Genomic DNA, 57,671 nt, shown 5'->3' with positions numbered 1-57,671 from the left:
CAGTCGTGGCCGAGCACGAGGACGGTCGCGACCACGGCGGCGGCGAGCCCCCCGATGTACGCCGCGCGCCGCCGCCGTGCCCTCGTCGTGGCCCGGGACAGGACGCGCTCGAGCTCGGTCTCGACCTCGGGCCGGAGGTCGGGGAGCCGGGACACCAGCAGCCCGCGCAGCTCGTCGTCAGCCAGCATCGCTGCTCACCCCCCGGTCGGCCGGTCCGAGAACCTCGCTGAGGCGCGAGCGGGCCATGAACAGGTGCTGCCGGACGGTCGCCTCGGAGATCGCCATCAGGTCAGCGACCTCGTCCACCGGGCGGTCGTCGAGGTAGAAGAGCGCCACGGCAGCGCGTTGGCGCGGTGGGAGGTCGCCGACGGCCCGTAGCAGGTCCAGGTCGGGCAGGCGGTCGTCGAGGCCCTGGTCGACCAGCACCAGGGTGGGTCGCTGGCGCCGCTCGCGCTCGGCACGGCGGATCGCGTCGCGCACGACCACCTTGCGCACCCACGCGACCGGGTGGTCGTAGCGAATCGCGGCGGCCCAGCGCTCGTAGAGCCGCACGAACCCGTCTTGCGTGACCTCCTCCGCGCGGCCGCGGTCGCGCAGCACGAGGAAGGCCGTCCGGAGCACCGACGGGTACGCCGAGCGGAACACCTCCTCGAACTCACCACGGTCGGTGCGCATCCGGACTCCTCGTGCCGCTCCTACGGTCTCCCCCATCCCGAGGCCTGACCAGGCTGCGGCGTTCAGTCGGACCCAGGTGGTCCAGACCGGTTCACCCGATGTCGATGAAACGGAATTGTTCCATCGGGGGTCGTGGTTGTACGGTTCTGACGAAACGAAACCGTTTCGTTTCATCGACGTGAAGCAGGAGCACCGTGTTCCCCTATCCGTACCCCGCCGGCCCCGGCGCCGCCCTGACCGTCGAGGGCAGCCGCCCCCGGGTCGAGGGCGACCGCGAGCAGGAGATCTTCGACGCCACCCTCCAGGTGCTCGAAGAGGTGGGCTACGACCGGCTGACCATGGACGCCGTCGCCACCGCGGCCCGCGCGTCCAAGGCCACGCTGTACCGCCGCTGGAACGGCAAGGTCGCCCTCGTCATCGACGCCCTGCTGTCACAGAAGGGCCCGCACGAGGTGCCGGACACCGGCACCCTGCGCGGTGACCTGCTGGCGACGTTCTGCGGCGTCGGCGGCCTGACCGACCACAGCGCCGTGGCGACGTTCGCCAGCGTGCTGACCGCGATCAGCCGCGACGCCGAGTTCGCCGCCGCCTTCCGGGAGAAGGTCATCGCCCCCAAGGCGGCGCGGGGCCGCGAGGTCTTCGAGCGGGCCCAGGCCCGTGGCGAGCTCAAGGAGGGCGTCGACCTCGACCTGCTGGCGCCCGCGCTCGCGGGCATCTGCCTGCACCGACTCTTCCTGATGGGGCTCCCGCCCGACCAGGAGCTCATCCGCCGCGTGGTCGACCAGATCATCCTGCCCGCGGCTCTCAAGGACCCACACCAGATAGAGAACTGAGGAAACCTTTCATGTCCGACGACACCGTCGTCGGCGACGGCCTCTCCGAGGCCGCTGTCGACGCGCCAGAAAACGGCCGCGCGCGGCACCTGGGCCTCGCCCTGGTCCTGATCACCGTGGCCCAGCTGATGGTGGTGCTCGACGCCACCATCGCCAACATCGCCCTGCCGTTCATCGGCAAGGACCTCGACATCAGCGGCATCAACCTGACGTGGATCATCACCGGCTACACGCTGGTCTTCGGTGGCCTGCTGCTGCTCGGCGGCCGGCTCGCCGACCTGTACGGCCGTCGCCGCATCTTCATGATCGGCCTGGTCGTGTTCGCCGTCGCCTCCATGCTCGGTGGGCTGGCGCAGAACGAGACGCTGCTGCTCGGCGCCCGTGGCCTCCAGGGCCTCGGCGCGGCGCTGGCCTCCCCGGCGGCGCTGGCGCTGATCACCACGACGTTCCCGGCCGGCCCGGCCCGCAACCGCGCGTTCGCCGTGTACGCCGCCATGTCGGGCGCCGGCGCGGCCGTCGGCCTGATCCTCGGTGGCTGGCTGACCGGCTCGGACTTCAGCATCTTCGGCGCCGACGTCCACGGGTGGCGGATGACGTTCCTGATCAACGTCCCCATCGGCATCGTGACCGCTCTCCTGGCCCCGCGCTTCCTGCCCGAGTCCGAGACCCACCCGGGTCAGCTGGACGTGCCCGGTGCCATCACCGGGACCGGCGGCCTGCTCGCGATCGTCTTCGGCCTCACCCACGCCGGCAACCCGTCGTACGGCTGGGGCGACCCCTGGACGATCACCAGCCTGGTGGCCGGCGCCGTCCTGCTGGCCCTGTTCGTGGCCGTCGAGTCCCGGGTGGAGCACCCGCTGCTCCCGTTCCGGATCTTCGCCAACCGCACGCGGGCCGCGAGCTTCGCGGCGATGGCCCTGCTGCCGGCCGCGATGTTCTCGATGTTCTTCTTCCTGAGCCTGTTCATCCAGAACGTCATGGGCTACAGCCCGCTGAAGACCGGCGTGGCGTTCCTGCCGTTCAGCGTCGGCATCATCGTCAGCGCGACGATCGTGTCCAGCCTGGTCAACCGCATCGACGCGCGCTACATCGCCGGCACCGGCACGCTCGTCGCCGCGATCGCGCTGTTCGGGTTCTCCCGGCTGAGCGTCCCGGACAGCGAGAGCAGCGTCCTCCAGGCGGTCCTGAGCGGTCAGCACCTCGGTGCCGACGTGGGCTACTGGACGCACGTCTTCCCGTTCGTGGTGCTGATGGCGCTCGGCATGGGCGCGGTGTTCGTGCCGCTGACGCTGACCGCGGTGCACCACGTGCGGTCGGAGGACTCGGGCATCGGCTCCGGTGTGCTGAACACCATGCAGCAGGTCGGCGGCGCCCTCGGGCTCGCGATCCTGAGCACGGTGGCCAGCCACTACACGACCGCGCGCATCGAGGAGACCGCGCCGGCCATCGGCCAGGGTCTCCAGAACGCCGACCCGGGTGTCCTCCAGCAGCTGATGGACGGCTTCGGCGTCGGGTCGGTGCAGGAGCTGGTCGGCCGGGTCTCGTACCTGGGCGCCTTCACCGAGGGAGCCACGGCGGCCTTCCTGGTCGGGGTCTTCCTGATGCTCGCGGGATCCGCGGTCGTCTGGGCCTTCCTCGACGTCAAGCACGAGGAGCTGGCCACCGACGGCCCGGAGGGTGTGCACGTCGGCTGAGACCGGCGGATCCGTCACCGGGTCTCGTGACGGGCGCCAGGACGCCCTCCTCGACCAGCGGTGAGCAGCAGGGCCCTCGGGGTGGGTTTGTTCCGCCCCGGGGGCCCTGTGCCACACTCGCTGGGCTTTCCCGGGACAGGCTTCTTCGCCGTCGGCCCCTCCCGATGAAGTCCTGACCCTGACCGAGGCGGCGGTCATCAGAGAGGGAAGTTGACTGTTGTCCCGAGCAGCCAAGCTGACCATCCCGATCCTCGTGCCGATCCTCGTGCTGGTGTTCGTCGCCGGCGGGGCGTTCGCGTACCTCCAGTTCTTCCGCGGCAGCGACGCCACCATCGAGGTGAAGGTGCTTCCGGGCATCGCCCAACCGGGTGCGGACCCCGCGTCCTCCGAGGAGGCGTCCGGCGTCGTGGCGGCGACGTTCGACCCCGCTGACAAGGGCGCCGAGGCGACCCTCGAGTCGCAGGAGGGCGGGTCCTGGAAGAAGGTCGGGACCGCCGAGCAGGACGAGGCCGGTCATGTCGCCTTCGACCTCCCGGCCGGCTCCGGTGCCGGCACGACGTACCGGGTCACCGGCGGCGGCGCCACCAGCGAGACCGTCGCCGGCGACGAGTGGGGAGCCCCCACGTTCGTCGACGAGTTCGACGGCGACGAGCTCTCGGACCAGTGGCTGACCCGCGGCGAGGGCGCGTACAACCCCGAGGGCCGCCGCGCCTGCTCGATGCCCTCCAGCGACGCGGTCGACGTCTCCGACGGCGTCCTCGGCCTGAGCGTGCTGGCCGACCCCGACCGCAAGGGCGACGTGTGCAACCCGGCCGAGACCGGCGGGAAGCCGAACGGGAAGTTCTCCTACCGCCTCAACGCCCAGCTGATGACCAACAACAAGTTCTTCAAGTACGGCGTGCTGGCGGCGCGCATCAAGTTCCAGGAGAGGCAGGGACAGCACGGCTCGCTGTGGATGCTGCCCGCCATCTCCGAGAGCACCACCGACTCCGCCAAGGGCGGCTCCGAGATCGACGTCATCGAGTACTTCGGGGACGGCGTGAAGAACGGCGGCCTGGCCAGCTTCATCTACAAGCTGACCACGGACGGGGCGGAGAAGGTCGGCGGCCAGCTGCCCGACCCCGACCAGTACCTCGCCGGCAAGGACGACAGCTGGTTCGACGACTACCACGTGTTCTCGGTCGAGTGGACCCCGACGGAGTACGTCTTCCGCATCGACGGGCAGGAGACGTTCCGCACCTCCGAGGGCATCTCGCGCCAGCCGGAGTTCCCGATCCTGAGCCTGCTCAGCTCCGACTACGAGCTCGAGCACCTCGGCGGGGAGAAGAACCTCCCGCAGACGATGAGCGTCGACTGGCTGAGGTTCTGGCAGGCCTCCTGACTCAACGGTCACCGGGATCCCGGACCCCGGTGACCGGTGTGAGAGACTGCCGCATCCGGGCGTCGCCCGCACATGGCTCCAGGGTGGCTTTCGGCCGCCCGAGCCCTCGGGACCAGTGTCCCGACGCACGCGTCAACAGGTCCATCTGAACGTCCAACACCCCGAGTGAAGGAAGTCCACATGCTGTCCAACCGCAAGAAGATCGCCGCGGTGGCGTCGCTCTCCGTGGCGACCGCCGGTCTGGCCGCCGCCCTCGGCGCCACCTCCGGAGCCTCCTCCGCGGCCGACATCCCCGCGCTCCAGCGCCGGGCCGCCGTGACGATCTCGATCGTCCCGGGCGCCATCGGCCCCGGCAGCGGGACCCAGAACGCCGCGGCCGCCAAGTGGGCCGTGGTCGGCAAGTACGGCGCCGCGAAGGCCGGCAAGAAGGCCGTCCTCCAGCGCCTCTCCGGCACGACCTGGAAGACGGTCGACAAGACCGAGATCGGCAAGAACGGCGAGGTCGTCTTCGGCGTCCCCGGCACCAAGGGCGTCAGCTACCGGATCGACGGCCCCGGCGCCGCGAGCACCGCGGTCACCACCGACGCGTGGGGCACCCCGCTCGACTTCGTCGACAACTTCGCCGGCAGCCGCCTCAACAGCGCCTACTGGGAGCAGCGCGGCACGGAGTACCAGCCGGAGTCCCGGCGCACGTGCGCCAAGGGCGACCCGAAGGCCGTCAAGGTCGGCGGCGGCATCGCCAAGCTGAGCGTGATCGTCGACAAGAGCCGCAAGACGCTGTGCAAGCCGCCGAAGCCCAACAACCCGAAGAAGATCTTCGGCAAGTTCAAGTGGCGGCTGAACGCCAATATCGGCGCCAAGACCTCCATCACCTACGGCGTGACGGCCGCGCGCATCAAGTTCCAGCCGCTCCAGGGCCAGCACGCCTCGCTGTGGATGCAGCCGGCGGCCGGCGACGGCTCGCGCAACCCGGTCACCGCGGGCACCGAGATCGACATCATCGAGTGGTTCGGCAAGGACACCCCCGGTGGCGGCCTGACCAGCTTCATCTACGCGCCGAGCTACCTGGGCGACAAGTTCGCCCTCGGCGGCAACAGCGGGTTCATCAAGAACCCCGAGCAGTACCTCACCAGCGAGAAGGACGACTGGTACAAGCGCTACCACGTGTTCTCGGTCGAGTGGAACCCGCAGGGCTACATCTTCCGCATCGACGGCATGGAGACCGGCCGCATCAACAAGGGCGTCTCCGCCGTCGCGGAGTACCCGATCCTCAGCCTGCTCAGCTCCGACTACGAGCTGAAGAAGCTGGGCGACGAGAAGAACCTGCCCCAGACGATGAGCGTCGACTGGATCCACACCTGGCAGGACCCGGCGCACATCCCCACCACGCCGGTCACGCCGACGCCCGTTCCCTGATCGTCTGACAGGGGCGGTCCCACGCACCACCGCCGAGGCCCGGTCACCCGCTGTGGGTGACCGGGCCTCGGAGCGTCCGAGAGGGTGGCCACGGGTACCCCAGGTGGCCCTGGGGGACGGGTGGACTGGTCCACCGCCCAGTTGCCAGGATCCGCTCACCAGCGTGCTCGAGCCGTGCCACACTCCCGATCTGGGTAGGAGCTCTGCTCCGACGGTCGACCCAACCCCCCGCAACGACCTGGAGGACCCCCCGTGCCGGTACGACCCACGCTTCGGCGGCCCCTGAGCGCCGCTCTCGTGGCGCTGACCGCCAGCGCCGCCGTGGCCACCCTCAGCCAGAACTCCCAGGCAGCCCAGGCCCAGCAGGCCAGCATCGTCATCCTGCCCGGCATCGTGCAGCCCGGCCCCAAGACCGCGAACGCCGACAAGGCGCTGGCCGCGGTCGTCGCCACCTTCAGCCCCGCGAAGCGCGGCCGCGCCGTCGAGCTCCAGCGCCAGTCCGGCAGCAAGTGGGTCAAGGTCGCCACCGGCGTGCAGGACCGCAGCGGCAAGGTCGAGTTCGCCGCACCCGCCGGCACCGCCACCGCCCCGATCACCTACCGCGCCGTCGCCCCGAAGGGCGACGGCCTCGGCTCGGTGACCAGCCGCGCCGTGGGCACCTCCACGTGGGGTCCGGCCACCTTCACCGACCAGTTCACCGGCACGACGCTGAGCGCGAACTGGGTGCACCGCAAGCAGGAGTACGAGCCGCAGTCGATGCGCAACTGTTCGAAGGGCTCCCCCGCCGCGACCCGCGTGTCGCAGGGCACCCTCAAGCTGATGGTCATCCGCGACACCGCGCTGCCGCCCGCCTCCTGCCCGGCGTACAAGGCCGACGGGACCTTCATCGGCAACTTCGACTACCGCCTCAACGGCCACGTCTCGACGCAGGGGCACGCGTTCCTCAAGTACGGCGTCGTGGCGGCGCGCATCAAGTTCCAGGCGCGCCAGGGCCAGCACGCCTCGCTGTGGATGCAGCCCGAGGACCCGATCTACGGCGCACCCGACGCCCTCACCGGCGGCGCCGAGATCGACGTGATCGAGTACTTCGGCGACGGCGTGAAGAACGGCGGCCTCACCAGCTTCATCTACAACCCGACGCCGTCCGGCGTGCCGCAGAAGATCGGCGGTTGGATCAAGAAGCCCGAGCGCTTCCTGACCGAGAAGAAGGACGGCTGGTCCAAGCGCTACCACGTGTTCTCCGTGGAGTGGTCGCCGACGGCCTACGTCTTCCGTATCGACGGTCGCGAGACCAACCGCATCACGACCGGCATCTCCGGCGTGGCGCAGTACCCGATCCTCAGCCTGCTGAGCTCCGACTACGAGCTGAAGAAGCTGAAGGGCGAGCAGAACCTGCCGCAGGCCATGTCGGTGGACTGGGTCCGCTTCTGGCAGGCGCCGGGCGTGACGCCCTAGCAGCCGTCTCGTTCAACCCCGTGTGGGGCTCGAGGGCCCGGCCACGTGTCTGCCGACGGACGTGACCGGGCCCTCCTGGCTCCCCGCTCTGCCACCCGCCGGTCGAGGAAGGCGCGCCAGCGCCTGTCACGAGACCCGGTGACGCGACCGCCGACCTCTCGCTCGGTCTCGTGACATCGGTGGTCGAGCTCGTCGAGACCTCCTCGACAGCGGGGTCAGGAGAGGTGCTGCGCGATCTCGCGAGAGAGCGCGAGAGCGCGGCGGGCCCAGTCCGGGGTGGCGCCGGCCAGCCCGCAGGCGGGCGTCACGAGCAGCCGCCGGGACGCCACCTCGGGGTCCAGGCCGAGCATGTCGAGCCACGCGAGCACCTGGTCGGTGAGCACGCGGTCCGTGGGCGGCTGAGCCGGGCCGAGGGAGGGTACGACGCCCAGCGCGACGCCGTCGCCGGCCTCGAGCGCCTCACCGAGGACGTCGCGGTCCTCGGCCGCGAGGACGGAGAAGTCGACCGACAGGCCCCGGGCACCGGCACCGCGGAGCAGGGCCCACGGCGTCCCGGGCGCGCAGGCGTGCACCCAGGGCTCCGCTCCCGACTCGACGGCCGCCTCGAAGACCCACTCCAGGTGCTGGGACAGCTCGGGCGGGTGCACCGTCCGGTGCCGGCCGAAGCCGGACGCGGTCGGCACCTGGGCGTTCATCACCGCGGCCAGAGCGGGCTCGTCGACCTGGAGGACGACCGGACCGGCGCCGGTGACCCGGCGGCGCACGTCCGCGACGTGGGTACGGACGCCCTCGGCCAGCGCCTGCGCCAGGTCGCGACGGGCGCCGTGGTCGGCGAGCACCTTGTCGCCGCGTGGTCGCTCGACCGTGGCCGCCAGCGTCCAGGGGCCGGCCACCTGCACCTTGAGGTGGCCCTGGTAGCCGTCGAGCTGCTCCTCGAGCTGGTCGAGGTCCTGGGCGAGCAGGCTGCGGGCCCGGCGCTGGTCGACGCCGGTGCCTCCCCCGGGGCCGGTGAGCCGCCAGCCGGCCGGCTGGAGGTCGGAGGGGAGGTCGACCAGGGCCAGCGCCCGCGCGGTCATGGTCGCGGTCGCGCCGCGCTCGGGCAGCTCGGGCAGGTGCGGGAGGTCGGGCAGCTCGCCGACCACCAGACGCACCGCCTCGGCGATGTCGGTCCCGGGGAGGGAGCCGACGCCGGTCGCGAGGGTCACGCGGGGACCCGCGTGCGCGAGGTCGCCGTGATGGTGGCCGAGCCGACCACGCGGCTGCCGTCGTACACGACCGCCGCCTGGCCGGGGGCGATCCCCTGCGCGGGCTCGAGCAGGTCGACGCTCACCCGGTCGCCGCCGTGGCTGGTTGTCACGACGGCCCGGTGCTCGGCGCCGTGGGCGCGCAGCTGGACGGTGCCCTCGAGGCGGTCCGGCGCCGAGCCGCACCAGCGCCCGTGGTCGGCCTCCAGGTGGTCCACGGTCAGCGCGTCGCGAGGTCCGACGCGGACCGTGCCGCTGACCGGCTCGATGTCCAGCACGAAACGCGGCTTCCCGTCGGGTGCCGGCCGTCCGATCCGCAGGCCCTTGCGCTGCCCGATCGTGAACCCGTAGGTGCCGCCGTGGTGGCCGAGCACCTCGCCGGTCGCATCGTCGACGATCTCGCCACCGTGGTTGGGCGCCCTGTCGCCGAGCTTCTCGCGCAGCCAGCCGGCGTTGTCGCCGTCGGCGACGAAGCAGATGTCGTGGGAGTCCGGCTTGTCGGCGACGCGAAGCCCGCGGCGGTCGGCCTCGCGGCGTACCTCCGGCTTCGGGGTGTCCCCCAGCGGGAACAGCGAGTGCCGGAGCTGGTCCTGGGTGAGCACGCCGAGCACGTAGGACTGGTCCTTGCCCGCGTCCTCGGCCCGGTGCAGCTCGACGGTGCCGTCCGCGCCGCCCTGCAGCCGGGCGTAGTGTCCGGTGGCCACCGCGTCGAAGCCGAGGCCGATCGCCCGGTCCAGCACCGCGGCGAACTTGATCTTCTCGTTGCAGCGCAGGCACGGGTTGGGGGTCCGCCCGGCGGCGTACTCGTCCATGAAGTCCTCGACCACGTCCGCGTGGAACCGTTCGCTCAGGTCCCAGACGTAGAACGGGATCCCGATGACGTCGGCCGCGCGGCGCGCGTCGTGGGAGTCCTCGAGGGTGCAGCAGCCGCGGGCGCCGGAGCGGTACGACGCGGGGTTGCGCGACAGGGCCAGGTGGATGCCGGTGACGTCGTGCCCCGCCTCGTGGGCGCGGGCGGCGGCGACGGCGGAGTCGACGCCGCCGGACATGGCGGCGACGACCCTCATCGGACGACGGGGTTTCTCGACGCCCGGGCCCGGTCGACGCACGGGCCGATGGCCGCGGCGAGCGCATCGACGTCGGCGTCGGTGCTGGTGTGCCCGAGGGAGAAGCGCAGCGAGCTGAGCGCGTCCTCCTCGTCCATGCCCATCGCCATCAGCACGTGCGAGGGCTGGGCCACGCCCGCCGAGCAGGCCGACCCGGTCGAGCACTCGATGTCGCGAGCGTCCAGCAGCATCAGCAACGAGTCGCCGGCGCAGCCCGGGAACCGCAGGTGCGCGTTGCCCGGCAGCCGGTCGGTGGGGTGGCCGTTGGCGATGGCGTCCGGCACCACCCGCTGGACCTCGGCCACGACCCTGTCGCGCAGGACGGCCAGCCGCTCGGCGTGCTCGGCCTGCGTCTTCACCGCGGCCTCGACCGCTGCGGCGAACCCGGCGACCGCCGGGGCGTCGAGGGTGCCGCTGCGGATGTCGCGCTCCTGGCCGCCGCCGTGCAGCAGCGCGGTGACCTCGAGCTCGCGGCGGACGACCAGCGCCCCCACGCCGTACGGCCCGCCCACCTTGTGACCGGTGATCGTCATCAGGTCCAGGCCGCTGGCCGCGAAGTCCACCGGCACCGAACCGAGCGCCTGCACCGCGTCGCTGTGCACCGGGATGCCGTGGGGTGTCGCCAGGGCGACGACGTCGGCGATCGGCTGGAGCGTGCCCACCTCGTTGTTGGCCCACATCACCGACACCAGCGCGACGCTCTCCGGGTCGCGCTCGATGCTCTCGCGCAGCGCCTCGACGACCAGCCGGCCCTGGGCGTCGACCGGCAGCAGCTCGACCTCGGCGCCCTCCTCCTCGGCCAGCCACATCAACGGGTCCAGCACGGCGTGGTGCTCCACCGCGGTCGACAGGATCCGCACGCGCCGCGGGTCCGTGTCGCGCCGCGCCCAGTAGGTGCCCTTGAGCGCCAGGTTGTCCGCCTCGGTGCCGCCGGAGGTGAACACCACGTCGCCGGGCCGGCAGTCGAGCGCCAGCGCGATCGTCTCCCGCGCCTCCTCGACGACCCGCCGCGCCCGTCGGCCGCTGGCGTGCAGCGAGCTCGGGTTCCCGGTCTCGCCCAGGTGACGGGTCATCGCCTCGATCGCCACGGGCAGCATCGGAGTGGTCGCCGCGTGGTCGAGGTACACCGGCTCCCCGGATCCCCCGGTCCCCGGCTCACCACCCGTCACGTCGTTCATCGCACTCGCAAGCGTACGGCGCGCCGTCGGCCCGCGGTGAACCCGCGGTCCGCGGGCCGATCCCCGGCTCAGGCGCAGCGCTCCACCGAGTCGACGTACAGACCCGACCCGCTGGAGGCGAAGGTCACGGTGGCCAGGATGGTGGCACCGGAGTCGTCGACGACCCATGCCGTGATCGGGTCACCGGGACCGGCGGGGGCGACCACGACCGCGCCGGACGGGATGCCGCTGTCGGCGGCGTGGGCGACAGCCTCCTCGGGCGTCTTCCAGCCCTTGGGGGCGCGGGCGTAGTCGATGCTGGACATCACGTGCGACTCGCAGCCGGTCGCGGGCCAGGTGGGCTCGGGGGCGGCGGTGGTCGCGGCGACCGTCGGGGACGCGGTCGCCGACGTCGGGGCTCCGTTGGGGTCAGTGGCCCCGGCGTCGGCGGCGCGCGAGCCCGTGGCAGAGCCGCAGCCGGAAAGCGTGGCGAGCGCGCCCAGGAGAAGGGCGGGCACGACGGCAGGGGCCAGGGCTCGGTTCATCAGGGGTCCTCCCGGGACGACAATCAGGTTGCCGATGAGACGGAACCGGGCGAGGGACGGTTCCTCAGGACAGCTGAGCGAGCCAGGCGTGCTCGGGATACAGGCGGGCGACGCTGTCGCGCAGCCAGCTACGGGCGTCCGTCCCCAGCAAGGGCAGGCAGCGAGCGAGGTCGCGGTCGTCCTTGCGCCGGCCGTTGCCCGCCTTGTAGAGCAGCGCAATCTCGGGGTTCACGTACCGGATGCCGTCGGCGGCCACCCAGGTCACGTCGTCGAGCGGTGCCACGTGGTCGGGGATCCGCTTGTTCGTCCAGAGGCCGTCCCGGTCCGGCGTGATCGGCAGGTCGATGACCCAGGGGTCGTGGGCGCTGCGACGCACCCAGATCTGGCTGTCGGGCGTGTGCGGCTCGGGGTAGTGGTCGTCCAGGGGCCGGAGCTGGCCGCTGTAGTTGCTCCAGAGGTGCCACTCCTCCTCGTCCACGTGCGCCCGGAAGGCCGGCACGTCGCACGCGAGGATGGTGAGGTCGACGTCCTCGTGCTGCCGTGGCGCGCCCGCGCCGCGGTCGAAGGTGAAGGCCTCGATCGACCAGCCCCCGACGATCCACCACGGACGCGGGAAGCCGGCCATGAACTCCGCGACCTGCCACGGGTCGAACGGCGCCAGGTCGCCGTACTTGCGGATGAACGCCCGCTCCTCGGCCTCCTCCTCGGGAGTGAAGGAGAGAGGCTCGCGGTCCATGCCGCGATTCAATCAGAGCAGCACGAGGTCGTCGCGGTGCACGACCTCGCGTTCGTACGCCGCCCCGAGCTCGCGCTTGAGCTCGTGCGACGAGCGGCCGAGCAGCGCCGGCAGCTCGGCCGAGTCGAAGTTCACCAGGCCGCGGGCCACCGCGACGCCGTCCGGGCCGGCCAGGTCGACCGGGTCGCCGGCCGCGAAGGTGCCGTCGACACCCGTGACGCCGGCGGCGAGCAGCGAGGCACGCCGCTCCACGACCGCGCGGACCGCGCCCGCGTCGAGCACCAGGCGCCCGCGCGGGTCCGTGGCGTGCGCCAGCCAGAGCAGGCGGGTGGGCCGGCGCCGGCCGGTGGAGTGGAAGAGCGTGCCGACCGGCTCACCCGCGAGGGCAGCCGCGGCGTTGCCCGCCGAGGTCAGCACCACGGGGATGCCGGCGCCGGTCGCGATGCGGGCCGACTCGACCTTGGTCACCATGCCACCGGAACCGAGACCGGCCGAGCCGGTGGAGCCGACGCGAACGGTGTCGAGGTCCTCCGCCGACCGCACGTCACCCAGGAGGGTGGCGGGGCCGGTGGCCGGGTTGCCGTCGTACAGGCCGTCCACGTCGCTGAGCAGCACCAGCAGGTCGGCGTGCACGAGGTGGGCGACCAGCGCGGCCAGCCGGTCGTTGTCGCCGAACCGGATCTCGGTCGTGGCGACCGTGTCGTTCTCGTTGACGATGGGCAGCACGCCCAGCTCGAGCAGCTTGGCGAAGGTCTGGTGGGCGTTGCGGTAGTGGGAGCGCCGCGTGACGTCGTCCACGGTCAGCAGCACCTGGCCGGCGACCACGCCGTGGCGCGCCAGCTCCTCGGTGTAGCGGTGCACGAGCAGCCCCTGGCCCACGGATGCCGCAGCCTGCTGGGCGGGCAGGGCGCGTGGCCGGCGCTTGAGCCCCAGCGGCGCCAGGCCCGCGGCGATGGCGCCGGACGAGACGAGCACGACCTCGCGGCCCGCGCGGCGTGCAGCGGCGAGGACGTCCACCAGGGCGGCCAGCCGCGCCGGGTCGATGCCACCGGCGGCGCTGGTCAGGGAGGAGGAGCCGACCTTCACCACGACGCGACGGGCGTCGCGGACCGCGGCCCTCATCAGTCGTCCTCGTCCACCCGGTCGGGGTCGTCCTTCGACCCGATCACGTACGACATCGGGCCGGTGTGTGTCTTGCGCTTCTCGTCGAGCCGGCGCGCGACGTCGGCGCGGGCCTCGGCCTCGCCACGCTCCGGCATCGCCTCGTCGATCTCGCGGCGGCGTCGCGCGGCCGGCCGCTTCTCCTCGAAGCGCTGGTCCTCGCCGCGGCGGCCGAGGATCTCGGCGCCGGCCTCGATGCTGGGCTTGAAGTCGAAGACGACGGCGTCGTCCGGGTGGCCGATGAGGACGGTGTCGCCCTCCTGGGCCCCCGACTCGACCAGCCGCTTCTCCACCCCGAGCCGGTTGAGGCGGTCGGCGAGGAAGCCCACGGCCTCGTCGTTGGCGAAGTCGGTCTGGCGCACCCAGCGCTCGGGCTTCTCGCCGCGCACCTGCCAGCCCTGGTCGGTGGCCGTCACCGAGAAGTCGTCCGCTCCGTCGGCCGACGCCGGCCGGATCACGATCCGCTGGGCCTCGACCACCGGCCGCGCGGCCCGGGCCGCCCGCACGATCTCGGCCATGGCGAAGGTGAGCTCCCGCAGGCCGGCGCCGCTGGCGGCGGACACCTTGAAGACCTGGAGGCCGCGCTCGTGCAGGTCGTCGACGACCATGTCGGCGATGTCGGACCCGTCGGGGACGTCGACCTTGTTGAGCGCGACCAGGCGGGGGCGGTCGTCGAGGCCGCCGTACCGGGACAGCTCGTTCTCGATGACGTCGAGGTCCTCGACCGGGTTGCGGCCGGGCTCGAGGGTGGCGGTGTCGATGACGTGCACGATGGCCGCGCAGCGCTCGACGTGGCGCAGGAAGTCGTGGCCGAGGCCGCGACCCTCGCTGGCGCCCTCGATGAGACCGGGCACGTCGGCGACGGTGAACGTCGTGTCGCCGGCCGTGACCACGCCGAGGTTCGGCACCAGCGTGGTGAAGGGGTAGTCGGCGATCTTGGGGCGGGCCCGGGAGATCGCGGCGATCAGGCTGGACTTGCCGGCGCTCGGGAACCCGACCAGCCCGATGTCGGCCACCACCTTGAGCTCGAGGCGGATCTGCAGCTCGGTCCCCCGCTCGCCGAGGAGGGCGAACCCGGGCGCCTTGCGCTTGCTGCTCGCGAGGGCCGCGTTGCCGAGGCCGCCCCGACCGCCCTGGGCGACGACGAGCTCGGTGCCGGGCCCGACCATGTCGGCGAGCACCTCACCGGTGCGAGCGTCGTGGACGACCGTGCCGTCCGGGACCGGCAGCACCAGGTCCTCCCCGTGGGCGCCGTTGCGGTGGCCGCCCGCACCCTGGGCCCCGTTGTCGGCCTTGCGACGCGGGCTGTGGTGGTACTCCAGGAGCGTGGTCACGTCCGGGTCGACGCGCAGGATGACCGAGCCGCCGGGCCCGCCGTTGCCGCCGTCGGGGCCACCCAGGGGCTTGAACTTCTCGCGGTGCACCGAGGCCACGCCGTTGCCGCCGCGCCCGGCGCTGACGTGCAGCGTCACGCGGTCGACGAAGGTGGGGACTGCCATGGTCAGGTACCGCCGATCGAGCTTGTGGAGCCGGGCTTGTCGAGGATGGGAAAAGACGAAGGGCGCCCCGGAACGGGACGCCCTTCGAGAGTCAGGAGGTGACGAGCGTCGTCACTCACCCGGGACGATGTTGATCACCCGGCGACCGCGGCGGGTGCCGAACTCGACCGCACCGTCGACCAGCGCGAACAGGGTGTCGTCACCGCCACGGCCCACACCGGTGCCTGGGTGGAAGTGGGTGCCCCGCTGGCGGACGATGATCTCGCCGGCGTTGACGACCTGGCCGCCGAAGCGCTTGACGCCGAGGCGCTGGCTGTTGGAGTCGCGACCGTTCTTGGTGGAGGCCGCACCCTTCTTGTGTGCCATGAGGATCAGTCCTTGATGTGCTGGGAGCCCGGAACGGACGAACGGGGCTCAGACGGAGATGTCGGTGACCTTGACCTGGGTGTACTTCTGGCGGTGACCCTGGCGCTTCTTGTAGCCGGTCTTGTTCTTGTACTTCTGGATGATGATCTTGGGACCCTTGGTGGCGCCGAGGACCTCGACCGTCACGCCCGCCTTGTCCAGGCCGGTGGCGGTGACCTTCTCGCCGTCCACGACCATCACGACGGGCAGGGTCAGCGTGTCGCCGACAGCGGTCGTGACCTTGTCGATCTCGATGACGTCGCCGACGGCAACCTTCTGCTGCTTGGCGCCTGCGCGCACGATCGCGTACACCGCGGTCTCCTTCGTCACTTACTGATCTGTCACAACTGATCTGGGGTGGGCCGCGAGCCAGCGCGAACGGCGCGCACGCGGCGTGGGCACGCGTCAACGCACCGAGGGTCCATCGTACGGACCGGCCCGACGCCGTGCAAAACGACAACCGCCAGGTCAGCCCCGCAGGTCAGCGCTTGCGCGAGCCCCGCTTCTTGATCGGGACGTGCAGCGGGGGGGCGGCGTGCTCGTCGTGGTCCCGGGCGTCGGCGTCGTCGACGGTGGGAGCGTCGGCGACCAGGACGGCGCCGGGGGTGTCCTCGGGCTCGGCCACGGTCACGACCGGCGGGCCGGCGGGTCGGCTGGCGGCCCGGCGGCGGGTCCGGGTGACGACCTTGGGCGGCTCCGGGGCGACGGGAGGCGCGGGCGGCTGCTCGTCCTCCGGCTCGTCGTCCGGCTCGTCCTCGGGCTCCTCGGCCTCGACCTCGGGGACCTCCACGTCGGGCGCCTCGGCGGCCACGACCTCCACCTCGGTGGCCTCCACCTCGGCCTCGGCCGACTCGACGTCGGACGGCCAGGGCTGGTCGCCCTGCTCGTCGTCCTGCTCGTCGTGCTCGTCGCCGGAGTCGTCGGGGTGCTCGTGGTGCTTGGCCATCGCGGCGACGTCCCTCGGCGAGGGTGCCGACGAGCGGCCGTTCCCGTTGCCGCTGCCCTGCTGCTCACCACCGCGACCACGGCCACGACGGCCGCGGCGGGCGCCGTCGTCCTCGACGCGGCGCGGCTCGACCGGTGCGTCCTCGACGATGAGACCGCGTCCGTGGCAGTGCTCGCACTCGTGGCTGAAGGACTCCAGCAGGCCGGTGCCGATCCGCTTGCGGGTCATCTGCACCAGACCGAGCGAGGTCACCTCGGCGACCTGGTGACGCGTGCGGTCGCGACCCAGGCACTCCACCAGCCGGCGCAGCACCAGGTCGCGGTTGGACTCCAGCACCATGTCGATGAAGTCGACGACGATGATGCCGCCGATGTCGCGCAGCCGGAGCTGGCGGACGATCTCCTCGGCCGCCTCCAGGTTGTTCTTGGTGACGGTCTCCTCGAGGTTGCCCCCGGAGCCGGTGAACTTGCCGGTGTTCACGTCGACGACGGTCATCGCCTCGGTGCGGTCGATGATCAGCGAGCCACCGGAGGGCAGCCACACCTTGCGGTCCAGGCCCTTGTGGATCTGCTCGTCGAGGCGGTACGCCGCGAACACGTCGCGCCCGTCGTGCTCGTCGGGGCGGTAGCGCTCGAGCCGGTCCTCGAGGTCCGGGGCGACGTGCTGGACGTAGCCCTGCACGGTCTCCCAGGCGTCGTCGCCCTCGATGACGAGCTTGGTGAAGTCCTCGGTGAACAGGTCCCGGACCACCTTGAGGGTCAGGTCCGGCTCGCCGTACAGCAGCTGTGGGGCACTGCCCTTGGCCTTCTTCTCGATGTCCTCCCAGCGGGCCTTGAGCCGCTCCACGTCACGGGTCAGCTCGTCCTCGCTGGCGCCCTCGGCGGCGGTGCGGACGATGACGCCCGCGGTGTCGGGGACGATCTCCTTGAGCAGTGTCTTGAGGCGGTTGCGCTCGGTGTCGGGCAGCTTGCGGGAGATGCCGGAGGTGGTGCCGTCCGGCACGTACACCAGGAAGCGGCCCGCCAGGCTGACCTGGCTGGTGAGGCGGGCGCCCTTGTGGCCGATCGGGTCCTTGGTGACCTGCACCAGGATCTGCTGACCGGAGCTGAGCACCGACTCGATCTTGCGCGGCTGGCCCTCGGGGTGCCCGAGCGCGGACCAGTTGACCTCGCCGGCGTACAGCACGGCGTTGCGGCCCTTGCCGATGTCGACGAACGCCGCCTCCATGGAGGGCAGGACGTTCTGCACGCGGCCGAGGTACACGTTGCCGATCAGCGAGGTCTGCGACTCGCGGGCGACGTAGTGCTCGACGAGGACCTTGTCCTCGAGCACGCCGATCTGGGTGAGGTCCTCGCGCTGGCGGACCACCATGACCCGCTCGACCGACTCGCGGCGGGCGAGGAACTCCGCCTCGCTGACGATCGGCGCGCGGCGGCGGCCGGCCTCGCGGCCCTCACGGCGCCGCTGCTTCTTGGCCTCCAGGCGGGTGGAGCCGGAGACCGCGGTGATCTCGTCCTCGGCGCTGCGGCCGCGGCGTACGCGGGTGACGGTGTTCTGCGGGTCGTCCGGGGTGCCGTCGCCCGAGTCGTCGCCGGCACGGCGGCGGCGACGACGGCGACGCGAGGTGGTGCTGTCCCCCGCCGACTCGGCGCTCTCGTCGGATTGGTCGGCCTCGGGCTCGCCGTCGGTCTGCTCGTCGTCGCCACCCTCGGCGGAGTCGGTGGACTTGCGGCGGCGGCGGCCGCCACGGCGACGACGCCGGCGCCCCGCGGTGCCCTCGTCGCCACCGTCGTCGGCTGACTCGACTGACTCACCGGGCTCGGCTGCGGGCGCCTCCTCGGCTGGGGTCTCCTCGTCGGCGGGCGGCGCGGCGGCGGCCTTCTTGCGGCTGCGGCGCGCGGGCTTGGCCTCGGGCACCTGGAAGAGCGGGACGGCGCCGGGCGCCGACTCCTCGCCTGCCGGGGCGTCCCCGGCGGGGGCCTCGTCGACCGGGGTCGCGACGGCCTTCTTGCGCGTGCGCTTCGGCTTGGCCGGAGCCTCGTCCGCGGCGGGCTCGGCGCTGGGTTCGGCGCTGGGCTCCACGCTGGGCTCCACGGTCGCCGTGGCGGTGGCCTTCTTCGCCGCGGTCTTCTTGGCGGCGGTCTTCTTGGCCGCGGCCTTCTTCGCCGGCGCCCTCTTGGCGGCCTTCTTCGGCTTCTCGGCGGGCTCGTCGGTCGACGAGACGGCCTGAGCGGCTTCGTCGACGGTGGGGGTGTCGTCGCTGTCGAGCATGTGGTGCTCTCCTCCGCCCGGTGCGGCGCACCGCTCCGGGTCGTGTATGGCCCCACCACCCGCATCCTCAGGGCGGCGGAGCAAAGTCTGGTACGGCGGCGACACCCTCCGCGGTGTGCGTCACGGGAGTCCGGCCGTTCACCTGCCGCGGTCGCCGGGCCGTCACTCGAGGAGCGCCTGTCACCCGCTCCCCACGGCCGCGTCGCGGTCTGGCGACGAACGGTTCCCGGTGTGCCGACCCCGTCGAGCAGCGGCGGGTCCGGCGAGAACGTCGTCGGGTCGATCCGGCTGCAGGAGCCCGGGTCGGCCGCGGCCAGTATCGCACAGCCGGACCACCCTCCGGCCATTCATGGACTATCCGAGCGGGTCCCCGACCTCGCCGGTCGCCTCGTCGAGGGGTCCCTGGCGCAGCCGCGTGACCAGCGGCGGCGTGTCCGGCCGGAGGCCCGCGACCTCGCCGAGACCGGTGAGCACGTCGTCGGGACGGACGGCCGGGACGGTGTGGCGCAGCGTCAGGTCCAGCTCGGTGCCGCCCTGCTCCCGTTCCCGCGCGGTGAGCGCCACGACGGCGGCCCGACAGTCGAAGGTGCGCATCCCCTTCTTCGTCATCCGCTCCACGGGGACCGCGTCGACGGCGAGAAAGTCGGTCACCGCCGCCTGCGTGTCGGCGGGAGGCGCGTCGACGACGAGCAGCCAGCGGCTCGCGACCAACCGGTCCGCGAGCGCCCCGGGTGCCGCCTCGACGACCTCGAGCACGTCGAGCCCGTCGGGGAGGGCCTCGTCGAGGGCACGGCGTACGTCGTCGGCGTCGATGACCTGGGCCAGCGCGATCTCCAAGTACTCGGCCTCGCTCGCCGCCCCGGTCGGCGCGGCGCCGGCGTAGGAGATGCGCGGGTGGGGGTTGAAGCCCGAGGAGTACGCCATCGGGATGCGGGCCCGGAACACCGCCCGCTCGAAGGCGCGGCTGAAGTCGCGGTGGCTGGTGAACCGCAGCCGGCCGCGCTTGGCGTAGCGGATCCGCAGCCGCTGCACGGGCGGAGCCTGCTGGTGGGGGGGCGCGTCGGGCACCGCCCCACGCTACCGACGCGGGGTCCGAGCCTCGTCAGAGGCGCCCGGCGCGCTGGACGGCCCGCAGGTGCGCGGTGGTGGCCAGGGCGCCGACCCCCAGAGGCGTGAGCTGGCGCCGGTCCAGCTCGGGCCACACCCGCGACCGCAGCCTCAGGTCGCGCGCCTGGAGGGCGGCCTGCGGCGACGAGCCCAGGACGACCTGCGGGCTGCGCTTGAACATGCGGCGCAGCTCGGCCAGGATCCGGCCCACCGTCAGGTGCTGGTGCGAGGCCAGGATCTTGGTCACCACCGTCCCTGCGGGCAGGTCTTCCTCGTGCAGGCGTCGCAGCACGTCGCGCACCAGCTCGCCGCAGTCCGGTGCGTAGAGGTAGTCGCGCATCGTGTCGAGGGGGACGTAGATCGAGATCGGCGTGCGGAGCAGGTGCGCCCGGATGATCTGCGAGATCAGGCCCTGCGGCTTCTCCAGCCCCTGGCCCGGTCCGTAGAGGTTGGCGATCCGCCCGACCACGACCCGGCCACCGGTCTCCGCCGCCCAGGTGCGGGTCCGCGACTCCATCTCGACCTTCACCCAGCCGTACTCCGAGATCGGCGCGACGGGCGTGTGCTCGTCGAAGGGCGGCGCCTGGGCGCCGGCGTACAGCGCCCCGGCCGAGGAGGCGAGGAAGAACGTGCCCGGCCGCGGGCCCCGCAGTCCGTCCAGGAGGGCGTCGAGGTACTGGAGCTCCCGATCAAGGTGGTCGCGACCCGAGGCCGTGACCCCGGCCCCCGCACACCAGGCGACCTGCCAGGGCCGGTCGCCCGCGACCGCGAGGAGCTCCTGCGCCCCGCCACGGAGCTGGTCCACGGCCTGGCCGGGGTCCGACCACGCGATCGGCGCGGCCGGCGCCCACAGAGGGGAGTCGCGCTCGAGCGCCCGGGCGACGCAGCCGCCCAGCAGCCCGCCCGCCCCGACCACCCAGGAGATCATCGCCGGCTGTCGCGGAGCGGTGCGTCGTTCAGTCTGCGTCCGAGCGGCCCGCGTTCCGGGTCGGTGGCGATCAGGTACGGCGGCTTGCCCATCGCCATGCTGACGGCCACGCCGACGTACTCGGCGATCACCCCGAGGGCGAAGAGCACCATGCCGGTGCCCACGAGCACGGCGACCATCGTGGACGTCCACCCCTGGACGACCTGGTCCGTGGTCAGCCGCGTCAACGTGTAGTACGCCGCCAGCACGAAGCCGAGCACGGCGAAGACCACGCCGGTCACGCTGACCAGCCGGAGCGTGCGGGTGCCCGACGAGAGGACCAGCCGCCAGAAGTGCGACAGGAGACGCCGGAAGGAGTACCCGGAGGCCCGTCCTTCCTGGCGGAGCCGCACCGGACACCGAGCCGACCGGTCGGCGACCCACCCGATCGCGACGTCCAGGTAGACACCGGAGCCGGCGTAGGCGGCGACGCTGCGCCCGAGCTCGCCGAGGACGAGTCGATAGCTCTCGAACGACGGGACCTGGCCACTGGACAGCACCCGGACGAACAGCCACTTGGCAGCCTTCGAGGCGGCGTTGCGGACCGGGCCGTGCGGCGGCGGGTTGGTCGGCTCGGCGTACACGAGGGGGGCGTGCTCGGCCATGGCGACGTCGAGCATGCGCGGCAGGTCGGCCGGGTCGTGCTGACCGTCCTCGTCCATGGTGACGATCCAGTCGCCACCGGAGGACGCCATGCCGGCCAGCGTCGCCGCGTGCTGGCCGAAGTTGCGGCTCAGCCAGATCGGGCGCACCACGGACTGCTCCTCGGCCAGCCGGCGGATCACCTCGGCCGAGCCGTCCGGCCCGTGGTCGAAGACGAGGAGCACCTCGCTGACCTCGAACCGATGGCCGCCCGGCGTCCGGGCGTCGTGGCCCAACGCCAGCAGCTCCTGGACGAGGACCTCGAGCGTCTTCTCGCCCTGGTAGACCGGGATGACGACGGAGACCGTGTGGGTCGCCACCGGGGGTGGGTCCTCCGACGCGTGCGACACGCGGCGAGGGTACCTGAGCAGACGGACCGCTCTCGGCGACGGTCCGCACGCGGTGATGCTGCATCATGCACCGAATGAGCCCGCTCTCCAGATCTCGGCGCGTGCAGGCACAGAGTGAGGACACCGAGGCCGAACCGTCCCGTGCGCCCGCCGGATCGCGCCGACGCATCGGCCTCCCGACCCGCCCGTGGCTCCAGTTCGTGGTGGCCTTCGGACTCCTGTCACTGCTGCTCGTGGTCGTGCGCGGCAACCAGCTGTGGACCACCCAGCTGTTCAACCCCGACGAGGCCGAGCTGATGGCGGAAGGACGAGGTGCTGCCCAGGACCTCTTCCCGTACAGCGGCTACACGAGCAGCACCCACCTCTTCCTCTGGCCCTTCACGCTCGGCGTGCTCGACCGGGTCGGCGTGCCGCTGACCGTCGTCACGGCGCACGTCATCGGAGGCATCTCCTACGTGATGCTCGGCGCGACGGGGTGGTTCCTGATGATGCGCCGGATCGGCGGTCTCCGCGCCGCCTTCCTCGTGCTCCCGACCACTGCCGTGCTGCTGCTCGGCTACCAGCCCAGCACGAGCGACTACCTCTCGATGACGAGCGAGTCGCTGCCGGTCGTGATCCTCTGCGTCGCCGCCCTGGTGATGCTCGGGCCGAGCCGACCCCTCGGCCAGTGGCGCCTGGTCGCCGGCAGCCTCGTAGCCGGGCTCGCCATGTGGGGCAAGCCCCAGAGCGGGCCGGTGGCCGTGGCCCTCGTGGGCGCGTGCATCTTCGTGGCCTGCGTCGAGAGACAGCAGGCGGCGAGTGACACGTCGTCGGGCGCCGTACTCCGTTCCGTCGTGCGGTCGGCGGCGCTGGCCGTCGCGGCCTTCGCCACGCCCACGATCGTCTTCCTGCTCCTCATGCAGCTGGGCGGCACCCTGGACGACTTCGCACGCGAGCCACTCACCTACATGTGGGACTACACCGCTCACCGCGAGGCTCGTGAGGGAATCGTCGCTCCGGCGCTCCCGGAGCGGCTCCAGGGTGTCGCCGGCTTCGCGACGGCGTTCCCCTTCGCCGCGGCGTGGACGCTGGGGGGCCTGCTCGCCATGTCGGGGCTGTCCGAGGTCCGGTCGCGCCTGCTTCGTGCCCTGGCACTCGCGGCGTTCCTGCTACCCCTGGCTGCCGCGGTCACGTGCCTGCTCCCGATCTACCCGCTGTTCCCGCACTACGCCAACTTCTTGTACGCCGGCTGCCTCCTGGCCAGCTGCGTGGCCGCGAGGCTGGTCGCACCCGGCCAGACCCCGGCCCACCCGCGGTGGATCGAGGGCACGTACTTCGCCGTCGCGTCCACGATCGTGCTGATGCTCATGGTGGCCGTCGTCCCGGGCAACATCAGCGACCTGGCCGGACAGGGTCGTCGCGCCCTGACCGGGGGCGGACTGTCCTTCGCGAACGAGGTGGACCTGGACGCGACGCCGCTCGCGACGGACTGCCCGGCCGGCAGCCGGGTGCTCACCTGGGGCTGGGCGTCGGAGCTCTACCTCTCCTACGACTGGGTCCCGGCAAGCCGCTACGTGAACTCGACCTGGATGATCAACCCCACCGCGCACCAGGCGGAGTACGGCAGGATCCTGGTGCGCGAGCTGGAGGCGAACCCGCCGGACTGCATCGTCGAGGCGCTGGGGCCGGCGTTCTTCTCCGCGATCGATCCGGCCAACACCCTGGCCAACGTGGTCCCGGGCGCCTCGTCCCTGCTGGACTCCTGCTACACGCCGTCCGCGGCCCAGACGTTCGACGGCCGGGCGGTCACGCTCTACCTGCGCACGTCCGAGTGCTCCGGTCGTCGCGCGTAGCGGCGAGGCGTCGCACTGCCCTCCGGCGGGAGCGGGAGGGCGTCGTGGCACGTCGGCGATTGGGGTCGACGAGACGGATCTGACCTAGACTCCCAGCGCATCTGTCCAGCGTGCCGACCTGCCTCAGGACGAGCGCACATGTGAGCGAAGAGGACCACGCGTGCCTGTTTCACCCGACTTCACCTACGACGTCGTAGTGGTCGGTGGCTGCGGCCACGTGGGCCTGCCGCTGGCCGTCGCCTTCGCCTCCCGCGGGCTCAAGGTCGCCATCCACGACATCGACGCCCGCGCGGTCGAGCTCGTCAGCTCGGGCCGCCTGCCGTTCCGCGAGGACGGCGCCGAAGAGGTGCTCGCCAAGGCGATCGCCGACGACAAGCTGTACGTCACCACGGACGCGAACGTCCTCTCCGAGGCCGAGGCCGTGGTCGTCGTCATCGGCACGCCGGTCGACGAGCACCTCAACCCCGACCCGCGCGCGGTCAAGCGCGCGCTGCTCAGCAGCATGTCGCACTTCCGCGACGGCCAGCTGCTCGTGCTGCGCAGCACCGTGTACCCCGGTGTCACCCGCGGCGTGGAGCACATGTTCGAGGAGTCCGGCGTCAACGTCGACGTGGCCTTCTGCCCCGAGCGCATCGCCGAGGGCAAGGCCATGGAGGAGCTCTTCTCGCTTCCCCAGATCGTGTCCGGGCGCACGACCCGGGCCCGCGACCGCGCGGCGTCGCTGTTCAAGAACCTCACCGACTCGACGGTGGAGCTCGAGCCCGAGGAGGCCGAGCTCGCCAAGCTGTTCACGAACACCTGGCGCTACATCAAGTTCGCCGCGGCCAACCAGTTCTACATCATGGCCAACGACCACGGCCTGGACTTCGACAAGATCCGCAAGGCGCTGGCCTACGACTACCCGCGCGCTGCGGACATGCCCGGCGCAGGGCTCGCCGCGGGGCCGTGCCTCTTCAAGGACACCATGCAGCTGGCCGCGTTCACCGACAACTCGTTCCAGCTGGGCCACGCCGCGATGCTGGTCAACGAGGGCCTCCCGCTCTACATCGTGTCCCAGCTCGAGCGCACCCACGACCTGAGCACCAAGACCGTCGGCATCCTCGGCATGGCGTTCAAGGGGGAGAGCGACGACATCCGCTCGTCGCTGTCCTACAAGCTCAAGCGGATCCTGGAGTTCCGGGCCGGCGACGTGCTGTGCACCGACCCGTACGTCACGGTGGACCCGACGCTGAAGCCCCTCGAGACCGTCCTGGAGCAGAGCGACATCCTCATCCTGGCCGCGCCCCACCGGGCCTACCGCGACCTGGTGACCGACAAGCCGGTCGCCGACGTGTGGAACTTCCTCGGACGGGGCAGCACGCTGTGACCCTCGCCGTCTCCGTCGTCATCCCGGCGTACAACGAGGGCGACGCGATCATCCCGGTGCTGGACCGGATGTTCGACGCGGTCGAGCTCGAGTGCGAGGTCCTCGTCGTCGTCGACTTCGAGGAGGACTCCACCGTCCCGGTGCTCCAGGCGTACGCCGAGAAGGAGCCGCGGCTCACCACCCTGGTCAACACCTACGGCCGCGGGCCGGCGTACGCCATCCGCTACGGCATCGACCACGCCCGTCACTCGGCCGTCGTGGTGACGATGGCCGACGGCAGCGACGACCCGCGCCAGATCGACGACCTCGCGCGGCTCATCGACCGCGGTGTCGTCGTCGCCGCGGCGTCCCGCTACTCCCCCGGCGGCCAGCAGGTCGGCGGACCGATGGTCAAGGGGATGCTGTCGCGCACCGCGGGACTGTCACTGAGCCGGCTGGGACGCGTCGGGACGCACGACGCCACCAACAGCTTCAAGGCGTACTCGACCGACTTCATCCGCGAGGTCGGCATCGACAGCCAGACCGGCTTCGAGATCGGGCTCGAGCTCACCGCCAAGGCGCGGCGGCTGCGTCGGCCGGTGGCCGAGATCTCCACGATCTGGCTGGACCGGACGGACGGGGACTCCAACTTCGAGCTGAAGGCGTGGATCCCCAAGTACCTGCGCTGGTACCGCTTCGCGTTCGGGCCGCGCCTCTCCGTCGAGGAGCTGAAGCGCCAGAGCGCCGCGATCGCCGCACGCAACTCCACCTCCAAGTAGACGAACGGAACACGCAGATCACATGACTGAGACAACCCCAGGGACAAGCACCGGGACGACCGCGAGCAAGGGCAAGGTCCTCGTCTCCGGCTCCGCCGGCTTCATCGGCGGGTACGTCGTCGAGGAGCTGCTGGGCCGTGGCTACTCCGTGGTCGGCATCGACAACTACTCGAAGTACGGGCCGGTCGAGAAGTCCTACGACAACCACCCGGACTACTACTTCGTCGAGGACGACGTCCGCAACGTCGACGTGATGAAGAAGCTGTTGTCGGACTGCGACCACCTGATCGCCGGCGCCGCACTCATCGGCGGCATCTCCTACTTCCACGCCTACGCCTACGACCTGCTGGCCACCAACGAGCGGATCATGGCCTCGCAGTGCGACGCCGCCATCGAGGCGCACCAGCACGGCAAGCTGAAGAAGGTCACCTACCTCTCCAGCTCGATGGTGTTCGAGTCCACCGAGCACTGGCCGTCGAAGGAGGGCGACGAGCGGAAGATCCCGCCGCCGCTCTCGTCGTACGGCTTCCAGAAGCTGGCCGTCGAGTACTTCGCCAAGGCCGCGTGGGAACAGTACGAGCTGCCGTACACGATCGTGCGCCCGTTCAACTGCGTCGGCATCGGCGAGGGACGCGCGCTCGGCGACGTCGAGATCGACTCGGGCAACGTCAAGCTGGCCATGAGCCACGTGGTGCCCGACCTGGTGCAGAAGATCGTCAAGGGGCAGGACCCGCTCCACATCCTCGGCGAGGGCAACCAGATCCGGCACTACACCTACGGTGGCGACCTCGCGCGCGGCATCGTCGAGTGCATGGAGCAGGACGCCGCGTTCAACAACGACTTCAACATCTCCACCCCGGAGTCGACGTCGGTGCGCGAGCTCGCGGAGGTGATCTGGCGCAAGATCAAGGGCCCGGACGTGCCGCTGCGGATCGTCAGCGACCCGGCCTACGAGTACGACGTGCAGAAGCGCGTGCCGGACGTCACCAAGGCGCGCGAGGTGCTCGGCTTCGAGTGCACCACGACCCTCGACGACATGCTCGACGAGGTCATCCCGTGGGTCACGCAGGCCGTGGCCGACGGGAAGCTCTGACCGGTCGATGACGACGCACCCGCTGCGGCAGCAGCTCGTGCGACGTCGCGGCGCCGTGCTCCTGCTCGTCCTGTACCTGGCGTGCTCGGCGGTCGGGGTCGGCCTGGTGATGCACCACTACCCGTACCCGTCACCCATCGACGAGGTCGTCCACTTCGACTACATCCACGACTTCCCGCACGTGCCGGTCAACGGCGAGACGATCTCGCCCGAGGGGCTCGACGAGTGGGCCTGCCGCACGATGGGGCCGGAGTACCCGCTGAGGGTGCCCGACTGCGGCGGCCCCTACGTCGCGAAGAAGTTCCCCGGAGACGGCTTCTCGACCGCGGGCAGCACGCCGCCGCTCTACTACGGCGTCACCGCCGTGATCGCGCGACCGGTCGTGAAGGTGACGCCCTGGTCGCTGTGGGACGTGTCCCGCGCGATCGGAGCCCTGTGGCTGACCGCGCTGATGGTGGTGATCCACCTGCTGGCCCGCCGGCTCGGCGTCCCGACCGCGACGGCCGCGGCCGCGGCCGTGTTCACGGGGCTCTCACCGACGGTCGTGGCCTCGGCCGGGACCATGGGCCCAGACACCGCGACCGCCGTCACCAGCGGGCTGGCCATGATCGCCGCCCTCACGTACGACGGGTCGCGACGGCGGCTGCTGCTCCTGCTCGGCGCCGTGGCCCTCGCCGCGGTCACCAAGTTCACCGCGTTCGCCGCCGTGGGCGCGGTGATCGTCTACCTGGTCGTGCGCCCGCTGCTCGCCCGCGACCCCGAACAGCGCCGGCTCCGGCCTGGCCTGCTCGCGGCGGCCGGCTGCCTGGCGGTGTTCGGCGTGATCTCGTTCGTCTGGGGCCTGCGCTTCCAGAGGTCGGGGCTGGTCGACCCCGACACCATCCCGATCAACGTCCTGCTGCACGCGGACAAGGTCGACTGGGGCGCCATCTGGGAGCAGATGCTCTACACCTTCTTCAGCCCCGGCACGGGCAACTGGCAGCCCGGCTTCCTGGCCGACGGCACCAACTCGTTCGTGGTGACCGTGACGTCCGGGGTCTTCGCCGCCGGCGTCCTGGTGGCCGCACTGGCCCTGCGCAACCGCCCCCGCGTGAGCGCCCTCGGCCTGGGCCTGCTGGTCATGGTGCTCGTCAGCCCGTTCCTGCTGGTCGCGCTCAACTTCTACGCCAACCACCTCTACTTCCAGCTGTCTCCGCGCTACGGCTACGCCCTGCTGCCCGGGATCGCCGCCGTGACGGCCTGGGCCTTCCGGGCCCCCGCGCACGGCCGCGCACTCCTCCTCCTGGCCGCCCTGTCGATCGTCAACCTCCTCACGTGAGCCCGGTTGTTCAACCAACCGGGGCGGGTCACCGCAGCGGGTGGTGGCTCTTCCACCACCCTCCCGTGACCGGACCGCGAGCGGCGGAGCGAGGAGGTCCCGCCGCCGTGGTGGGTCTGGCGGCTCGTCGTGAGGGACGAGCGACGAGTGGGTAGGCGGCGGGATCTCCTCGTGCAGCCGCCGGCGACCATGGTCCCAAGCCCGCCGCAGGCGACCCCGACGATGCCGGGGCGGAGGCCTCGCAGTTGTTAGCATGCGCCCCATGCCACCGACCCCGCCTGCGCGGGTGCTGGTCATCGTCCCCGCGTGGAACGAGCAGGACTCGGTCGTCGCCACGATCAACGAGATCCGGACCACCAACCCCTCGATCGACGTGCTCGTCATCGACGACGGCTCGCTCGACGCCACCGCGCAGCGCGCGGCCGCCGCGGGCGCCCTGGTCTGCCGGCTGCCCTTCAACCTCGGTGTCGGTGGCGCGATGCGCGCCGGCTTCCGCTACGCCCAGCGCCACGACTACGACGTCGCCGTGCAGGTGGACGCCGACGGCCAGCACGACCCCAGCTACCTGCCCACACTCGTCGCCGCACTGGACGACGCCGACGTCGTGATCGGCTCCCGGTTCGCCGGGCCGGACGCGACGTACACCGTGCGCGGCCCGCGCCGCTGGGCGATGGTGCTGCTGGGCCGGGTGCTCAGCCGCCTGGCGCACACGACCGTCAACGACGCCACGTCCGGCTTCCGGGCGGCCGACCGGCGGGCCATCGGCGTCTTCGCGGCGCACTACCCCGCGGAGTACCTCGGCGACACCGTCGAGTCCCTCGTCATCGCGCTGCGCACCGGCTGCACCATCCGCCAGGTGCCCGTGCAGATGCGGCCGCGGACCGCCGGCACGGCCAGCGCCTCACCCGTCCGCGCCGCGATCTACCTGTTCCGCGCCGTCGTGGCGCTGACCCTCGCCCTGGTACGCCGCTGGCCGACGCAGGTGGCTGCGAACGAACCGGTCGGGCAGGCCGTGGACACCACGGTGACGCTGCCTGCGGGCCAATCGGTCGGGAGGCCGTGATGGGCGCCAACCTTCTCGGCCTCGCCATGGCGGTGGCCATCCTGGTCACGCTCTTCGAGATGCTGCGCCGGCACCGGCTGCGCGAGAAGTACGCCCTCATCTGGTTCCTGATCGCGCTGGCCGCCGTCGTGGTCGCGGTGTTCCCGGGCCTGCTCGGCTGGGCCACCGACCTGCTCGGCCTGAGCCTCCCCTCGAACCTCCTCTTCTTCGTCGCCTCCGTCGTCCTGCTCCTGCTCACGCTCCAGCACAGCTACGAGCTCGGCCGTCTCGAGGAGCGCACCCGGACCCTGGCCGAAGAAGTCGGCCTGCTGCGCCTGGAGATCCAGCGCGCCACCGGCGAGGACGACACCGAGGTGCAGCAGGCACGATGAGCCCCACCCCATGACGGGGCCGCGGGTCACGGCGGTCGTCCTCGCCTACGGCGCCGAACCGGTCCTCGGCGAGTGCGTCCACGCCCTCCTCGACTCGGCCGGTGCGGACGTCGACGTGGTGCTCGTCGACAACGGCTGCACCACCGACGCGGTCGAGCGGCTGCGCGACGTCACCGGCGTCACCGTGGTCACGCCGGGCACCAACACCGGGTTCGCCGGCGGCTGCAACCTCGGCGCCCGCCACGCCGAGTCGCCCGTGCTCGCGTTCGTGAACGGCGACGCCGTCGTCCGGCCCGGGGCCCTGCGCGCCCTGGCCGACGCGCTCGAGGACGAGACGGTCGGCCTGGCGAGCGGCTCGCTGCGCCTCTACGACGAGCCGGACGTGATGAACTCCGCCGGCAACCCGGTCCACTTCACGGGGCTCAGCTGGGCCGGCGGGCTGGGCGAGCCGGCCGCCGACCACGCGACGCCGCAGGACGTGGCGTCCGCGACCGGCGCCGCGACCGCCGTGCGCGCCGACCGGTTCGCCGAGCTCGGTGGCTTCTGCGAGCCGATGTTCGCCTACTGCGAGGACGCCGAGCTGTCGCTGCGCACCTGGCAGCACGGCTGGCGGGTGCGTTACGTGCCCGACGCCGTGGTGCTGCACCGCTACGAGTTCTCCCGCAACCCCCTCAAGAGCTACCTGCTGGAGCGCAACCGGCTCTTCCTGGTCGCGACGCTGTACGAGCGCCGTACCCTCCTCGTGCTGCTCCCGGTGCTGGTCGCGCTGGACGCCGCCGTCGCCCTCGTGGCACTGCGGCAGGGGTGGTTCCGCGAGAAGGCGCGCGGCTGGTGGTGGCTGCTCCAGCATCGTGGTGAGGTCGCCGGGCGGCGACGGCTGGTGCAGGAGTCCCGTCGCGTGCCCGACCGGGAGGTGCTGCGGCTGCTCACCGGCGACTTCGCACCGGGAGAGTCGACCGGACTGGCCGCGCCGGCCCCGCTCCGCGTCGCGTCGCGGGGCTACTGGGCCGTCGCGCGCCGCGTGCTGCGCGTGAGCGTCACCCGTCCCTGACCAGCTCGTAGACGTACCGCGGCTGCCCGTTCCAGGTGAGCGTGTCGATCTCCCGGACGCACCTGCTGTGCATGACGTAGGGCGTCAGCACGTGGGTGACGCCGAGGGAGGTCTCCGCCAGCCGGCACGGCAGGATCGCGATCGAGATGAGGGCCGGACCGGGCGCGCTGATGACGGCCAGGGCGTCCTCCGGCGAGCCCTCGGGCAGCGTGAACGCCATCAGCACGTAGCTGACGCCACGGTTCCACGCCTCCTCGTAGGTGTGGTCGGGGTCGAGCTGCTCCCAGCGGGACACCACCGGACCCGTCCGTTGGTACCCGGTGACGGTCGGGACGCCGTTCGCCGCGAGGAGCGCGGTGTCCTCCGGCACGACGGCGACCCAGCGGCTCCCGTCGGCTTCCGCCGCGACGGCGTAGGCGTGCATCTTGTGGGCTGCCTCCGAGCCGCGCAGGTCGCCGAGCCCGAACACCACGGGGTTCGCGTTGTAACCGGCCACCACCAGCAGGGCGGTCGTGGCGGCCACCGGCCAGGCCCGTCGCGGCCAGCGGGTCAGGCACCAGACCAGGGCGGCCACGGCGGCCACGCTGACCCACACCTGCACGAGACCCAAGCTCGGGAGGGTGCGCTGGAGGTCGCTGACGCCGTACGCCGTCACGGCGAAGCAGAGCACGGCGGCGTAGCCGGCCTGTCGTGCGGTGCCGGCCTCCAGGCGCGACAGCACGAGGCAGAGCATGAGCGCGGCGGGGTAGCCGGCCGTCTGGGCCGCCCGGATCGACTGGAGGGCGTTCAGGAGCGGCACGTGCTCGCCGACGACCCCCCAGGACACGGCCGCCCACGAGGTGATGACCACCGTCAGGACGGCCAGGCTCGTGACGGCCGCCCACTGCGGACGCGTCGCCGCACGGCGGGCCGCCGACCACACGACGGCAGCCCACACGCCGCAGACCAGGAAGGCCGAGGAGATCTCGCTCTGGTTGTTCAGCACCGGGAAGGGGTCGTCCTCGAGGTCGCCGAGCCCGGGCGCCCCGAAGAGCAGGAAGGGTGGCTGCGGCTGCCCGGTCACCCGGCGCAGGCCGGGGTAGACGGTGGTGAGCTCGGCGTGCAACGCCGCCCAGTTCTCCCAGAGCACCCCCGCGAAGACGGCCACCGCGATCACCGCGCCGACGCCGATCGTCGTCAGGGAGACCCGCCGGTCGGCCCGCTCGCGGACCAGGTACCAGCCGGATGCGAGCACCAGCGGGACGCCGATGGTCAGGGACCACGGGACGTAGAAGCTGGCCAGCCTCGCCAGGCACAGTCCCCCGATCCCCGCGAGCAGCACGCCCACGAGGTGGCGACGGGCCGCGAGCTGGTCCCGGGCGAGGAACAGCAGGTAGCAGCCGGCGGCGGCGAAGCCCAGGATGCGGATCGGGGTGAAGGACCACCACAGGGTGGCCGGCGCCAGGAAGCAGAGTGCGACGCCGAGCCAGGACATCGGCCGCGTCGCCCCCAGGCGACGCAGCAGACGCGGCAGGGTGAGGAACAGCAGCAGCCACGGGAACGCCGAGTACGCCGCGAAGAGCATCGCGTCCGGCAGCCACGCGCCCAGCCGCAGCAGGTTGCCGTCGAAGAACAGCACGGAGCTGAACCCGCCGCCCGAGGAGATCTGGTCGACCAGGTCGGGCGCCTGGCTGAGGTACGGCGCCTGCGCCGCGCCGTGGACCAGCGTCTCCAGCGCGATGGGGGTCTGGGTGAGCCACTCGTCCTCCCGGATGGGCAGCGGTGTGCCCCACTGGTGGGCGAGAGGGGTCGCGGGGTCCTGCCGCAGCTGGCCCAGCGACGAGGTGGTGGCGCCGGTCAGGGTGACGACGGCATAGCCCAGGAGCGGCAGGGCCACCTCGAAGGTGTCGGCCCACGAACCGCGCCACCGCCACGACCGCCGACGGCCCTGGACCCGACCCGGGACGTGGACCGCCTCGTCGTCCGGGGCCGGCGCCGTGTTGGTGTCGATGAGGTGCTCCTGGGTCCCCGAGGCGGTGTGAACGCGGGTCAGGCTAACGCAGCGATCGAGCCGCCCCGCGCACCCCGGACCCGGCGGTCGACCGGCCCGGATCCGGTTCCCCGAGGCTGCGCTGGATCCGTCTCGAGCCGGCCCGCACGTTATGCTCTCGCCGCCTCACCACCCCGGTGCGGGCCGCACGGGGGACTCGGAGGACCATGACCACGCACCGCCCATCGACGCGGATGACGGCCGTGTGGGCCATCCTCGCCTTCGCGGTCACCGTGGCCGTCGCCCTGCTCGGCGTGTCGAAGGCACCGGGCAGCCCGTTCGACGAGGCGGCGCACCTCGACTACGTCGCCAAGCTGTCCCACGGGCACATGCCGAAGGTCTACGAGCAGTACGGCCAGGACGTCCTCGGCGAGCTGGCGTGCGACAACCCGCGGGGCGAGGCGTGGGCCGGCCTGGAGCCGTGCGGCTCGAAGCACTACACGCCCGGACTCGCGCCGTGGGGCGGCCTGAGCACCGCCACCAACTACGCCCCCACCTACTACGCGCTGACCGCCGTGCCCTACCGCGTCTGCGACGTGACGACGTCGCTGCACCCGCGGGTGTGCGGCCGGGTGGCCAACACCCTGTGGCTCGGCGCCGCGTCCGTCGGGTTCTTCCTGCTGATGATGCTGCTCGGCTGCGCGGTCCTGCCGGCGCTGCTGGTGTCGGTCGGCACCTCGCTGATGCCGGCCGTCCTGCTCCAGGGCATCACCGTCAACCCGGACGCCGCGGTGCAGGCGTTCGCCGCCTGGCTCGCCGTCCTGGCCGTGTGGATGGCCACGCGGTCGCGCATCGGGCACTGGAAGCAGGTGCTCCTCATGGGTCTGGCCGGCGTGTTCACGGTGACGGCCAAGGAGACCACGCTGGTCTCCTTCTCCGTGGTGATGCTGATGCTGGCCTTCCTGCTCAGCCACGGGCGGCCGCGAGCCGACCAGGTACGCCGGTGGGCCGCGATCGCCGGGACCGTCGCCGTCGTCGTGCTGGTGGCCGCGCTGAGCCGCATCCTCCAGCCCGACCTCCGTGGGGTCGGCGGTGTGAACACCCTCGAGGAGCTGAGCAAGGTCCCGGCGGACGTGATCGACGACGGAGCGCTCGGAGCCTTCGGTGCGTCCATGGCGCCGTTCACCGGGCTGGTCTGGGGACCGCTGGCCGGGCCGTACCTCTTCGCCGTCAGCGCCGCGATGACCGCGATCACCTGGGGCCTGGCCCTGCAGATCCGGCTGCCGCGACGCCTGGTCCGCACGGCCCAGGAGCCGGCCCCCGTGCCCAGCGACGGCGTCGTGGTGGAGAAGACCCCGGGCGAGGGCGCCTTCCCCGTCCTGGCCATCGCGCTGAGCTGGATACTGCCGGCGGCGCTCATCGTCCTGACCTGGCTATCCTCGCGGGCCGTGCCGTACCAGCAGCGCTACTACATGGCCACGGCCGCGCTCCTGCTCGTCATGGGCACCGCCACCACGACCAACCCCTGGCTGCGCTGGCTGTCGGCGGGCGTGCTGGCGCTGACCAGCGCCATGGTCGTCCAGTCCCTGCTCACCGCTTAGGGTGGTCATGCCACCTCCAGGCTCCGACCAGACATCTGCGGGGAGAACCACCACGTCATGAGTGACGACACCACGTCCGAGGCCTACGCCCAGCGCCTCCAGCAGCGCGAGGGCGCGCGCTGGAAGCAGCTGCTCGACGTGCAGCGGCCCTACCGCTGGAACCTGCGCCGCCTCGGGCTGGGCCGCACCCTCGACGTCGGCTGCGGCATCGGCCGCAACCTCACCACCCTCCCCTCGGGCAGCCTCGGCGTCGACCACAACCCGAGCTCGATCGCGGTCGCCCAGTCCCGGGGGCTCGACGCCGTCACCACCGACGAGTTCGACGCCCGCCACCCCCAGCCGCCGGCCCAGCCGGAGTACGACAGCCTCCTCCTGTCCCACGTCCTGGAGCACATGACCCGCGACGAGGGCATCGGGCTGCTCGAGCGCTACCTCCCGTTCGTGCGGCGCACCGTCGCGGTGATCTGCCCGCAGGAGCGCGGGTACACCACCGACGCGACCCACGTGACCTTCCTCGACGGCCGCGACATCGCCGGCATGCTCGAGCAGGTCGGGCTGCGCACCCGCTCGGTGCGCTCCTTCCCGTTCCCGCGGTTCGCCGGCAAGGCGTTCACCTACAACGAGACGGTCGTGCTGGCCGACCGGCCGTGAGCGGGCCGTCGATGGGACCCGAGGACGAGGCCGAGCTGCGCGAGGCGCTGCGGCTCGCGCGTCGCGAGCTCAAGCTCGCCCGTGGCCGCCAGGAGGTCGCCGAGGAGGCGATCCAGCGGGTACGTCGCCAGCGTGCCGCCCTCCGCCGGCAGGTCCGGTCGAGCACCGACGCACTGGCCCGGCTGCTGTCGGAGCGCTACTGGGCCGAGCAGCCGAGCGGACTGGCCGCGCGGCTGCGTCCTGGCGGCGACGGGGCCGGGGCGGAGCGCGCCCGGGTGGCCGCCGTGGAGGCCAGCGGGCTGTTCGACGGCGGCTGGTACCTGCGGCACCGGCCCGACGCCGTACGCGACCTCGTCTCGCCCGCCCTCCACTACGTCCGCATCACCGACAACAGCGCCGATCCGGGGCCGGACTTCGACACCCAGGCGTATCTCGAGGACCACCCGGAGGCGCGCGGAAGCGACCTTCCGGCCCTCCTGCACCACCTCGGCCACGACCCCGGCGCCCGTGGCTGACCCGGCCCTCGAGACCGCCGCGTTCCGGGTGCGGTGGCTGGCGTTCGTGCGGGGCTGGACCGCGGAGCCCGACCCGCAGCGCCGGCGGGCGCTCATCGACCGGGTGCTGTCCGAAGGGCTCGACGCGGGGATCTCCGAGAGCGGCGCCGACCCGCGCGACGACGCCGCCGACGCCTTGGTGGACCCCGCCGACCGGATGGCGTGCGAGCACGACCTGGTCGCCGCCAGCGCCATCTTCAACGACTACGGCTACATGTGGCACAGCCGGGAGCTGCACTGGCAGTTCTGCGGCCACCACGAGGGGCTGCGCCACTTCATCCGGTTCGGCTGGAAGGAGCTGCGCAACCCGTCCCTCGACTTCGACGTCTGGTGGTACTGGACGACGTACCTCGACCCGGCCGGCGAGGACGTCAACCCGCTCGTGCACTACCTCGCCGAGGGCCGGCTCCAGGGGCTCGAGCCCCTGCCGCCGGTGCTGCCGGTCCGCGAGGTGCCGCCGGCCGTCGAGCGACCGCGTCGCGCGTGCCTGCTGGCGGGCTTCGACGGCGACGGCATGGTCGACGACTACGTGGTCGAGTACGTCGCCGAGCTGAGCCGGCACGCCGACGTCTTCTACCTGGCCGACTGCTCGCTCGAGGAGGGCGAGCTGGACAAGCTGGCGCCGTACACGAAGGGCCGCTGGGCGATCCGGCACGGCCGCTACGACTTCGGCTCCTACGCGATGCTGGCCCGCGACCTGGTCGGGTGGGACACGCTCGCGGAGTACGACGAGGTGCTGCTGACCAACGACAGCAGCTACCTGCTGCGTCCGCTCGACGAGGTCTTCGCGACGATGGACGCCCGCCCCGCGCACTGGTGGGGGCTCCAGGCCACCGACGACCACTTCCGGCCCGGCGACCAGGAGCGGCTCGGGCGGCGACTCCGGGTGACCGACCTGGTCACCGAGTCGCGCGAGCGCCGGCCCTGGCGCATGTCCGACTCGTTCCACGTCGGCTCCTACTTCATGGTGCTGCGCTCGGAGGTGCTGGCCGATCCCGAGCTGCGTCGACGGCTGGAGACGGTGGCGCGCCAGTCGGACAAGAACTCGATCATCCGCAAGTACGAGATCGGCATCTCCTCCTACCTGACGCTGGCCGGGTACCACGTCGAGACGTTCATCGACGGCGTGCTGCCGTTCCACCCGATCTACCGCGAGTCGGTCTTCGAGCTGATCGAGGAGGGCTTCCCGTTCATCAAGCGGCAGTTCCTCCACGAGAACCCCTTCCACGTCGTCGACCTCCACCGCTGGAAGAAGCGCGTGCTGGCCCTGACCCCGGGCGCGGACGTGGACGCGATGGAGCGCAACCTGTGGCGGGTCTCGCCGTCGTTCAACCTCAACCGCGCCCTGTCGGTCCGGAGGCTGCCCGGCGTCTGGTTCCACCGCGAGGAGCTCATCGGTCCGGACAACTTCGACGACCTCGAGCGGTTCGTGCCCCGCTTCGACCACTGGTGGGTCTTCCCGGTCGACCCCCGCACCGGTCGGGTCGGCGGGCACCTGCGCGCCGTGTTCGAGGCGGTCCGCCACGACCCGACGATCAAGAAGGTGATCATCGGGCCGACCGAGAACCCCGGCATCGGTGGCGCCAACGTGGCCGCCGTCCTCGCCGAGAGCCAGGGCGCCCAGTGGTACCTGCTGCGGGCCGGCGTGATCTTCGTCAACGAGGGACCCCGCGCAGACGTCGCACACCCGCTCCAGCCGCGCAAGCACCGGTTCGTGGACGTCGGGCACACGACCGCCCTGCTTGCGTTCGGCAACGGGCTGCCCCGCGAGGCGGACGAGGTGTCGCAGCTCCGCCTCCGCGAACGGCTCCACGACCTGGACCTCACGCGCCTGGTGTGCGCCTCCTCGGAGCGGCAGTCCATGGCCCTGGCGCCGCAGGTGCTGTCCCCGCACTCACCCAAGCGCCGGGTCACCGGCTCCCCGCGCGCGGACCTCCTGCTCCGGCCCGAGGAGGCCCTCGCCCCCGACCTGCGCGCCCAGCTCGACCTCCTGCGTCGTGCCCGCGCGGGACGCCGTCTGGTCGTCTGGGCGCCGGCCGACAGGGACACCAGTCCGGTCCCTCGGCTCGACGCCGAGCAGCTCAGGTGGCTGCGCGACCGCGCCGCCGAGCACGGCGCCGTGGTCGGCGTCCGGCCCCCGCGCCGTGAGCGGCCGAGCGACCCGGTGCTCGGGCTCGATCTTGCCGAGGTACGGGAGGCGGGCCTGCTCGTCCTGTCGCACCGCGTGCTGCCCGACACCGAGATGGTCCTGCGCTCGGCCGACGCCCTCGTCGGCGACTACACCGACGACCTGATCGACTACCTGGTGCTGGACCGTCCCGTGGCGGCGTACGCCCCCGACCTCGAGGAGGTCACCGCCTTCCCGGGCCTGGTCCACGACCTCGCCGACGTCGTGCCCGGACCGGTGCTCCGCACCTGGGACGAGCTGCGGGCGTCGTTCGACGGCCTGCTCGCCGAGCCCTCCGCCGAGCAGCGGGCTCGCCACGCGCGCGTGCGCGACGAGCTCCACCGGTACGTCGACGGCCGCTCCGCCGCCCGGGTCGTCCGCCTGGTCCAGGAGAGGTACCTGCCGATCGAGGAGTGGCTGGCGGAAGCCGCGACGTAGTCGCGGCGTGCGGTCCTCCCCAGGGTTGTCTGTGGTTGCGGTTCTGGGGTCGCCTGCGGCGGGCTTGGTTGACGCCTGCGGTGGGCTTCGGGACCCCTGCTGCGGTGACCCGCCCGGGGTGGGTGAGGTCAGCCGACCTCGCGCGCAGACCACCCACGGGTCGTGGGCGTGGGAACCGCAACCCAAGCCCGCCGCAGGCGAACCACCAACAGCACCCACGGCCTCAGGCGAAGCCCCGCATCCTCCACGCCAGCCGCCAGGCGTTGCGGTCGTCGGTGTGGGCGAACGCCAGGCGTACGGCGCGCGCGTAGGCGTCCCGCTCCGACGTACCGAGCGGGTCGAAGGCCGAGTCCAGGGCTGCGAGCAGCTCGTCGAAGGAGCGGGTCACCGGGCCGGGGAGGTACTCGTCGGGCGGGTAGCAGGCGGCCAACGGGGAGTCGCCCGTCTGGGGCGGGTCGGGCAGCCAGTGCAGCAGCCGGCGGCCGGTGAGCAGGAAGTCCACGGCCTCCTCGGCCTCGTCGGTGACGACGGCGTCGGCCACGCGCAGCACGGTGGACCCGTTGGCCACGGTGCGGTTCGCGACCCCGACGCCGACGACCGACCGGAGCGCGTAGGTCCAGCCGTCGGCGCGGTCGACGACCGGCTCGCGGACGCCGACCACCGCGTCGTGCCTGCGTGCCCAGTCGGCCAGCCGGTCGAGCTGGGCGGGATCCAGGTGCGGGGCCGCACCTCCGGGCCGCGGCCAGAAGACCAGCAGTCGCCGACCGTCGAGCCGCTCGCGCAGCGCCGCCTCCTCGCGGGCGAGGTCCTCGGGCAGGTCCGCCCGCACGACGAGGTCGTGGCGCGGCAGCCCGGTCAGCCAGAGGCCGGTGAGGCCGGGCGCCGGACCGGCTGCGGCACGCGCGAGGGCTTCGGCACGGGAGGCGACTGCACGCGCAGCCAGCTGCGCCTCTCCCTCCAGCTCGGCCCCGGTGAGCCTCGGCGGGCCGATCGGGAGGCCGCCGCCCACGTGCACGAACCGGTGCCAGGCCGCGGGCATGGGCATCTCGAACTGGTCCTCGGGGTGGCCGTCGAGCAGCACGAAGCCGCACCGCGCCAGTGCCTCCGACCCGTCGAGGTGGCCGAAGGACTCGACGACCAGGTTCTCCCCGGCCAGCTCGATCGGCCGGGACCGGGTCAGCACCACCTTGCGGACGGACGGGTCGTCGCGCACGGCCTCCAACACCGCCCGGGACCCCGAGGGCAGCTGGTGGGTGCGCCGGTCCACCGGGAACGCCCACCAGTGGTCGAGCTTGGGCAGCTCGCGGCTGCGCGACCGGAACCCGTACCCCGCCAGCGGGCGGTTGGGCACGACCGGCCGGCCGAGCCGGTCACGGCGCACGGTGGTGGACCGCGCGCGTACGTCGTGCGGCGAGACGCGGTCGATGCTGGCCAGGATGGCCGCCATGGGTGCCTCGGGCACCGCCTCGCGCAGCCAGTCCTCCCACTGGGCGAAGTCGGCGACGTGGCGCGGGTTCTCGGCCAGGAAGTTGCGCTTGACGAGCGGGAAGCCGCGGGCGGCCAGCTCGAAGAAGCGCCGGGAGTACAGCGGGTGGAACGGGTAGAGGTCGGACACGAGCGTGTCGAACTCGAAGCCCGAGTCGATCAGGTATCGGCTGATGCCCACCTCGTACTTGTGGACGACCGACATCTTCTCGGCCTGCGGCACCACCGCGTCCAGCCGCCGGCGGAAGCCCGGGTCGTCGATGACCGGACGCCGGAAAGCGAGGAAGTAGGAGCTGAGGTGGAGGTACAGCACGTCGGACCAGTGACGCGGCCCCACCAGCGTGACCTTGGCCTCGGCGAGGGACAGCAGGGCCTCGGGGTCGTCCAGGTCGTCCTCGTTGAACTCCATGGAGGTCGCCTGGAGTCCCCACCAGTCGCAGGCGCGCGTGTCCATCTCGGCGAAGGTGTCGTCCAGCGGCCGGAGCAGGAAGCAGCTGTCGTTGGCGAGGACGACCTCGTCGTACGTCGTGAGCGTGTCCCAGCCGACCAGGTCGCGGGCCAGCATCGAGTACGAGCCGAAGTCGTAGGCGCCGTGCGGGATGCTCCACGCACCCGCCACGACCCCGTCCAGCTTGTCGAGCTCGCCGGGCTCGAGCACCCCGTCCGCGAGGTAGTAGACGTCGGCGTGCCGCGCGAGCTCGCGCAGGTACTCCACGACGTACTCGTCGACCAGACCGTCGCGGTCGTAGGCCGCGAACAGGCAGACCCGCCGGACCGACCCACCGGTCAGCCGCGGGTGCTCGCGCTCCGGCGCCGGGGGCGGCACGGGGAGGTGGCCGGCCTGCCGTCCGACGAGCAGGTAGTGGAGCAGCGGGTCGACGTCCTCGCGGGCCGGGTCGAGGTACTCCGACCAGTACCACCACAGGTCGAAGTCCAGGCTGGGCGCTCGCAGCTCGCGCCACCCGTTGGTGACGAACTGGGTGAGCGGGTCGGCCGAGCGCAGCACCACACGGTTGGCGCGGGCGCGCGCGTACCCCTCCTCGTCGAAGGCTCCGCTCGCCCGGATCACCGCCTTGGCGCACCGCACCTCGACGCCGTGCTCCGGCACGGGCGGCCGGCCCTTCGCCGGGGGGAGCCCGCCGGCCAGGGCGGCGTCGACCATCGCCGACCGCTCGTCGGGCTCGGCCCTACGCCAGCGGCGCACGAAGGCGTGCCAGCGCCTCTGGAAGTCGCCGGTGACGTCGCCGGTGACGGCGTCGGGGTCGCCCACCGGCTCAGCCCTCCGGCGGGTAGCGCTCGGCGGTGCGGCCCTCGGGGGTCATCAGGAAGTGCACGAGCGGGTTGACGCCGAGGTCGAGGACCTCCGGGTGGTCCTCGACGTACTGCGCGGTGTCGAAGTCGGGACTCGGGCTGCGGAACGGCGAGACGGCGTTGCGCAGGAAGTGCAGTCCGGGCTCGTCACCGGACCGGACGACGTCCTGGTAGGACCGCAGGTACCACGCGGCGTCGAACAGCGGCGTGGTCCGCAGCAGCTCCAGCTGCTCGGCCTCGTCGGGCGTGGGCAGGTCCTGCTGGAGACGGCTGAGCAACCGCCGGTCCGCGGTCTTGCGCGCGATGTCCAGTCGCAGACGGGCGGCCAGTGCCTGGGACAGCACCTCGGCGGTGCGCTCGGCGCGGTTGCGCCGGGCCCTCAGCTTCGCCAGCCGGGCCTGGGCCCCCTCGTCCTCGCGACGGGCCGCGGCGAGCTCCGCACGCACGCGCGTCAGCTCCTCGGTGAGCCGGGAGATCGCCTCGTCGCGCTCGTCGGCCGGCTCCACTGATGGCACGCCCGGGACCATATCGCAGCACCCCTCACCGACCCCGGCGTGTACATTCGCGTCGACCAGGGGACAGACCGTGCCGGACCGCAATCCGCGGAGGTGGAGCAGCGTTGGGGCCGGACGTCGACCTGCTCTGGCGCCTGGTCGTCCACGTGGCCCTGACCGGCCTGCCGCTCGCGGCGGCCATGGTGGTCGCCGTACGACGCGGCGTGCGCGACGTGCCCGTGCTGCTGGCCCTGGGGCTCGCCGCCTCGGGGACGTCCGCGATGCTGGCGTTCTGGGCCTTCTGGGTGGACCCGCGTCTGGGCAAGGCCACCGCCGTGGCGCTGGTGCTCGGGTCGCTGCTGGCCCTCGCGGTCTGCCGTCCGCACCGGCTCGAACGACCCCTGCTGGCCCGGCTCGCCGTGCCGCTGGCGCTGTGGGCCCTCGGCTCGACGTTCATCGTCTTCCTGGGCTTCCTCCACGGCGGCACCGACCTGCCGCTGGCGACGGCGTCCCTCCGCTTCTCGCACCAGCTGCCGGGCGACAACGAGATCCCGGGGTACTTCGCCGCCTGGTTCTACGACCACGGCCACCGCCCGATGCCCCCGCCGCCGTACGGCGACTGGCTCTCCAGCGACCGGCCGCCCCTGCAGATGGGCTATGTCCTCGCACAGCGACCGTTCGGCTGGGACCTGACGGGGCTGCACTACCAGGTGCTGAGCGTGGTCGTGCAGCAGCTGTGGATCGTCGCGACGTGGGCCGTGCTCGTCGCGGCCCGCGTGCGCCCGCTCGGCCGGGGGCTGGCCATGGTCGCGCTGATGGTGAGCGACATCGCGATCGTGCACGGCTTCTTCGTCTGGCCCAAGCTGATCGCCGCCGCCTGCGTGCTGGCGGCCCTGGCGATGGTGCTCTCCGAGGACTGGCCGCGCTGGCGTCGCAGCAGCCCGGGCCTCGCGCTGTTCGCCGCGCTCTGCGCCCTGTCGATGCTCGCGCACGGCGCGAGCGCCTTCGCGCTGGTCCCGCTGGTGGTGTTCGCCGCGGTGCGCGGGCTGCCGGCGTGGCGGCCGCTGCTGGCGGCGGTCGTGGCCGCGGTCGCCCTCCTCGCCCCCTGGACGGCGTACCAGACGTGGGTCGACCCGCCCGGCGACCGGCTCATCAAGTGGCAGATCGGCGGATCGCTGGCGATCGACGACCGCGGGGCGGTGGAGACGGTCGTCGACAGCTACCAGGCCGCGGGCTGGGACGCGACGCTCGCCTACAAGAAGGGCAACCTCACCGGCCTGGTGCACGAGCGGGAGGCCGACGCCGCGGTCCGCACCGCCGTCGACCTGGTCGGCGACGGGAAGTGGCGCGACGCGATCGGGACCCTGCGGCTCCCGCGGTTCTTCTGGCTGCTGCCGAACCTGGGTCTGCTGCTGCTCGGCGCCGTGGCGATGCTGGTCGGCCGCGTCCGGCGGAAGGTGGGCGAGCACGAGTGGCGCTTCGCCACGGTCTCGCTGGGCCTGTGCCTGGCGATCGCCGCCGTCTGGGCCCTGCTGATGTTCGGGACGCCGGAGTCCGCCACGCTCATCCACCAGGGCAGCCTGGCCCTGCCGCTGCTCGCGATCGCCGCCCTCGTCGTCGGGGCGTACGCCGCCTCCCCAGGCTTCGCGATCGGGCTGACGGCCGTCAACGCGCTGGTCGTGCTGCTGCTCTACGTCCCCGCGCTGAGTCCCCCGCCCGGGAGCTCCTACTCGGTGCTCGCCGGGGTGCTCGCCGCGGTCGGGTTGGCGGGCTTCTGCTGGGTCGCCGTGCGCGAGGACCCCGCGCCGGGTCAGGCCCTCATCGCCGCCGAGGGGTAGACGGTCGAGACCCGGACGCCGTCGAGCCAGGCGGTGAGCCGCTCGGCCTCCACGCGGAGGGCCTTCTCGGCCGCCTTCGGGACGCGGTCGACGTACCTCACCGCGACCACGCCGGCGTCGTCCTGCACCCAGCAGCCCACGATCCGGCCGGCCCACCAGGCCGTGGTGCCGGCGTTGCCGTTGCTGTCGAAGAGATGAGGTGCGTGCGGACCGAGGTAGAAGGCGCGCTCCTTCCAGCCCATCACCGTCGGGTCCAGCACCGGCACGAGTGCCGCCCAGGGCCCCTCGTAGGTCACCTCGTCGAGGTCGTCGGGCAGCACCCAGCCCGTGCCACCGCCATCGAGCGACACCTGCTCCGCCCCGAGCGTCGCGAGGGCCTGCTTGACGATGCCGGCCGTGCCCCCGAGCCACCACTGGATGTCGGCGGCCGTGCCCGGCCCGAACGTCCGGAGCCACCGGCGGACCAGCTCGGCCCAGCCCTCGTCGGCCTTCCAGGGCTCCTCGACGCCCTGCCCGTCCGGCGCCAGCCACGCCTGCATCGACGTCCACTGCGGCCGGGAGATCCGCCAGTGACCACCGTTGCGGCCGCGGGCGATCAGCCCCTCGACGCCGAGCTGGGTCAGGATCCGCGGGGCGACCGAGACGTTGGCGGCGTACTTCTTGCCGGTCGCGAGCTGGAGCCGGCCGTCGAGCTCGGGCAGGGCCTCGCGGATCTCCTTGGCCCCGCGTTCGCTGCCGTCGGCGAGCAGGGCGAGCACCGCGGCGCACGCCCGGTCGACCCACGCGGCGCCGTCGTCGGCGATGCCGTGCTGCTCGACCTCCTTCGCCAGGCGCGGCCGCAGCTGTGCGGCCACCCGTGCCGAGGCGCTGCCCCAGGCGGCGGGCAGCAGGTCGCGCGGGAAGACGAAGACCGTACGCCGCATGGCGAGCTGCTTGACCAGCGTGCGGTCGTCGTACATCGCCCGGTCGACGTCCTCGACGGTCAGGCCGTCCACGCGAGCGAGCAGCGAGAGGTACACCGACGCCGGCTCGGTCGCATGGAGGACCGTCATCGCCTCGGTGGCCGCGACCGGGTCCGCGTATCTCTCCCCCGGCGCGATCCCGTGCCGGCGCGCGATGCGGGCCCGCCGCTCCTCGTCGGTCACGTGGCGCACTGGTGCCATGGTTCGATCCTGCCGGACGCCACAGACAGCCTCCACGGACAGCCTCCACGGACAGCCTCCACGGGCAGCCGGTTACCGTGACGGGATGAGGGCGGGCCTGCTCCTGTGCGTCGCCCTCCTCGCGGCGTGCTCGACGCAGGAGGACGGCGAGCCGGCATCGACTCGCTCGTCGCCCCCCTCATCGCCGCCCTCGGCCCCGACGAGCGAGGCGAGCGACCCACCCTCGCCCAGCACGACCGAGCCGTTGGTCATCGCGGTCAACGTCCGCCGCCCGCCCGCGGACCTGACCCGGCGCCAGGCGGGGCTGCTCCTGGACGGCGGCGTCACCCGCTGGAGCCAGCTCGGGCTGCCGGGTGGCCGGCTCACGGTGACCCGGCAGGTACCGGAGCCAGCGGGCCTGGAGCGCGACACCGTCGCGGTGGTGCCCGCCTCGGCGGTGGGTCCCGAGGTCCGCGTGCTGTCGGTGGACGGGGTGGACCCGCTGCGTGACCCGGACGACTACGTCCTGCGGGTCGTCGGACCGGAGCCGGCACGGGTCACCACGCTGACCGTGGTCGGCGACGTGATGCTCGGCCGCCGCGTCGGCGAGGTGGCGGCGGACCGCGGCGACCCGTCGTACCCGCTACGCCCGATGCAGCGCCGCCTGCGGTCCGCCGACATCACGGTCGGCAACCTCGAGGGCACGCTGTCCGACGACGGCCCGCCGCTGCAGGGCGGGGACTCGTTCCACGCCGACCCGAGGGTGCGGTCGGGCTTGCGGGACGCCGGGTTCGACGCGCTGAGCCTGGCCAACAACCACGCCGGTGACTACGGCGACCGGGCGCTGGTGCGGACCGTCGACCTCCTCCGCGAGGCCGGGCTCCGATCGTTCGGCGCAGGACCCGACCTGGCGGCGGCGCGGCGCGCGGCCGTGGTCGAGCGGCACGGCGTCCGCTTCGGCTTCCTCGGCTTCAACGCCATCGGCGAGACGCCCGCGGCCGGACCCGGTCAGCCGGGCGCGACGCGGGTGAGCATGCCGCCACGGACCGGGCCGCTGAACCGCGCCGAGCTCGGACGGATGCTCGACGACGTGCGCGCTCTCGCCGACCGCGTCGACGTGGTGGTGGTGATGCCGCACTGGGGCGAGCAGTACACCGAGCGTCCGTGGGCCGTCCAGGCACGGGTCGCCCGCGCCCTGGTCGGGGCGGGCGCGGACCTCGTGGTCGGCGGCCACCCGCACTGGGTGCAGGGGGCGTCGATGGTCGCCGGCTCGGGGCGGAGCGCCCTGCTGGTCAACTCGCTGGGCAACTTCACCTTCGACATGACGACACCGGAGACGAACGAGGGCCTGGCGCTCGAGGCGACGTACTGGGGCGAGGAGCTGAAGGGCGTGACGTTCGTGCCGTACCGGCTCGGACCGGACCACGCGCCGCGGGTGGTGCCGTACGCCGCGGCCGACCGGCTGTTCGCGAACTTCTGGAGGTTCAGCGGGCTCGGCCGCTGAGCCAGGCCCACAGCACCTCGCCGACCCGGCGCAGCTGCGCGCGGTCGACGACGGCCGGCACGTCCTGCGCGGAGTGGTACGCGGCGTACCCGGTGCCGCCGAGTCTCGCGGCCGGCAGCCCGGCGTCCGCGAACGACTCATGGTCGCTCCCGGTGTTCTCCTCGACCGCCGTGCGGATGCCCGCACGCCCGGCGAGCCGGAGCAGGGCGTCGCGGACCCGCGGCGTGGTGCCCTCGACCCACCCGACGGTCAGCGGTGGGCCGACGCCCACGCGGTCGAGGGAGACCATGGCTCGCAGGTGTCGCCGCTCGACCGGGCTCATCGTCGCGACGTAGTGCCGCGAGCCGACGTGGTGGTCGTCGTCACCGTCGCCGCGGGGCTCCTCCCCGCCGAACGCGACGAGGACGACCTGCGTCATCCCGTCGGCCCGGACGCGACGGGCCGTCTCGAGGAGCACGGCGATCCCCGAGGCGTTGTCCTCGGCTCCCGGTGCGACCGCGATCGTGTCGAGGTGCGCGCCGACGACGACGTACGGCCGCGCGGCGTCGAAGCCTCGCGGCGTGGCGACGACGTTCGCGGACCGGCCGGCCTCGACGTCGACGCCCCACGAGTTGCCCGCCGGGACGGGGTAGGTCTGGCGGGCGACGTCGTACCCGAGGTGCGCGAAGCGGTCGCTCACCCAGCCGGCGGCCTCCCGGAACGCCGGGCCGGTGGCCAGCCGCGGCCCGATGTCGCCGGCGAGGTGGCGGACGTCGGCCATGGCGCGCCGGCCGTCGAACGGCGGGATCTCCCGTTCCTCGCCGTGCAGGCTCGGCGACGGGGTCGCGGGCGCCGACGAGGGAGCACCGGACGAGCTCACCGTCGGGCGCGGACCGGCCGGCTTGCTGTCGGTCTCCGTGCACCCGCTCACGACCAGGACGCCGGCGGCGAGGGCCACGCCGTACCGGGACATGACCCGAGGGTAGGCACAATGGCCCCAGCAGACCCGTCCGCGAACGAGGGGGCAGATGAGCCGGCGTACGCACGCTGTGGTCGCCCTGCTCGCGGTCGCCGCGCTGATCGCCCTGGCCGCGTGGTGGGTGTCGGGCCGGGACGAGCGCGCACCGGTGCTGCTGCCCCGGCCATCGGCCACATCGGACACCTCGGCCAGCTCGTCGCCCGCCCCGACGTCGCGCGCCCCCAGCCCGTCGCCGACCTCGACCCAGACGATCCAGCCGGGCACGACCCTGACGCCCTGCCCGCGGCACGGTCGGGACGTGCCGATGACGATCGTCACCTTCAACATCCACAGCGCGATCGGCCACGCCGGGTACAACCTGGACCGGATCGCGGGTGAGATCGCGGCCGTCGAGCCCGACGTCGTCCTGCTCCAGGAGGTCGACAAGAACCGGCTGCGCAGCCACTTCACCGACGAGTCGGAGTACCTCGCCCAGCTGCTGCAGATGCGACGGGTGTTCGCCACGAACGTCGAGCGCGACGGCCTGCGCACCGGCGACCCGACGAGCGAGTACGGCACCGCCGTGCTCACGCGTCTCAAGGTCGACAACTGGACGCACACCCTGCTGCCGAACCTGCCCGGCCGTCAGCAGCGCGGCCTCCAGCACCTGGTGCTGCGGCTCGGCGGCCGGGAGGTCAGCATCTACAACGCGCACCTCGACCACACCACGCCCGTGCTGCGGCAGGAGCAGATGCGGCTGGCCCGCGACATCGTCGGCCTCGACGCGCTCCCGGCGATCTTCGGAGGAGACTTCAACGCCTCGCCCGGCTCCCCCACGCTCCAGCTGGCGCTCGACCCCGGGCACACCGACCTGGTCGACCCGTGGCCGCTGGTCGGCGAGGGCAGCGGACTCACCGTGCCGAACCTCGCGCCGCGCTCGCGCATCGACTACCTGCTGGCCACCAGCCAGTGGACCCCGACGGTGATGGCCACCTGGGAGTCCGCGGTCTCCGACCACCGGGGCGTGGTGGGGCGCTTCCTGCTCCGGGCCCCCCGCGTCTGCCGTTGAGCGAGGCCGGGGCGGGCTGGGGCCGGCGCTGGGACCGGGGCTGAGAGCATGAGGGGTGGCCCGCCCCTCCCGCCGTACCGTGCTGGTGCTCGTCGCGCTGGTCGTGCTGGCCGTCAACCTGCGGCCGGCGGCGGTCAGCGTCGGGCCGGTGCTCGACGAGGTGCGCGACGGCCTCGGGATGAGCGGCACGACCGCCGGTCTGCTGACATCGCTGCCGGTGCTGGCCTTCGCCTTCTTCGGGGCCCTGGCGCCGGCCCTCGCGAGCCGGGTCGGGCTGCACCGGATCACGCTCGTCGCGCTCGGCTGCGTGGTGGTCGGTCTGGGCACCCGCGTGCTGGTGAGCGACCAGGCGTCGTTCCTGGTCCTCTCGATGCTCGCCCTGGCCGGCATGGCGGTGGCGAACGTCGTGCTGCCGAGCCTGGTCAAGCTGCACTTCCCCGACCGTGTGGGCGCGGTGACCGCGATCTACACCACCGCCCTGTCGATCGGTCTGACGGCCGCCCTGTGGCTGACGGTGCCGATCTCGGACGCGTTCGGGGACTGGCGCAACGGCCTCGGCGCGTGGGCGGTGCTCGCCCTGGTCGCGGCCTTCCCCTGGCTCGGCTTGGTCTCCCGCGACCGGCACCTCGAGCGGCCGCAGCGCACGGTCGGGTACGCCGACGTGCTGCGCACCCGACTCGGACTGGCGATGGCGCTGTTCTTCGGGTTCCAGTCGATCCAGGCGTACGTCATCTTCGGCTGGTTCGCGACGCTGTGGCGCGACGAGGGCATCTCCGCCACCCACGCCGGCCTGCTCGTCGGGCTGGTCGCGGCGACCGCGATCCCGCTGTCCCTGTGGGCGCCCACCCGGCTGGTCCGCGTGGCCGACCCGCGTCCGATGCTGTTCGCGATCCTCGGCTGCTACCTCGTGGGGTACGTCGGGATGCTGGTCGCGCCGCGGTCGCTGGCGGTCGTGTGGGCCGTCGTGATCGGTGCCGGCACCACGACGTTCCCGCTCGTGCTCACGCTCATCGGGCTGCGCGCGCGGACACCGCAGGGCACCGCCGCGCTGTCCAGCGTGTCGCAGTCGGTCGGGTACCTCATCGCCGCACTCGGCCCGTTCACCTTCGGCGCCGTCCACGACGCCACCAACGGCTGGACCTGGCCGCTCCTGCTGCTCCTCGCCACGGTGGTCCCGCTGCCGTTCCTGGCGGCGTACGTCGCCCGGCCGGCGGCCGTCGAGGACCAGCTCAGACCGAGGGACGGGCGACCAGCCGCTCCCGCAGCGCGCTGAGCTGGTCGTCGGTCATGCCGCCGCTGCGGAGGTAGGCCTCGACCCCGCCGTACTTCTCGTCGAGGTGCTCGAGCACCCTGAGCATGAACTCCACCGGCGTCGCCTGGTGCCCGCGCCAGAACTCACGCTGCTTCTCGTCCTCGATGGTCGCGAGGTACCCCTCGACGTACGGCGACAGCCTCTCGCCGGTGACGGCGTAGTCGGCCGCCACCACGTCGGGCTCGGCACCCGCCACGCTCAGCGCCAGCGCGACCACCAGCCCGGTGCGGTCCTTGCCGGCCGCACAGTGCACGAGCACGGCTCCGCGCTCGGCGTCGGCCATCGAGCCCAGCGCCTGCGCGAACAGCTCGGGCCGGGCGTCGAGCATGTCCAGGTACAGCGCACCCATCGTCGAGGTGATCCCCTTCGCGTCCGCGGGGTCCTCGACCGGGAGGTTCACGTAGAGGTCCTCGTCGGCGAACGGGTGCGGCTCCACGGACTCCCCCGGCCGGCGCAGGTCGACGATCAGCGAGACGCCCGCCTCCCGCAGCACGTCCGGGTCCTCCAGCCGGGTCAGCGACTCGGTCCGGATCAGGGCGCCCTCGCGGACGGTCCCGCCCTCGACCGGCAGCCCACCCAGGTCGCGGGCGTTCGCCAGGCCCGGCCAGTCGAGGTGGAGCGGCTGGTACTCGGTCATAGGACCGCGAGGGGCAGCAGGCGCTTGCCGGTGGGGCCGATCTGGATGTCGGTGTTCATCTCCGGGCAGACGCCGCAGTCGTAGCAGGGCGTCCACCGGCAGTCCTCGACCTCCGCGGAGGACGGGTCGAGGGCGTCCTCCCAGTCGGCCCAGAGCCAGTCCTTGTCGAGACCGGAGTCGAGGTGGTCCCACGGGAGGACCTCGTCGTAGTCGCGCTCGCGGACCGTGTACCAGTCCAGGTCGACGCCGGTGCCGGCCAGCCCCTTCTCGCACGCCCCGACCCAGCGGTCGTAGGAGAAGTGCTCGCTCCAGCCGTCGAACCTGCCGCCGTCGCGCCACACCTCCTCGATGACGCGGCCGACGCGGCGGTCGCCGCGGGACAGCAGTCCCTCGATGACGCCCGGCTTGCCGTCGTGGTAGCGGAAGCCGATGGCCCGGCCGTACTTCTTGTCGGCGCGCACCTTCTCGCGCAGCAGGCGCAGCCGCTCGTCGGTGGTCTCGTGGTCGAGCTGGGAGGCCCACTGGAACGGCGTGTGCGGCTTGGGCACGAACCCGCCGATCGACACCGTGCAGCGGATGTCGTTGCGGCCGGTCACCTCGCGGCCCTTGGCGATCACCTTGGTCGCGAGGTCGGCGATCTCCAGCACGTCCTCGTCGGTCTCGGTCGGGAGGCCGCACATGAAGTAGAGCTTCACCTGGCGCCAGCCGTTGCCGTAGGCCGTGGCGACGGTGCGGATCAGGTCCTCCTCCGAGACCGCCTTGTTGATGACCTTCCGCATCCGCTCGCTGCCGCCCTCGGGGGCGAAGGTGAGTCCGGAACGCCGGCCGTTGCGGGAGAACTCGTTGGCCAGCGTGATGTTGAAGGCGTCCACCCGCGTCGACGGCAGCGACAGCGAGACGTTCTGGCCCTCGTACCGGTCGGCGAGGTCCTTGGCGACCTCGGCGATCTCGCTGTGGTCCGCGCTGGAGAGCGACAGCAGGCCGACCTCCTCGAAGCCGGACTTGCGGATGCCGTTCTCGACCATGGCGCCGATCGTCTCGATGGAGCGCTCGCGCACCGGACGGGTGATCATGCCGGCCTGGCAGAAGCGGCAGCCGCGGGTGCAGCCGCGGAAGATCTCGACGGAGAAGCGCTCGTGCACGGTCTCGGCCAGCGGCACCAGCGGCTTGGCGGGGTACGGCCACTGGTCGAGGTCCATCAGCGTGTGCTTGCGGACGCGGAACGGGATGCCCGGCTTGTTGGGCACGACCGCCTCGATCGATCCGTCCGCGGCGTACGTGACGTCGTAGAAGCGCGGGACGTAGACGTTCTCGCTCGCGGCCAGCCGGCGCAGCAGCTCGACCCGGCCGCCCGGGCGGCCCTCGGCCTTCCACTCGCGGGTGACCTCGGAGATCGCCAGCACGATCTCCTCGCCGTCGCCGAGGACGGCGGCGTCGACGAAGTCGGCGATCGGCTCCGGGTTGAACGCCGCGTGGCCGCCCGCGATCACGACCGGGTGCTCGTCGGTGCGGTCGACGGCGTGCAGCGGGATACCCGCGAGGTCGAGCGCGTTGAGCATGTTGGTGTAGCCGAGCTCGGTCGAGAAGCTCACGCCGAACAGGTCGAAGTCGCCGACCGGCCGGTGGCCGTCGACGGTGAACTGCGGGATGCCGCGGTCGCGCATGACGCGCTCCATGTCCGGCCACACCGAGTACGTGCGCTCGGCCAGGATCCAGTCGCGCTCGTTGAGCACCTCGTAGAGGATCGCCACCCCCTGGTTGGGCAGCCCGACCTCGTAGGCGTCGGGGTACATCAGCGCCCAGCGCACGTCGGCCGACGCCCAGTCCTTGACCGTGGAGTTGAGCTCGCCGCCGACGTACTGGATCGGCTTCTGCACGGTCGGAAGAAGGGCTTCGAGCTGAGGGAAGACGCTCTCGGACGACTTGGACAAGGACGTGGACAAGGTGGAAGACCTCACGTGATGGACGAACACCCCAGCGTACGTGGGTGTCCCCGGTCGCGCAGAATCACGCGGGGTGTAGGCCGGGCTCAGCCCGCCATGGTCTCCCGCAGCCGGTCCACCACGTGCTCGGCGATCGCCAGCGACGAGGTGGCCGCTGGCGACGGGGCGTTCCTGACCGCCAGGACGTTGTCCAGACGGGAGATGCGGAAGTCGTCCACCAGGCTTCCGTCGCGGTCGACCGCCTGGGCGCGCACGCCGGCTGGGGCCCGCACCACGTCGTCGGTCGTCAGCTCGGGGACGTACTTGCGTGCGAAGCGCAGGTAGTGCCGTGTGCTCAGCGAGCCCGCCACCTCCCGGGCACCCATCCGCCAGTGCCGGCGAGCCAGGCGACGGAAGCCTGGCCACGCCAGGGCGTCGCGGACGTCGCGCACTCGAATCGTGCCCGGCGTGTAGCCCTCACGGGCCAGCGCCAGCACGGCATTGGGCCCGACGTCGACCGACCCGCCGACCCGCTTGGTGAAGTGCACGCCGAGGAACGGGTACGCCGGGTCCGGCACGGGGTAGATGAGCCCGCGCACCAGGAACTCCCGGCCGGGACGCAGCGAGTAGTACTCGCCGCGGAACGGGACGATCGCGGGCTCCGCGGAGTCCCCCGCCAACGCTGCCACCCGGTCGGACTGGAGACCGGCACACACCACGAGCCGGTCGAAGGTCAGCAATCGCTCGCCCGAGCGCACCTCGACCCGGTCGGGGAGCTGTCGGATGGCGTCGACTGGAAACGAGAGCTCGACGCGCCCGCCGGCGGCGACCACGTCGTCCGCGTACGCACGCGCCACGCTGACGAAGTCGGTGATCGCGGTCGTCGGTGAGTGCAGCGCGGCGATGCCCACGGCGTGTGGCTCTAGCTCGCGCAGCCCTTCGGGGCCGAGCCGCCGCAGGTGTGGGACGCCGTTGGCCGTCGCCCTCTCCGCGATGCGTTCGAGCGCCGGTAGCTCGCTCGCGTCCACGGCCACCACGAGCTTCCCGCACTCCTCGTAGGGCAGCCCGCGCTCGGTGCAGTACTCCTTGAGCATGGCGATCCCGCGGCGGCAGAGGATCGCCTTGAGGGAGCCTGGCGAGTAGTAGAGGCCTGCGTGCACGACCCCGCTGTTGTGGCCGGTCTGGTGGACGGCGACGCGGGCCTCCTTGTCCATGACGGTGACCCGGACGCCGGGGAGCTGCTGTGCGATCCGACGGGCGACGGCGAGGCCGACGATCCCGGCGCCGACGACCCCCACGCTGTCGACGGACCTTCCTGGGGACATGGCCCAGACGGTATCCGGGCGGGAGGGCCGCTCGGGCACTGCATCAACCGAGTCCAGCACCGGAGCCGGGCGCCATGAAGGATGCGGGAGCTCTCGACGCCGCCGCGGAGAGCCCGAAGGGTGCAGAATCCCCCCATGCGGGCACTCCGGGCCCCCACGGCGTTCGACGGGGAGCGCTTCCTCGAGGGCGGCGCCACGGTCCTCGTCGAGGGCGACCGCATCGCCGGCGTCGAGGGGTACGGCTTCCAGGTCCCCGACGGCGTCGAGGTCACGACGTACGACGGCACGCTGCTGCCCGGGCTGGTCGACGCGCACGTGCACCTCGTGGCCGACGGCGTGCCCGGCAGCCTCGAGGCCGCCCCGACGCTGTCCGACCACGACCTCGCCGCGATGGTGTCGCGGACCCTCGCGCAGCACGCGGCGGCGGGCGTGACCACCGTCCGCGACCTGGGTGACACGAGGTACGTGACGCTGGGCTTCCGCGACGCGCTCGCTCCCGGGGTGCCCCGGGTCGTCGCGGCCGGCCCGCCGTTCACGACGGAGAACGGCCACTGCCACTACCTCGGCGGCGTGGCGGAGGGGCCGGTCGCCATCCGCGCAGCCGTCGCCGAGCGCGTCGAGCGCGGTGTCGACGTCATCAAGGTGATGGCGTCCGGCGGGATGCTGACGCCGGGGTCGGACCAGCTCGGCGTCCAGTTCTCGGCGCCCGACATCGCGCTCATCACCTTGCTCGGCCACGAGGCCGGCCTGCCGGTGGTCGCGCACACGCACTCGGTGCGCGGCGCGTGGCACGCGCTGGAGGCCGGCGTGGACGGCCTGGAGCACTTCACCTGCCTCACCGACGACGGGATGGTCACCTCGGCCGAGCTGCTGGACGCCCTCGCTGCCACAGGCGTGGTCGTCGACCAGACCACCGGCTGGAACCGGGACCTGATCGACATCGACCGGATGCCGGCCCCGTTGCGCATGCTGACCGAGAAGCTCGGGCTGCTGCCCGACGCGATGGTGCTCGCCCGCGCGGACCAGGCACGGCGCATCCGTGAGCACGGCGTCGAGATCGTCGTGGGCACCGACGCCGGCATCAGCCCGCCCAAGACCCACGGCGACACCACCTGGCGAGCCGTGGTGGAGCTGGCCGCCGCCGTGCCGCTGGAGGAGGCGCTGGCGCGCGCCACGTCGTACGCCGCCTCGGTGGTCGGCGTCGCCGCCGTCACCGGACGTCTCCACGCCGGGCTCGACGCCGACCTGCTCGTCGTCGACGGCGACGTTCGTGCGGACGCGTCCTCGCTGTCCCGGCCGGTCGCGGTGCTGGTCCGCGGGGCCGAGCCCCTTCCCCATTCCCCCTAGGGTTGCGCGCATGGCAGCCCGGACAGACGTTCGTGCCCGGTGGCTGCAGTGGACGACCCTGACACCCGTCGTCGCGTTGGTCGTGCTGGCGGCGACCTGGGGGCGTGAGCCGGCCGCGGTGATCGCGTTCGTGATCGCGGTGGTGCTGACCGCGGCGGTGCTGGCGGCCGTGCACCACGCCGAGGTGGTGGCGCACCGCGTGGGCGAGCCGTTCGGGTCACTGGTGCTCGCGGTGGCGGTGACGGTCATCGAGGTCGCGCTCATCGTCACGTTGATGGTCAGCGGGTCGAAGGACACCTCCGAGCTGGCCCGGGACACGGTGTTCGCGGCCGTGATGATCAGCGTCAACGGCATCGTCGGGCTCTCCTTGGTGGTCGGCGCGCTGAGGACCAAGCTCGCGGTGTTCAACGCCGAGGGCACCGGGTCCTCGCTGGCCACCGTCATCACCCTGGCCACGCTGACCCTGGTGCTGCCGCGGTTCACCACGACCGAGCCAGGGCCGGAGTTCAGCGCCGGTCAGCTGGCGTTCGCGGCGGTCGCCTCGCTGCTGGTGTACCTGATGTTCGTGTTCACCCAGACGGTCCAGCACCGCGACTTCTTCCTGCCCGTCGAGGGCGAGGCCCAGGGGGTGCCGGACGACGACCACGACGGGCACGCCGACCCGCCGGACAACCGGACCGCGCTGGTGAGCCTCGGGCTCCTCGTCGTCGCGCTGGTCTCCGTGGTCGGCCTGGCCAAGGTGGAGTCGCCGCTCATCGAGGACGGCGTGAAGGCCATCGGGTTCCCCCACGCCTTCGTCGGCGTGGTGATCGCCCTGCTGGTGCTGCTGCCCGAGTCCATCTCGGCGGTCCGGGCGGCCTCACGCCGCAAGGTACAGACCAGCCTGAACCTCGCGTACGGCTCGGCGATGGCCTCCATCGGCCTGACCATCCCGACCATCGCGGTCGCGACCATCTGGCTCGACGACCCGCTCACCCTCGGCCTCGGCGAGACCCAGATCGTGCTGCTGCTGGTCTCGGTCATCGTCGGGGTGCTCACCGTCGTACCCGGCCGCGCCAAGCCCCTCAACGGCGGCCTGCACCTGGCCATCCTGGCGGCGTACGTGTTCCTCAGCATCACGCCCTGACGGCCGAGCTCTGGCGTCGTTCCTGCCCCTTTGGCGTCGTTGCAACGACGCCGAACGTCCGGGATACCCGCTCGAGCGGGTATCCCTCCCCGCCGTTCAGCCCCGAGCCCCCGCCATCCGCACCGCGATCGCCTTGGAGCCGCGGGACTGGACGTGGGAGCGGGTGGCGATGTTCTGGAGGAGGCCGACGGCGAGCATGCCGGCGAACAAGGAGGAGCCGCCGTAGGACACGAACGGGAGGGGTACGCCGGTGACGGGCATGATGCCCAGGCACATGCCGATGTTCTGGAAGGCCTGGAAGCCGAACCAGCAGGCGATGCCCGCGGCGCAGACCCGGCCGAACACGTCGGGCGTCGTCGAGGCGATGGCCAGCGCGCGCCAGATGACCACGGCCAGCAGGGCGATGACGATGCCCGCGCCCACCAGGCCGAGCTCCTCGCCCGCGACCGTGAACACGAAGTCGGTGTGCTGCTCGGGCACGAACCCGGACTGCGTCTGCGAACCGTGGAACAGCCCCTGCCCGAACAAGCCGCCGTTGCCGACCGCGATGCGGGCCTGCTCGGTGTTGTACCCGGCCCCGCGCGGGTCGAGGTCCGGGTTGGTGAACGCCAGGAAGCGGTCGACCTGGTAGGCCTTGAGGAACCCCTGCGCCACCATCGCGACGGCGGCGGTCACGCCGCCCGCGACCAGCATGGCCAGCCAGCGCCGCGGCGTACCCGCCACGGCCAGCACCCCGAAGATCGTCGCCGACAGCACCAGCATCGTGCCGAGGTCGGGCTGCAGGAGGATCAGCGCGGCGGGCAGCCCGGCGATCAGCAGCATCCCCACCACCGCGCCGAGACCGAGCGGGCGGCGCCGCCCCTCGGTGCGCTCCGCGACCAGCAGCGCCATCCCGACGACCACCGCGAGCTTGGCGAACTCCGACGGCTGCAGCGACATCCCGGCGAGCTCGATCCACGAGCGCGACCCGTTGATCGTGGTGCCGTGCGTCAGCACCAGCACCAGCCCGGCGATCGACGCGACGTACACCACGGGCGCCAGGATCCGCACCCACCGGTGGTCGGTGGCGGTCACGACGGCCAGCAGCACCAGCCCGATCGCGATGTTGACGACCTGCTTCTTCAGGTACGCCGAGGGGTCGCCGTGCGTGAGGTCCTCGCGGTGCGAGGTGGCCGACCACACCAGCAGCGAGCCGATGGTGACCAGCGCCAGGACGGCCAGCACCAGCAGCCAGTCGATGCCCGGCGCGCGCCGGGCCAGGGGTGAGGTGGTCACTGCTGCTCCTTCCGTGCCGGCGGCAGGATGGAGCCGTCGCCGTGGAACGTCGGCAGCCCCTTCGGCGGCGTCGTGCCCGGGATCGCCGAGCGCGAGGGGTTCACGTCCATGCCGTCGATGCCGTAGAGCGACTCCCAGATCGCCCGCACCGCGGGGCCCGAGGTCCCCGAGCCGGTGCCGGCCTGGGTCACCATCATCACGACGACGTAGTTCTCGTCGTACGACGCGACCCACGAGGTCGACTGCTTGCCGTACACCTCCGCGGAGCCGGTCTTGGACCGGATGTGCACCTGGTCGAGCGGGAAGTCGATCATCTTCCAGGCCATCGTGCCGACCTTCGCGGTGCCGAGCAGCGCCTGGTCGACGTACCTCATGCTCGCCGCGGTGGCCTTGACGTGCGCTTGCACCTTGGGCGCAATCCTCTTCAGGATCTTGCCGTCCGGGCTGACGATCGCCTTGCCGACGCGCGGCTCGTAGAGCGTGCCGCCGTTGGACAGCGCGGCGTACGCGCGGGCGAGCTGCAGCGGCGTGACGAGGGTGTCGCCCTGTCCGATCGAGAAGTTCACCGCGTCGCCGGCCCGGTAGTAGCTGCCCTCCAGGCAGAACTCGTGGGCGAAGACGTGCAGGAAGTCCCGCTTGCCTGACGTGTTCCTGCGGTCGATCGCGCAGTAGTACCCCTTCATCGACTTCCAGTACGCGAGCTTCCAGTGCCGGTCGGCGATCCGGCCGCTCGACTCGCCCGGGAGGTCGATGCCGGTCCTGCGCCCGAAGCCGAACTTCTTGGCCCCCTCGACGAGGGGGTCGCGCGCGTCGACGTTGGTCGGGTCCGTGCCGTACTCCTGCCAGAGCTTCAGGCCGACGCGGTAGAAGAAGGTGTCGCAGGAGTACTGCATGGCCTCGGCGAACGTGATGTCGCCGCGGGCCACCGACTCGTAGTTCTTGAACCAGCGGTTGCCGACCTGCAGGCCCGACGAGCAGTCCAGACGGGTGTCCGGGCCGAAGCCGTTGTTCAGCGCGCTCACCGCCATGATCGGCTTCCACGTCGACCCGGGCGCGAACTGGCCCTGCGTCGCCCGGCCCAGGAGCGGGTTGCCCGCCCGGGTGGAGTACAGCGCGCTGAGCTGC

At 72.4% G+C, this 57,671-nt stretch carries 48 protein-coding genes (2 of these 48 cut by a window edge); 23 read left to right on the top strand and 25 right to left on the bottom strand.

From position 1 onward, the window contains the following. On the bottom strand, positions 1 to 188 hold the 5' portion of the coding sequence (locus ISU07_RS07935) for a hypothetical protein (protein ID WP_194706241.1). Its footprint begins 664 nt before the window's first position; only the first 188 of its 852 coding nucleotides appear in the window; it begins with the start codon at positions 186 to 188; the stop codon falls past the left edge of the window. Next, positions 178 to 675 carry an RNA polymerase sigma factor gene (locus tag ISU07_RS07930; protein ID WP_194706240.1) on the bottom strand — a complete coding sequence of 166 codons (498 nt, stop codon included), beginning with the start codon at positions 673 to 675 and terminating at the stop codon, positions 178 to 180. The genes ISU07_RS07935 and ISU07_RS07930 overlap by 11 nt, the downstream gene beginning before the upstream one ends. 194 nt (positions 676 to 869) lie before the next feature. Here ISU07_RS07930 and ISU07_RS07925 point away from each other — a divergent pair, with 194 nt between their 5' ends. The 5 genes from ISU07_RS07925 to ISU07_RS24730 all read left to right on the top strand — a co-directional run bounded on the left by ISU07_RS07925 (position 870) and on the right by ISU07_RS24730 (position 7,454). Then, positions 870 to 1,508 carry a TetR/AcrR family transcriptional regulator gene (locus tag ISU07_RS07925; protein WP_194706239.1) on the top strand — a complete coding sequence of 213 codons (639 nt, stop codon included), beginning with the start codon at positions 870 to 872 and terminating at the stop codon, positions 1,506 to 1,508. 11 nt (positions 1,509 to 1,519) lie between these two features. Continuing rightward, positions 1,520 to 3,202, top strand: coding sequence for an MFS transporter (locus ISU07_RS07920; RefSeq protein ID WP_194706238.1), 1,683 nt, complete (start codon positions 1,520 to 1,522; stop codon positions 3,200 to 3,202). 217 nt (positions 3,203 to 3,419) lie between these two features. Further along, positions 3,420 to 4,583 carry a glycoside hydrolase family 16 protein gene (locus tag ISU07_RS07915; RefSeq protein ID WP_194706237.1) on the top strand — a complete coding sequence of 388 codons (1,164 nt, stop codon included), beginning with the start codon at positions 3,420 to 3,422 and terminating at the stop codon, positions 4,581 to 4,583. Positions 4,584 to 4,763: 180 nt separating this feature from the next. Then, a complete protein-coding gene (locus ISU07_RS07910; protein WP_194706236.1) occupies positions 4,764 to 5,999 on the top strand; it encodes a glycoside hydrolase family 16 protein in 1,236 nt (411 codons plus the stop codon). Positions 6,000 to 6,251: 252 nt separating this feature from the next. Next, positions 6,252 to 7,454, top strand: coding sequence for a glycoside hydrolase family 16 protein (locus tag ISU07_RS24730; protein ID WP_194706235.1), 1,203 nt, complete (start codon positions 6,252 to 6,254; stop codon positions 7,452 to 7,454). A 215-nt stretch (positions 7,455 to 7,669) separates the two neighbouring features. On the opposite strand, the gene ISU07_RS07900 is transcribed toward ISU07_RS24730, so the two are convergent. From ISU07_RS07900 to ISU07_RS07840, 13 genes are all read right to left on the bottom strand, one after another. Continuing rightward, on the bottom strand, positions 7,670 to 8,659 hold the full coding sequence (locus ISU07_RS07900) for a methionine synthase (RefSeq protein WP_194706234.1): 990 nt from the start codon (positions 8,657 to 8,659) through the stop codon (positions 7,670 to 7,672). Further along, a complete protein-coding gene (mnmA, locus tag ISU07_RS07895) occupies positions 8,656 to 9,765 on the bottom strand; it encodes a tRNA 2-thiouridine(34) synthase MnmA (protein ID WP_194706233.1) in 1,110 nt (369 codons plus the stop codon). The genes ISU07_RS07900 and mnmA overlap by 4 nt, the downstream gene beginning before the upstream one ends. Next, the gene (locus ISU07_RS07890) at positions 9,762 to 10,982 is read right to left on the bottom strand and encodes a cysteine desulfurase family protein (RefSeq protein ID WP_194706232.1); all 1,221 of its coding nucleotides are present in this window, start codon (positions 10,980 to 10,982) and stop codon (positions 9,762 to 9,764) included. Before ISU07_RS07890 ends, mnmA begins: the two co-directional genes overlap by 4 nt. A gap of 68 nt (positions 10,983 to 11,050) precedes the next feature. Next, positions 11,051 to 11,506, bottom strand: coding sequence for a hypothetical protein (locus tag ISU07_RS07885; protein WP_194706231.1), 456 nt, complete (start codon positions 11,504 to 11,506; stop codon positions 11,051 to 11,053). Positions 11,507 to 11,570: 64 nt separating this feature from the next. Continuing rightward, complete coding sequence (locus ISU07_RS07880; RefSeq protein ID WP_194706230.1) at positions 11,571 to 12,242, bottom strand: hypothetical protein; 672 nt, start codon at positions 12,240 to 12,242, stop codon at positions 11,571 to 11,573. A 12-nt stretch (positions 12,243 to 12,254) separates the two neighbouring features. Continuing rightward, positions 12,255 to 13,364, bottom strand: coding sequence for a glutamate 5-kinase (gene proB / locus ISU07_RS07875; protein ID WP_194706229.1), 1,110 nt, complete (start codon positions 13,362 to 13,364; stop codon positions 12,255 to 12,257). Next, on the bottom strand, positions 13,364 to 14,902 hold the full coding sequence (obgE, locus tag ISU07_RS07870; protein WP_194706228.1) for a GTPase ObgE: 1,539 nt from the start codon (positions 14,900 to 14,902) through the stop codon (positions 13,364 to 13,366). The genes proB and obgE overlap by 1 nt, the downstream gene beginning before the upstream one ends. Before the next feature lie 111 nt (positions 14,903 to 15,013). After that, a complete protein-coding gene (gene rpmA / locus ISU07_RS07865) occupies positions 15,014 to 15,268 on the bottom strand; it encodes a 50S ribosomal protein L27 (RefSeq protein WP_194706227.1) in 255 nt (84 codons plus the stop codon). Positions 15,269 to 15,316: 48 nt separating this feature from the next. After that, positions 15,317 to 15,619 (bottom strand): 50S ribosomal protein L21, encoded by a 303-nt coding sequence (gene rplU, locus ISU07_RS07860; protein ID WP_194706414.1) that lies wholly within the window; start codon positions 15,617 to 15,619, stop codon positions 15,317 to 15,319. A 169-nt stretch (positions 15,620 to 15,788) separates the two neighbouring features. Then, positions 15,789 to 18,524 (bottom strand): Rne/Rng family ribonuclease, encoded by a 2,736-nt coding sequence (locus tag ISU07_RS07855; RefSeq protein WP_194706226.1) that lies wholly within the window; start codon positions 18,522 to 18,524, stop codon positions 15,789 to 15,791. Between the two features lie 354 nt (positions 18,525 to 18,878). Continuing rightward, positions 18,879 to 19,592, bottom strand: coding sequence for a TIGR03936 family radical SAM-associated protein (locus ISU07_RS07850; protein WP_323742488.1), 714 nt, complete (start codon positions 19,590 to 19,592; stop codon positions 18,879 to 18,881). Between the two features lie 34 nt (positions 19,593 to 19,626). Further along, positions 19,627 to 20,559: an NAD-dependent epimerase/dehydratase family protein gene (locus ISU07_RS07845; protein WP_194706225.1), complete on the bottom strand. Its 933-nt coding sequence runs from the start codon at positions 20,557 to 20,559 to the stop codon at positions 19,627 to 19,629. Then, positions 20,556 to 21,590, bottom strand: a complete 1,035-nt coding sequence (locus ISU07_RS07840) for a glycosyltransferase (RefSeq protein ID WP_323742487.1) — start codon at positions 21,588 to 21,590, stop codon at positions 20,556 to 20,558. The genes ISU07_RS07845 and ISU07_RS07840 overlap by 4 nt, the downstream gene beginning before the upstream one ends. Before the next feature lie 74 nt (positions 21,591 to 21,664). Here ISU07_RS07840 and ISU07_RS07835 point away from each other — a divergent pair, with 74 nt between their 5' ends. The 8 genes from ISU07_RS07835 to ISU07_RS07800 all read left to right on the top strand — a co-directional run bounded on the left by ISU07_RS07835 (position 21,665) and on the right by ISU07_RS07800 (position 30,442). Then, on the top strand, positions 21,665 to 23,422 hold the full coding sequence (locus tag ISU07_RS07835; RefSeq protein WP_194706224.1) for a hypothetical protein: 1,758 nt from the start codon (positions 21,665 to 21,667) through the stop codon (positions 23,420 to 23,422). A 160-nt stretch (positions 23,423 to 23,582) separates the two neighbouring features. Beyond that, a complete protein-coding gene (locus ISU07_RS07830) occupies positions 23,583 to 24,788 on the top strand; it encodes a nucleotide sugar dehydrogenase (RefSeq protein WP_194706223.1) in 1,206 nt (401 codons plus the stop codon). After that, positions 24,785 to 25,546 (top strand): glycosyltransferase family 2 protein, encoded by a 762-nt coding sequence (locus tag ISU07_RS07825; protein WP_194706222.1) that lies wholly within the window; start codon positions 24,785 to 24,787, stop codon positions 25,544 to 25,546. Before ISU07_RS07830 ends, ISU07_RS07825 begins: the two co-directional genes overlap by 4 nt. A gap of 22 nt (positions 25,547 to 25,568) precedes the next feature. Continuing rightward, on the top strand, positions 25,569 to 26,639 hold the full coding sequence (locus ISU07_RS07820) for an NAD-dependent epimerase/dehydratase family protein (RefSeq protein ID WP_194706221.1): 1,071 nt from the start codon (positions 25,569 to 25,571) through the stop codon (positions 26,637 to 26,639). 7 nt (positions 26,640 to 26,646) lie between these two features. Beyond that, on the top strand, positions 26,647 to 27,957 hold the full coding sequence (locus ISU07_RS07815) for a hypothetical protein (protein ID WP_194706220.1): 1,311 nt from the start codon (positions 26,647 to 26,649) through the stop codon (positions 27,955 to 27,957). A gap of 262 nt (positions 27,958 to 28,219) precedes the next feature. After that, on the top strand, positions 28,220 to 29,020 hold the full coding sequence (locus tag ISU07_RS07810; RefSeq protein ID WP_194706219.1) for a glycosyltransferase family 2 protein: 801 nt from the start codon (positions 28,220 to 28,222) through the stop codon (positions 29,018 to 29,020). Beyond that, the gene (locus tag ISU07_RS07805) at positions 29,020 to 29,391 is read left to right on the top strand and encodes a DUF2304 domain-containing protein (protein WP_228521503.1); all 372 of its coding nucleotides are present in this window, start codon (positions 29,020 to 29,022) and stop codon (positions 29,389 to 29,391) included. The genes ISU07_RS07810 and ISU07_RS07805 overlap by 1 nt, the downstream gene beginning before the upstream one ends. A 10-nt stretch (positions 29,392 to 29,401) precedes the next feature. After that, positions 29,402 to 30,442 (top strand): glycosyltransferase family 2 protein, encoded by a 1,041-nt coding sequence (locus ISU07_RS07800; protein ID WP_194706217.1) that lies wholly within the window; start codon positions 29,402 to 29,404, stop codon positions 30,440 to 30,442. Here the strand turns inward: ISU07_RS07800 and ISU07_RS07795 are convergent. Then, complete coding sequence (locus ISU07_RS07795) at positions 30,429 to 32,318, bottom strand: DUF7657 domain-containing protein (protein ID WP_194706216.1); 1,890 nt, start codon at positions 32,316 to 32,318, stop codon at positions 30,429 to 30,431. The genes ISU07_RS07800 and ISU07_RS07795 overlap by 14 nt on opposite strands. A gap of 320 nt (positions 32,319 to 32,638) precedes the next feature. Between ISU07_RS07795 and ISU07_RS07790 the strand changes: the two genes are divergently transcribed. Genes ISU07_RS07790 through ISU07_RS07775 form a run of 4 tightly spaced genes read left to right on the top strand, consistent with a single transcriptional unit; the run spans position 32,639 to position 37,822 of the window. Continuing rightward, a complete protein-coding gene (locus ISU07_RS07790; RefSeq protein WP_194706215.1) occupies positions 32,639 to 34,012 on the top strand; it encodes a glycosyltransferase family protein in 1,374 nt (457 codons plus the stop codon). 57 nt (positions 34,013 to 34,069) lie between these two features. Then, complete coding sequence (locus ISU07_RS07785; RefSeq protein ID WP_194706214.1) at positions 34,070 to 34,663, top strand: class I SAM-dependent methyltransferase; 594 nt, start codon at positions 34,070 to 34,072, stop codon at positions 34,661 to 34,663. Positions 34,664 to 34,674: 11 nt separating this feature from the next. Beyond that, positions 34,675 to 35,178, top strand: a complete 504-nt coding sequence (locus ISU07_RS07780; RefSeq protein WP_194706213.1) for a hypothetical protein — start codon at positions 34,675 to 34,677, stop codon at positions 35,176 to 35,178. Further along, on the top strand, positions 35,171 to 37,822 hold the full coding sequence (locus tag ISU07_RS07775; RefSeq protein ID WP_194706212.1) for a CDP-glycerol glycerophosphotransferase family protein: 2,652 nt from the start codon (positions 35,171 to 35,173) through the stop codon (positions 37,820 to 37,822). Before ISU07_RS07780 ends, ISU07_RS07775 begins: the two co-directional genes overlap by 8 nt. A 223-nt stretch (positions 37,823 to 38,045) precedes the next feature. On the opposite strand, the gene ISU07_RS07770 is transcribed toward ISU07_RS07775, so the two are convergent. Then, entirely contained in the window at positions 38,046 to 40,577 is a 2,532-nt protein-coding gene (locus ISU07_RS07770) for a rhamnan synthesis F family protein (RefSeq protein ID WP_194706211.1), read from the bottom strand. Between the two features lie 4 nt (positions 40,578 to 40,581). Further along, positions 40,582 to 41,133: a hypothetical protein gene (locus ISU07_RS23890; protein ID WP_228521502.1), complete on the bottom strand. Its 552-nt coding sequence runs from the start codon at positions 41,131 to 41,133 to the stop codon at positions 40,582 to 40,584. A 104-nt stretch (positions 41,134 to 41,237) separates the two neighbouring features. On the opposite strand from ISU07_RS23890, the gene ISU07_RS07760 reads away from it, so the two are divergent. Next, the gene (locus ISU07_RS07760) at positions 41,238 to 42,950 is read left to right on the top strand and encodes a hypothetical protein (RefSeq protein ID WP_194706210.1); all 1,713 of its coding nucleotides are present in this window, start codon (positions 41,238 to 41,240) and stop codon (positions 42,948 to 42,950) included. Here ISU07_RS07760 and ISU07_RS07755 read toward each other — a convergent pair. Continuing rightward, positions 42,923 to 44,113, bottom strand: a complete 1,191-nt coding sequence (locus tag ISU07_RS07755) for a winged helix DNA-binding domain-containing protein (RefSeq protein WP_228521501.1) — start codon at positions 44,111 to 44,113, stop codon at positions 42,923 to 42,925. The two genes, ISU07_RS07760 and ISU07_RS07755, sit on opposite strands and share 28 nt — an antisense overlap. A gap of 85 nt (positions 44,114 to 44,198) precedes the next feature. Here ISU07_RS07755 and ISU07_RS07750 point away from each other — a divergent pair, with 85 nt between their 5' ends. After that, on the top strand, positions 44,199 to 45,596 hold the full coding sequence (locus ISU07_RS07750) for a CapA family protein (protein ID WP_194706209.1): 1,398 nt from the start codon (positions 44,199 to 44,201) through the stop codon (positions 45,594 to 45,596). Here ISU07_RS07750 and ISU07_RS07745 read toward each other — a convergent pair. Then, complete coding sequence (locus ISU07_RS07745) at positions 45,577 to 46,548, bottom strand: M28 family metallopeptidase (protein ID WP_194706208.1); 972 nt, start codon at positions 46,546 to 46,548, stop codon at positions 45,577 to 45,579. The two genes, ISU07_RS07750 and ISU07_RS07745, sit on opposite strands and share 20 nt — an antisense overlap. 55 nt (positions 46,549 to 46,603) lie before the next feature. Between ISU07_RS07745 and ISU07_RS07740 the strand changes: the two genes are divergently transcribed. Together ISU07_RS07740 and ISU07_RS07735 are read left to right on the top strand one after the other, a co-directional pair. After that, entirely contained in the window at positions 46,604 to 47,602 is a 999-nt protein-coding gene (locus ISU07_RS07740; protein WP_194706207.1) for an endonuclease/exonuclease/phosphatase family protein, read from the top strand. Between the two features lie 55 nt (positions 47,603 to 47,657). Beyond that, positions 47,658 to 48,875 (top strand): MFS transporter, encoded by a 1,218-nt coding sequence (locus ISU07_RS07735; protein ID WP_323742486.1) that lies wholly within the window; start codon positions 47,658 to 47,660, stop codon positions 48,873 to 48,875. Here ISU07_RS07735 and ISU07_RS07730 read toward each other — a convergent pair. The 3 genes from ISU07_RS07730 to lhgO all read right to left on the bottom strand — a co-directional run bounded on the left by ISU07_RS07730 (position 48,832) and on the right by lhgO (position 52,798). Next, on the bottom strand, positions 48,832 to 49,551 hold the full coding sequence (locus ISU07_RS07730) for a tyrosine-protein phosphatase (RefSeq protein ID WP_194706206.1): 720 nt from the start codon (positions 49,549 to 49,551) through the stop codon (positions 48,832 to 48,834). The two genes, ISU07_RS07735 and ISU07_RS07730, sit on opposite strands and share 44 nt — an antisense overlap. Beyond that, positions 49,548 to 51,482, bottom strand: coding sequence for a TIGR03960 family B12-binding radical SAM protein (locus ISU07_RS07725; RefSeq protein WP_407671385.1), 1,935 nt, complete (start codon positions 51,480 to 51,482; stop codon positions 49,548 to 49,550). The genes ISU07_RS07730 and ISU07_RS07725 overlap by 4 nt, the downstream gene beginning before the upstream one ends. 98 nt (positions 51,483 to 51,580) lie before the next feature. Next, positions 51,581 to 52,798: an L-2-hydroxyglutarate oxidase gene (gene lhgO / locus ISU07_RS07720; protein ID WP_194706204.1), complete on the bottom strand. Its 1,218-nt coding sequence runs from the start codon at positions 52,796 to 52,798 to the stop codon at positions 51,581 to 51,583. A 135-nt stretch (positions 52,799 to 52,933) separates the two neighbouring features. Between lhgO and ISU07_RS07715 the strand changes: the two genes are divergently transcribed. Further along, positions 52,934 to 54,145, top strand: coding sequence for an amidohydrolase family protein (locus tag ISU07_RS07715; protein WP_194706203.1), 1,212 nt, complete (start codon positions 52,934 to 52,936; stop codon positions 54,143 to 54,145). 10 nt (positions 54,146 to 54,155) lie between these two features. Beyond that, a complete protein-coding gene (locus ISU07_RS07710) occupies positions 54,156 to 55,271 on the top strand; it encodes a calcium:proton antiporter (protein WP_194706202.1) in 1,116 nt (371 codons plus the stop codon). A gap of 96 nt (positions 55,272 to 55,367) precedes the next feature. On the opposite strand, the gene rodA is transcribed toward ISU07_RS07710, so the two are convergent. Together rodA and mrdA are read right to left on the bottom strand one after the other, a co-directional pair. Then, positions 55,368 to 56,546: a rod shape-determining protein RodA gene (gene rodA / locus ISU07_RS07705; RefSeq protein ID WP_194706201.1), complete on the bottom strand. Its 1,179-nt coding sequence runs from the start codon at positions 56,544 to 56,546 to the stop codon at positions 55,368 to 55,370. After that, positions 56,543 to 57,671 carry the 3' portion of a penicillin-binding protein 2 gene (gene mrdA / locus ISU07_RS07700; protein WP_323742485.1) on the bottom strand. The gene runs 989 nt beyond the window's last position, so only the last 1,129 of its 2,118 coding nucleotides appear in the window; its start codon lies off the right edge, out of view; the stop codon is at positions 56,543 to 56,545. Before mrdA ends, rodA begins: the two co-directional genes overlap by 4 nt.

Origin of the sequence: Nocardioides islandensis, assembly GCF_015352455.1 — a bacterium.
In the GTDB taxonomy this organism is placed as follows: domain Bacteria; phylum Actinomycetota; class Actinomycetes; order Propionibacteriales; family Nocardioidaceae; genus Nocardioides; species Nocardioides islandensis.
Note: the sequence above shows the minus strand (reverse complement) of the source record. Positions and strands in the feature narration are given on the sequence as shown.

Excerpts from the sequence above, each read along its gene's own strand:
- ISU07_RS07930 (WP_194706240.1), bottom strand. The coding sequence starts at position 675 with ATGCGCACCGACCGTGGTGAGTTCGAGGAGGTGTTCCGCTCGGCGTAC.
- ISU07_RS07920 (WP_194706238.1), top strand. The coding sequence starts at position 1,520 with ATGTCCGACGACACCGTCGTCGGCGACGGCCTCTCCGAGGCCGCTGTC.
- ISU07_RS07910 (WP_194706236.1), top strand. The coding sequence starts at position 4,764 with ATGCTGTCCAACCGCAAGAAGATCGCCGCGGTGGCGTCGCTCTCCGTG.
- mnmA (WP_194706233.1), bottom strand. The coding sequence starts at position 9,765 with ATGAGGGTCGTCGCCGCCATGTCCGGCGGCGTCGACTCCGCCGTCGCC.
- ISU07_RS07890 (WP_194706232.1), bottom strand. The coding sequence starts at position 10,982 with ATGAACGACGTGACGGGTGGTGAGCCGGGGACCGGGGGATCCGGGGAG.
- ISU07_RS07885 (WP_194706231.1), bottom strand. The coding sequence starts at position 11,506 with ATGAACCGAGCCCTGGCCCCTGCCGTCGTGCCCGCCCTTCTCCTGGGC.
- ISU07_RS07880 (WP_194706230.1), bottom strand. The coding sequence starts at position 12,242 with ATGGACCGCGAGCCTCTCTCCTTCACTCCCGAGGAGGAGGCCGAGGAG.
- proB (WP_194706229.1), bottom strand. The coding sequence starts at position 13,364 with ATGAGGGCCGCGGTCCGCGACGCCCGTCGCGTCGTGGTGAAGGTCGGC.
- obgE (WP_194706228.1), bottom strand. The coding sequence starts at position 14,902 with ATGGCAGTCCCCACCTTCGTCGACCGCGTGACGCTGCACGTCAGCGCC.
- rpmA (WP_194706227.1), bottom strand. The coding sequence starts at position 15,268 with ATGGCACACAAGAAGGGTGCGGCCTCCACCAAGAACGGTCGCGACTCC.
- ISU07_RS07855 (WP_194706226.1), bottom strand. The coding sequence starts at position 18,524 with ATGCTCGACAGCGACGACACCCCCACCGTCGACGAAGCCGCTCAGGCC.
- ISU07_RS07845 (WP_194706225.1), bottom strand. The coding sequence starts at position 20,559 with ATGATCTCCTGGGTGGTCGGGGCGGGCGGGCTGCTGGGCGGCTGCGTC.
- ISU07_RS07835 (WP_194706224.1), top strand. The coding sequence starts at position 21,665 with ATGAGCCCGCTCTCCAGATCTCGGCGCGTGCAGGCACAGAGTGAGGAC.
- ISU07_RS07820 (WP_194706221.1), top strand. The coding sequence starts at position 25,569 with ATGACTGAGACAACCCCAGGGACAAGCACCGGGACGACCGCGAGCAAG.
- ISU07_RS07815 (WP_194706220.1), top strand. The coding sequence starts at position 26,647 with ATGACGACGCACCCGCTGCGGCAGCAGCTCGTGCGACGTCGCGGCGCC.
- ISU07_RS07810 (WP_194706219.1), top strand. The coding sequence starts at position 28,220 with ATGCCACCGACCCCGCCTGCGCGGGTGCTGGTCATCGTCCCCGCGTGG.
- ISU07_RS07805 (WP_228521503.1), top strand. The coding sequence starts at position 29,020 with ATGGGCGCCAACCTTCTCGGCCTCGCCATGGCGGTGGCCATCCTGGTC.
- ISU07_RS07800 (WP_194706217.1), top strand. The coding sequence starts at position 29,402 with ATGACGGGGCCGCGGGTCACGGCGGTCGTCCTCGCCTACGGCGCCGAA.
- ISU07_RS07790 (WP_194706215.1), top strand. The coding sequence starts at position 32,639 with ATGACCACGCACCGCCCATCGACGCGGATGACGGCCGTGTGGGCCATC.
- ISU07_RS07785 (WP_194706214.1), top strand. The coding sequence starts at position 34,070 with ATGAGTGACGACACCACGTCCGAGGCCTACGCCCAGCGCCTCCAGCAG.
- ISU07_RS07780 (WP_194706213.1), top strand. The coding sequence starts at position 34,675 with ATGGGACCCGAGGACGAGGCCGAGCTGCGCGAGGCGCTGCGGCTCGCG.
- ISU07_RS07755 (WP_228521501.1), bottom strand. The coding sequence starts at position 44,113 with ATGGCACCAGTGCGCCACGTGACCGACGAGGAGCGGCGGGCCCGCATC.
- ISU07_RS07750 (WP_194706209.1), top strand. The coding sequence starts at position 44,199 with ATGAGGGCGGGCCTGCTCCTGTGCGTCGCCCTCCTCGCGGCGTGCTCG.
- ISU07_RS07745 (WP_194706208.1), bottom strand. The coding sequence starts at position 46,548 with ATGTCCCGGTACGGCGTGGCCCTCGCCGCCGGCGTCCTGGTCGTGAGC.
- ISU07_RS07740 (WP_194706207.1), top strand. The coding sequence starts at position 46,604 with ATGAGCCGGCGTACGCACGCTGTGGTCGCCCTGCTCGCGGTCGCCGCG.
- ISU07_RS07730 (WP_194706206.1), bottom strand. The coding sequence starts at position 49,551 with ATGACCGAGTACCAGCCGCTCCACCTCGACTGGCCGGGCCTGGCGAAC.
- lhgO (WP_194706204.1), bottom strand. The coding sequence starts at position 52,798 with ATGTCCCCAGGAAGGTCCGTCGACAGCGTGGGGGTCGTCGGCGCCGGG.
- ISU07_RS07715 (WP_194706203.1), top strand. The coding sequence starts at position 52,934 with ATGCGGGCACTCCGGGCCCCCACGGCGTTCGACGGGGAGCGCTTCCTC.
- ISU07_RS07710 (WP_194706202.1), top strand. The coding sequence starts at position 54,156 with ATGGCAGCCCGGACAGACGTTCGTGCCCGGTGGCTGCAGTGGACGACC.